The 50,589-nt window shown below is 67.9% G+C and carries 48 protein-coding genes; 20 read left to right on the forward strand and 28 right to left on the reverse strand.

The genetic code is table 11. The annotated features are described in order from the left end of the window. Positions 1-980: 980 nt before the first annotated feature. The 4 genes from ML01_RS27760 to ML01_RS27775 form a co-directional block, all read right to left on the reverse strand. On the reverse strand, positions 981-1,397 hold the full coding sequence (locus ML01_RS27760; protein WP_216819251.1) for a type II toxin-antitoxin system VapC family toxin: 417 nt from the start codon (positions 1,395-1,397) through the stop codon (positions 981-983). 587 nt (positions 1,398-1,984) lie between these two features. Then, positions 1,985-2,338 carry a DUF2442 domain-containing protein gene (locus tag ML01_RS27765; RefSeq protein WP_082674522.1) on the reverse strand — a complete coding sequence of 118 codons (354 nt, stop codon included), beginning with the start codon at positions 2,336-2,338 and terminating at the stop codon, positions 1,985-1,987. Further along, positions 2,335-2,721 (reverse strand): DUF4160 domain-containing protein, encoded by a 387-nt coding sequence (locus tag ML01_RS27770; protein ID WP_254045348.1) that lies wholly within the window; start codon positions 2,719-2,721, stop codon positions 2,335-2,337. The genes ML01_RS27765 and ML01_RS27770 overlap by 4 nt, the downstream gene beginning before the upstream one ends. 40 nt (positions 2,722-2,761) lie before the next feature. Beyond that, positions 2,762-4,294, reverse strand: a complete 1,533-nt coding sequence (locus tag ML01_RS27775) for a WD40 repeat domain-containing protein (RefSeq protein WP_162268076.1) — start codon at positions 4,292-4,294, stop codon at positions 2,762-2,764. Positions 4,295-4,478: 184 nt separating this feature from the next. Here ML01_RS27775 and ML01_RS21455 point away from each other — a divergent pair, with 184 nt between their 5' ends. Next, positions 4,479-5,939, forward strand: coding sequence for an integron integrase (locus tag ML01_RS21455; protein ID WP_254045349.1), 1,461 nt, complete (start codon positions 4,479-4,481; stop codon positions 5,937-5,939). Between the two features lie 392 nt (positions 5,940-6,331). Here the strand turns inward: ML01_RS21455 and ML01_RS27780 are convergent, their stop codons facing one another. From ML01_RS27780 to nifL, 4 genes are all read right to left on the reverse strand, one after another. Beyond that, positions 6,332-6,622, reverse strand: a complete 291-nt coding sequence (locus ML01_RS27780) for a type II toxin-antitoxin system RelE/ParE family toxin (protein WP_082674524.1) — start codon at positions 6,620-6,622, stop codon at positions 6,332-6,334. Beyond that, positions 6,615-6,866 carry a type II toxin-antitoxin system ParD family antitoxin gene (locus ML01_RS27785; protein ID WP_082674525.1) on the reverse strand — a complete coding sequence of 84 codons (252 nt, stop codon included), beginning with the start codon at positions 6,864-6,866 and terminating at the stop codon, positions 6,615-6,617. The genes ML01_RS27780 and ML01_RS27785 overlap by 8 nt, the downstream gene beginning before the upstream one ends. 729 nt (positions 6,867-7,595) lie before the next feature. Then, positions 7,596-9,209: a nif-specific transcriptional activator NifA gene (nifA, locus tag ML01_RS21465; RefSeq protein ID WP_058557476.1), complete on the reverse strand. Its 1,614-nt coding sequence runs from the start codon at positions 9,207-9,209 to the stop codon at positions 7,596-7,598. A 69-nt stretch (positions 9,210-9,278) separates the two neighbouring features. Further along, positions 9,279-10,922 (reverse strand): nitrogen fixation negative regulator NifL, encoded by a 1,644-nt coding sequence (gene nifL / locus ML01_RS21470; RefSeq protein ID WP_058557477.1) that lies wholly within the window; start codon positions 10,920-10,922, stop codon positions 9,279-9,281. Between the two features lie 632 nt (positions 10,923-11,554). Here nifL and rsxA point away from each other — a divergent pair. From rsxA to ML01_RS21505, 7 genes are all read left to right on the forward strand, one after another. Then, the gene (rsxA, locus tag ML01_RS21475) at positions 11,555-12,130 is read left to right on the forward strand and encodes an electron transport complex subunit RsxA (RefSeq protein ID WP_058557440.1); all 576 of its coding nucleotides are present in this window, start codon (positions 11,555-11,557) and stop codon (positions 12,128-12,130) included. Positions 12,131-12,391: 261 nt separating this feature from the next. Next, on the forward strand, positions 12,392-12,919 hold the full coding sequence (gene rsxB, locus ML01_RS21480; protein ID WP_058557441.1) for an electron transport complex subunit RsxB: 528 nt from the start codon (positions 12,392-12,394) through the stop codon (positions 12,917-12,919). After that, positions 12,919-14,469 carry an electron transport complex subunit RsxC gene (rsxC, locus tag ML01_RS21485; RefSeq protein WP_058557442.1) on the forward strand — a complete coding sequence of 517 codons (1,551 nt, stop codon included), beginning with the start codon at positions 12,919-12,921 and terminating at the stop codon, positions 14,467-14,469. The genes rsxB and rsxC overlap by 1 nt, the downstream gene beginning before the upstream one ends. 87 nt (positions 14,470-14,556) lie before the next feature. Continuing rightward, a complete protein-coding gene (locus ML01_RS21490) occupies positions 14,557-15,654 on the forward strand; it encodes an RnfABCDGE type electron transport complex subunit D (RefSeq protein ID WP_058557443.1) in 1,098 nt (365 codons plus the stop codon). Beyond that, positions 15,651-16,295, forward strand: coding sequence for an electron transport complex subunit RsxG (gene rsxG, locus ML01_RS21495; protein ID WP_058557444.1), 645 nt, complete (start codon positions 15,651-15,653; stop codon positions 16,293-16,295). Before ML01_RS21490 ends, rsxG begins: the two co-directional genes overlap by 4 nt. 115 nt (positions 16,296-16,410) lie before the next feature. Then, positions 16,411-17,112: an electron transport complex subunit E gene (locus ML01_RS21500; RefSeq protein WP_058557445.1), complete on the forward strand. Its 702-nt coding sequence runs from the start codon at positions 16,411-16,413 to the stop codon at positions 17,110-17,112. A gap of 97 nt (positions 17,113-17,209) precedes the next feature. Then, positions 17,210-17,491, forward strand: coding sequence for an RnfH family protein (locus ML01_RS21505; protein ID WP_058557446.1), 282 nt, complete (start codon positions 17,210-17,212; stop codon positions 17,489-17,491). A 253-nt stretch (positions 17,492-17,744) separates the two neighbouring features. Here ML01_RS21505 and ML01_RS21510 read toward each other — a convergent pair whose 3' ends face one another. The 7 genes from ML01_RS21510 to ML01_RS21540 form a co-directional block, all read right to left on the reverse strand. Continuing rightward, positions 17,745-18,512, reverse strand: coding sequence for an alpha/beta hydrolase (locus ML01_RS21510; protein WP_058557447.1), 768 nt, complete (start codon positions 18,510-18,512; stop codon positions 17,745-17,747). 619 nt (positions 18,513-19,131) lie between these two features. Continuing rightward, positions 19,132-19,995: a hypothetical protein gene (locus ML01_RS21515; protein WP_058557448.1), complete on the reverse strand. Its 864-nt coding sequence runs from the start codon at positions 19,993-19,995 to the stop codon at positions 19,132-19,134. 55 nt (positions 19,996-20,050) lie between these two features. Further along, positions 20,051-22,234 (reverse strand): alpha-amylase family glycosyl hydrolase, encoded by a 2,184-nt coding sequence (locus ML01_RS21520; protein WP_058557449.1) that lies wholly within the window; start codon positions 22,232-22,234, stop codon positions 20,051-20,053. A 242-nt stretch (positions 22,235-22,476) separates the two neighbouring features. Next, complete coding sequence (locus tag ML01_RS21525; protein WP_058557450.1) at positions 22,477-24,276, reverse strand: ATP-binding protein; 1,800 nt, start codon at positions 24,274-24,276, stop codon at positions 22,477-22,479. 11 nt (positions 24,277-24,287) lie between these two features. Continuing rightward, the gene (locus ML01_RS21530) at positions 24,288-25,487 is read right to left on the reverse strand and encodes an FIST signal transduction protein (protein ID WP_058557451.1); all 1,200 of its coding nucleotides are present in this window, start codon (positions 25,485-25,487) and stop codon (positions 24,288-24,290) included. Positions 25,488-25,766: 279 nt separating this feature from the next. Then, positions 25,767-26,987, reverse strand: a complete 1,221-nt coding sequence (locus ML01_RS21535; protein ID WP_058557452.1) for an iron-containing alcohol dehydrogenase — start codon at positions 26,985-26,987, stop codon at positions 25,767-25,769. A gap of 1 nt (position 26,988) precedes the next feature. Next, positions 26,989-27,285 (reverse strand): antibiotic biosynthesis monooxygenase, encoded by a 297-nt coding sequence (locus ML01_RS21540; RefSeq protein WP_058557453.1) that lies wholly within the window; start codon positions 27,283-27,285, stop codon positions 26,989-26,991. Between the two features lie 572 nt (positions 27,286-27,857). On the opposite strand from ML01_RS21540, the gene ML01_RS21545 reads away from it, so the two are divergent. The 4 genes from ML01_RS21545 to ML01_RS21560 are packed head-to-tail and all read left to right on the forward strand — an operon-like array spanning position 27,858 to position 30,674. Next, complete coding sequence (locus ML01_RS21545; RefSeq protein ID WP_058557454.1) at positions 27,858-29,231, forward strand: hypothetical protein; 1,374 nt, start codon at positions 27,858-27,860, stop codon at positions 29,229-29,231. A 57-nt stretch (positions 29,232-29,288) separates the two neighbouring features. Next, positions 29,289-29,792 carry a hypothetical protein gene (locus tag ML01_RS21550; protein ID WP_058557455.1) on the forward strand — a complete coding sequence of 168 codons (504 nt, stop codon included), beginning with the start codon at positions 29,289-29,291 and terminating at the stop codon, positions 29,790-29,792. After that, positions 29,789-30,220 (forward strand): antitoxin Xre/MbcA/ParS toxin-binding domain-containing protein, encoded by a 432-nt coding sequence (locus ML01_RS21555; RefSeq protein ID WP_082674526.1) that lies wholly within the window; start codon positions 29,789-29,791, stop codon positions 30,218-30,220. The genes ML01_RS21550 and ML01_RS21555 overlap by 4 nt, the downstream gene beginning before the upstream one ends. Then, positions 30,204-30,674 (forward strand): RES family NAD+ phosphorylase, encoded by a 471-nt coding sequence (locus tag ML01_RS21560; RefSeq protein WP_058557456.1) that lies wholly within the window; start codon positions 30,204-30,206, stop codon positions 30,672-30,674. The genes ML01_RS21555 and ML01_RS21560 overlap by 17 nt, the downstream gene beginning before the upstream one ends. 83 nt (positions 30,675-30,757) lie before the next feature. On the opposite strand, the gene ML01_RS21565 is transcribed toward ML01_RS21560, so the two are convergent. From ML01_RS21565 to ML01_RS21595, 7 genes are all read right to left on the reverse strand, one after another. Next, complete coding sequence (locus tag ML01_RS21565; protein ID WP_058557457.1) at positions 30,758-32,644, reverse strand: V-type ATP synthase subunit A; 1,887 nt, start codon at positions 32,642-32,644, stop codon at positions 30,758-30,760. A 35-nt stretch (positions 32,645-32,679) separates the two neighbouring features. Next, a complete protein-coding gene (locus ML01_RS21570) occupies positions 32,680-33,366 on the reverse strand; it encodes a DUF2764 family protein (RefSeq protein WP_058557458.1) in 687 nt (228 codons plus the stop codon). Positions 33,367-33,385: 19 nt separating this feature from the next. Beyond that, entirely contained in the window at positions 33,386-34,087 is a 702-nt protein-coding gene (locus ML01_RS21575) for a hypothetical protein (RefSeq protein WP_058557459.1), read from the reverse strand. A gap of 190 nt (positions 34,088-34,277) precedes the next feature. Continuing rightward, positions 34,278-34,724: an ATP synthase subunit C gene (locus tag ML01_RS21580; RefSeq protein WP_058557460.1), complete on the reverse strand. Its 447-nt coding sequence runs from the start codon at positions 34,722-34,724 to the stop codon at positions 34,278-34,280. After that, complete coding sequence (locus ML01_RS21585) at positions 34,721-36,529, reverse strand: V-type ATP synthase subunit I (protein ID WP_058557461.1); 1,809 nt, start codon at positions 36,527-36,529, stop codon at positions 34,721-34,723. The genes ML01_RS21580 and ML01_RS21585 overlap by 4 nt, the downstream gene beginning before the upstream one ends. Position 36,530: 1 nt before the next feature. After that, complete coding sequence (locus ML01_RS21590; protein WP_058557462.1) at positions 36,531-37,148, reverse strand: V-type ATP synthase subunit D; 618 nt, start codon at positions 37,146-37,148, stop codon at positions 36,531-36,533. Positions 37,149-37,164: 16 nt separating this feature from the next. After that, positions 37,165-38,535 carry a V-type ATP synthase subunit B gene (locus tag ML01_RS21595; RefSeq protein ID WP_058557463.1) on the reverse strand — a complete coding sequence of 457 codons (1,371 nt, stop codon included), beginning with the start codon at positions 38,533-38,535 and terminating at the stop codon, positions 37,165-37,167. Positions 38,536-39,162: 627 nt separating this feature from the next. Between ML01_RS21595 and ML01_RS29165 the strand changes: the two genes are divergently transcribed. Further along, positions 39,163-39,426, forward strand: coding sequence for a PIN domain-containing protein (locus ML01_RS29165; protein WP_254045350.1), 264 nt, complete (start codon positions 39,163-39,165; stop codon positions 39,424-39,426). Between the two features lie 58 nt (positions 39,427-39,484). Here the strand turns inward: ML01_RS29165 and ML01_RS21605 are convergent, their stop codons facing one another. Continuing rightward, the gene (locus ML01_RS21605) at positions 39,485-40,261 is read right to left on the reverse strand and encodes a DedA family protein (RefSeq protein WP_058557465.1); all 777 of its coding nucleotides are present in this window, start codon (positions 40,259-40,261) and stop codon (positions 39,485-39,487) included. An 83-nt stretch (positions 40,262-40,344) separates the two neighbouring features. Next, entirely contained in the window at positions 40,345-42,090 is a 1,746-nt protein-coding gene (locus ML01_RS21610) for a lipopolysaccharide biosynthesis protein (RefSeq protein ID WP_371258232.1), read from the reverse strand. Positions 42,091-42,265: 175 nt separating this feature from the next. Between ML01_RS21610 and ML01_RS21615 the strand changes: the two genes are divergently transcribed. From ML01_RS21615 to ML01_RS21625, 3 genes are all read left to right on the forward strand, one after another. Beyond that, entirely contained in the window at positions 42,266-42,565 is a 300-nt protein-coding gene (locus tag ML01_RS21615; protein ID WP_058557466.1) for a type II toxin-antitoxin system Phd/YefM family antitoxin, read from the forward strand. 6 nt (positions 42,566-42,571) lie between these two features. Next, entirely contained in the window at positions 42,572-42,898 is a 327-nt protein-coding gene (locus ML01_RS21620) for a type II toxin-antitoxin system RelE/ParE family toxin (RefSeq protein ID WP_058557467.1), read from the forward strand. Between the two features lie 73 nt (positions 42,899-42,971). After that, positions 42,972-44,315, forward strand: coding sequence for a hemolysin family protein (locus tag ML01_RS21625; protein ID WP_058557468.1), 1,344 nt, complete (start codon positions 42,972-42,974; stop codon positions 44,313-44,315). A 65-nt stretch (positions 44,316-44,380) separates the two neighbouring features. Here ML01_RS21625 and ML01_RS21630 read toward each other — a convergent pair whose 3' ends face one another. The 4 genes from ML01_RS21630 to ML01_RS21645 all read right to left on the reverse strand — a co-directional run bounded on the left by ML01_RS21630 (position 44,381) and on the right by ML01_RS21645 (position 48,106). Then, positions 44,381-45,070, reverse strand: coding sequence for a Uma2 family endonuclease (locus ML01_RS21630; protein ID WP_058557479.1), 690 nt, complete (start codon positions 45,068-45,070; stop codon positions 44,381-44,383). A 296-nt stretch (positions 45,071-45,366) separates the two neighbouring features. Continuing rightward, positions 45,367-46,338 carry an SPFH domain-containing protein gene (locus ML01_RS21635; RefSeq protein ID WP_058557469.1) on the reverse strand — a complete coding sequence of 324 codons (972 nt, stop codon included), beginning with the start codon at positions 46,336-46,338 and terminating at the stop codon, positions 45,367-45,369. Beyond that, complete coding sequence (locus ML01_RS21640) at positions 46,328-47,359, reverse strand: SPFH domain-containing protein (protein WP_058557470.1); 1,032 nt, start codon at positions 47,357-47,359, stop codon at positions 46,328-46,330. The genes ML01_RS21635 and ML01_RS21640 overlap by 11 nt, the downstream gene beginning before the upstream one ends. Before the next feature lie 132 nt (positions 47,360-47,491). After that, complete coding sequence (locus tag ML01_RS21645; RefSeq protein WP_058557471.1) at positions 47,492-48,106, reverse strand: histidine phosphatase family protein; 615 nt, start codon at positions 48,104-48,106, stop codon at positions 47,492-47,494. Positions 48,107-48,220: 114 nt separating this feature from the next. Here ML01_RS21645 and ML01_RS21650 point away from each other — a divergent pair, with 114 nt between their 5' ends. The 4 genes from ML01_RS21650 to ML01_RS29755 all read left to right on the forward strand — a co-directional run. Next, positions 48,221-48,526: a hypothetical protein gene (locus ML01_RS21650; RefSeq protein ID WP_058557472.1), complete on the forward strand. Its 306-nt coding sequence runs from the start codon at positions 48,221-48,223 to the stop codon at positions 48,524-48,526. Between the two features lie 18 nt (positions 48,527-48,544). Continuing rightward, positions 48,545-49,243 (forward strand): metal-dependent hydrolase, encoded by a 699-nt coding sequence (locus ML01_RS21655; RefSeq protein ID WP_058557473.1) that lies wholly within the window; start codon positions 48,545-48,547, stop codon positions 49,241-49,243. A 314-nt stretch (positions 49,244-49,557) separates the two neighbouring features. Next, entirely contained in the window at positions 49,558-50,025 is a 468-nt protein-coding gene (locus ML01_RS21660) for a ferritin-like domain-containing protein (RefSeq protein ID WP_058557474.1), read from the forward strand. Between the two features lie 370 nt (positions 50,026-50,395). Beyond that, positions 50,396-50,589: hypothetical protein (locus ML01_RS29755; RefSeq protein WP_162268078.1), on the forward strand; the 194-nt coding region annotated here is incomplete at its 3' end.

Here is a 50,589-nt window from a genome sequence, read left to right on the forward strand (position 1 = left end):
GCTGATGTAGCCGCCGCCGACAATCTGACCACTCGGTTTTCGGCTGCCGCAGGCCGAGGACCGCGCTCGGCTCGAATTCGGGCCAAACGGCGCGCGATCCCCGCTTCGGCCTGCCGCCGTCGCCGCAACGGCGACGAAGACAGCCGGTGGTGCGCCGGCCGCGGGTCCCCGCGGCCGGCGCACCACCGGCTTCATGGAAGATGTTTTCTATGCCCTCCCCGTGATTCCTCGACCCCGGGTTCGTCCAACGACCGGTTCAGATCGCGGCTCGCTTCGCTCGCGCGATCTAACCTTATTCGTTGGGCGATTTCATCAGTCTCGACTGAAAACTGCAAGGCGAGAGCCAGTTAAATCTGGAGATCGCCGCGACGTACACGCGAAAAACGTGGTCTGTCCCCTATTTCGTGTGCGAAAAACGTGGTCTGTCCCCTATTTCGCGGCGCTGCTCGACCAACGCTGGCGCCAGCCCTGCACCGTGGCGCGCCCGAGCCGCAACCGGGACGCGGCGCGCGCACGCCGACGCCGGCGGCGGCCAGCAGGACGATCTGCGCGCGTGTCACCAACACGCGCGGCGCGTTGTGTCGGCGCACCAGCGCCTCCAACACGCGACGATCCTTGTCCGAAACAGACACGGGAGCGGCAGCGCAGCGGGGCATGCCGACAAACCTCTGATCATCGAAATTTCAGGAGATCAGAATGATAGCCAACTTCCCTCGAAACGGTCTCAGGATTCTCATACTGGCGCATTAGTTAGCTGCTTGCTTGTCACGCAATAGGCGTGGCGGCAGAGCAACAACCTTGCGGCCAGAGCTATTCTGGCGTTCCCTTAGCGCCTCACAGATGCGGTCAAGATCGTGACCATACTTCGCAGCGTGTTCGCTCCGATACTTCCGAACTTCCGCAACAACTGGGTCTTCGTGCATAGCTATAACCCCAACTCTTCGGGGGAGCAGAGTGTCGGGCAAGCGAAGCCGTGGCTCTCAACGACCTCCATTATCTGCTCCTTGGTTTTCGGCATTGTTGATGTGCTTGAAGTTCCACGTTAGCAAGTAGTTCATCCCAGCGGCAGCAGCGATCGCAATATGCAGGGCGTCTTCTTCGCTGCCGGCAGGTACGGCACGGCGTTCAAGCAAGCGCTTCGCTAGCTCCTTCGCGCCGTCAGAAATGTCAAGTGCTGGAATATCATGTGCAATCTCGAGGCGTTTGGCAGCGACGGCAGGATCTCCCTTGGCAATCTCTTCTTCGACGAGCGCCGAGACATAAAGATCAAAGCGACCGCGTCTGTGATCCCACCATTCACTTGTGACGGCTTGTCGGGCTGCCACAATCAGATCGCGGCTGGGTCGCGACGCAAGGTAACTGATCACCGAGGATTCAATGTAGACCTTCGCACGCATCACGGCTCTGCTGGGTTGCGTGGGCAGCTAACGTCAAGTCTGGCCCGCTGCCCGCTGCCGCGCCGGAGCGCAGCGACAGCGCGGCAACGGGGGGGGCCGGGCCGAGGCGCTAGTTGGGCGATCTGGGCGGCCAGGCTCGGTGCGATCAAGGCTAAACTGACCTGACAATCTCGCGAAAGCATACCATAGCGACTGCCAGGGGTATTTGGTGCATTTAGTAAACTATAACCGTAATTCGCGGTAGCTGACGCCCGCGGACCTCGACGGCTCAGCCCGGTATCGAATTCCGGCGACAGTTCACTGGATTCAATGTTTGCTTCCGCGGCCAGATAAGTAAACTGTCCCTGGAACTCGCCTGGACCGCCGCCCGTTGCCGCGCCGGAGCGCAGCGACGGTGCGGCAACGGGCGGTCTGGCCGAGGCGCTGGTTGGGCGATAATTTGGCCTAGCGAATTAATGGTGGTCTGTCCCCGTTTTCCCGTGTCCCCGTTTTCCCGCCGCTTCGGCCTGCCGCCGTCGCCGCAACGGCGACGAAGACAGCCGGTGGTGCGCCGGCCGCGGGTCCCCGCGGCCGGCGCACCACCGGCTTCATGGAAGATGTTTTCTATGCCCTCCCCGTGATTCCTCGACCCCGGGCTCGTCCAACGACCGGTTCAGATCGCGGCTCGCTTCGCTCGCGCGATCTAACCTTATTCGTTGGGCGATTTCTGGTGGGGCGGGCGAGAGATGCGCCTCGACAGTGTCAGCGGAGAGGTCAGCTCCGCAGGGCCATTCAATGAAATACCCGCCGTTGTGAACTGATAAGAATTCTGTGTGGTCGCGAAGCGCCTCAAACGCCTCTGCGTGAAGAAAAGGCTTGACGTCAAACAATCCGTTGGCACCGTCGTCTGCTTGTACGAAGAGTACATGATCGTCCATGGGAACAATTGCGGAGATTATCATTGGTCTAATCCTCGGATAGCAAAAGGCTTTTTGCCGTTTACCGCGAGATCCCAATCCGCCATCAGTTCGTCTTCGTGGATTGCGATCCAGGCGACTACCATTTTGTGCTTGTTGGGTGGGAGGCTCCCAGCCAAGAGTTCACCTTGAGGAATCGAGTAGACAGCAACTTGGCCTTGGAATTCGGCGTGTATGTGTGGGACGTTGTGCTTATCCGTATCGTAGAAGAACATCCGGATAAGAACACCGTAAAACATCGAGATTGTGGGCATCTGGTTACGTCCGCAATTCTCTCGCCCAACGTCGACCGCAGCCCGCGCCAAACTGCGGCGACGCGCGAAGCGCCCGCCGCAGTTTGGCGTCGGGCTGGCGGACTTGTTGGGCATTCTTCTCACTTAGTTGGTCGGAAGAGGAATCTGAGTTCTCTTACTGTAGTCTTTGACCGGGGTCTTGTGTTTCGGCAAAGTGAATTGGAGCCAATCGACTTACCGGAAAATTGGGTTTGGGAAGCCCACTAGAGATATCCCAAGCGAATATTTCGCCGCTCAAATCGACAGACACTAAATAACGACTGTCGGGTGACGAGGCTAATGCTGTAATCGTACTCTTATGCCCGAGGAGTTGGTGTAATTTATGCCCTGTTTCCGGGTCAATAACATCGATTGTATTACTGTCGAAAGAGGCCGACGCGAACCAGCTTCCGTTTGGTGCTATCAATACTCGACCATGTAGGCCGCAAGTCGAGTCGGTCGGGTGCAGAACTGCACCGGACTCAACGTCGAGAACGCATAAACGTCCCGCCTCCGACTCCGGTTCGGCTAGAAACCATTTCCCTGTCGGGCTTATCGCGATCTGAGCTGAATAGCCGAAATGCGTTAACCGCGTGGCCCTATGATCGCTTATGCGTGTTATCTCAATGGTGCCACCGCAATGCGAATGGATGATGCAATATCCAGTTGGGTGAATTGCTAGGCAACGAGTATCATCGATTTCTCTAATATTGCAACGGTGCAAACTGATTTCTGTCGTATGCGTATCCCATACGAATATACTTTGATAGCTGGAAGCCGTAAGCCACCGACCGCTATCATCGACGGCGACAGCGTAACTCCTCGCGTTCTCTCCATTCAATGACCCCTTGAGAAGTCGACAGAATGAAAACTTGGTTAATAGGCGCAATAATGTTTCGCCGCTGTTCGGATGATGCAGGTGCACGCTGCCGTCATCTTTGGCAACGGCAATCCAGTCGCCTGCTGGATGTATCGCAACAGCATTTCCAAAAAGGGTGAAGGGTCTCCGGTGGCCAGTGGACGTTTCCCAAACAGTGATGGGACCTCCGGTCGCGTGGTTCCGTGGTTCGCCCGATTTGCCGGTTGTTGCGGCGATCCAACTACCGTCAGGCGAGACCGCAACGGATCTTACCTGCCCAGCGTGCCCACCCAAAGGCATGAGCTGCTTCGCAGTCCGAGCATCCCACAGCCGCACGATGCCGTCCGCGCCACCGGTGGCGATCCAGTGATTGTTCGGGTCCCAAGCGACTGCGTTTAATGGGGCTGGACCATCCGTGAAAGTGTTTGGACGAGCATGTTGACTAACACCGTTGCGATGCAGGTTAAGCGGCGGGAATCGCTCACCAGATTTCCCGGCATTCCTCACTCTTTCTCGCACTTGTTCGACGGCACGCAGTCTTCGCCATCGCATTATCTCGGCGCCTTCGTCACCCCGAAAAACGAGGTCTCCAAACCCGAAATACTTTCGCAGCGGACCTTGCGCAATATCGATGTGGCTTGCGGAAACTACGATGCGTTTGGTTCCAGCCCACCAGACGCCAACAGCCGCCTCACCGTCTTCTACCCAGTAGGAAGTCCACGGTCGCGACAGAAAGCCTAGAAATAGATAAGGATGCAGCAATTCAATTTCCTTGGGAACTCGACTGGCTACTAGGAGCAACAGCGGCAATTGCGATTCCGAAGGCCGCAACATGAAGCGTTGCAGAGGGCGCCGCCGATGTACGTGGCTGATGCCGCCCAACAGTTACTTGGGCCGCAGCCTGTGCTTCGGGCGTTAGGCTGGGCCTGTTGTTCAGCGATAGTCTTGGGCGTAGTCTAGCCAAAAAACCTAAGACTGCAAGAGGGAAACCCTGATGAAAACGCATCCTCCGCGCGCCCAGGCGGCTGCCTCTGCAGTGGAGCGTGCCCCCGGGGCTTCGGGTGCGGGGCGCCGACGGCGGGAGGAGGGCGCGCCGTCCGGGTGGGATCGGTACCTGACGTTGCTGGAGGATGAGCGCATTCCGGAGAGTGCGCGGCGCTGGTATATGGTTCGGGCGCAGGCGTTCGTGGAGGCGATGCGCCCGAAGCGCTTGGGCGAGCTGACAGCGGAGGAGATCAAGGCGTTTTTCCCCCGCTACGCGCGGGAGCAGCGACTGTCCGATTGGCAGTATCGTCAAACCGTGGAGGCGGTGCGGCTGCTGCTGGTGCCGCTGGGCGGTTGTCGGGCGGCGCAGGAGGTCGAGTGGGACTTCTTGGCCGAGGTGGGCCAGGCGCTGCCGATGGAGCATCCGACGCGGATGGGGGCGACGACACCGGCGGAGGTGATCGACGGGAGTCCGCGCTACAACGCGGCGGCTGAGGCGCGTCCGCTGTTGAAGCAGATGGCGCAGGTGTTGCGGGCGAACCGCTATGCGTTGCGCACGGAGCAGACCTATGTGGATTGGTGCCATCGCTTCGTGCAGTACCTGGAAGATCATTCGCGCCATACGCCCGGTGATTATTCGAGCGTCGGCAAGGCCGAGGTGCAAGGATTCCTGACGCATTTGGCGGTGGACCGCCAGGTCTCGGCGAGCACGCAGAATCAGGCGTTGCACGCGCTGGTGTTTCTGTTCCAGCACGTGCTGGAGCGCCCGCTGGATGAGATGACCTTCGGGCGCGCAAAGGTGACGCCGCGATTGCCGGTGGTGTTGAGCCTGGATGAGGTGCGCGCCTTGCTGGATGCGCTGACCGGCACCCCGGCGCTGTTGGCGCGGCTGCTCTACGGCACCGGGATGCGCTTGATGGAGGGGGTGAGGTTGCGGGTGGGCGATGTGGACTTCGGTAATCGGCGCATCGTGGTGCGCAACGGCGAGGGGGGCAAGGATCGGGTGGTGCCGCTGCCGAAGCGCTTGATGGCGCCGCTGCGGGCGCATTTGGTGGGGGTGGCGGTGCTACACGAGGAGGATTTGGCAGGCGGCGCCGGCTTCGTGTATCTGCCCCATGCGTTGGCGCGGCAGGCGCCGAACGCGCAGCAGGAGTGGATCTGGCAGTACGTGTTTCCGAGTGCGCGGCTCTCGGCGGACCCGAAGGCCGGGGTGGTGCGCCGGCATCACCTGCATGAGGCGGGCTTTCAGAAGGTGTTGAAGGCGGCGGGGCAGAAGGCGCAGATCGCCAAGCGGGTCAATTCCCATTGCTTGCGGCATTCGTTTGCGACGCATCTCTTGCAGGCGGGCTACGACATCCGCATGGTGCAGGAGCTGCTGGGGCATAAGGACGTGGCAACGACGATGATCTACACGCATGTGATGAATCGGCCGGGGGTGGTGCCGGTGCGCTCGCCGATGGATGTGCTGTGAGGCCTTGGCCGCGGCTGTGGTCTCGGGCGGTCAGTGGGCTTGATCGGGGGTTTCCGTTTTTCGTCATTTCGGCCGAAGCGACGCGGAGCGTCTGCCCTTGCTCCGACGCTGGAGAGACTGGGCAAGTATTCGATTTCGGCGGCAACCTGTTGGTGCAAAGCCGCGTTGGCGGCCGACTGGGTGCTGCGACTTCAATGCGTTGCGGCTGCACCCGGATGGGTTTCGCTGCGGTCTACCCATCCTACGGAGATACTTGCCCAGTCTCTGGAGCGTGGGAGCCAGAAGAAAGAGTTCGCGCGGCATCGCCGGATATCTGCCGAGTCTCAGAGCTTGGGAACCAGCGGGAAGCACAGGTTCGGAACCAGCGGGAAGTCGCCGCACTAGCCGCCGCACTACAGGTGGCGTTGCGGGTCCATGCGGGCGTGCAGGACCCTGATGATCCGGATCACCGGCGGGGCCAACAGGTAGTAGACGAGGTGCTCGTTGACGCGGAGAGATCGGTAGCCGGCTCTGAGGTCTTCCCGCTGCCTTCCAAGCGCAGGGTTGGTTCTGAGCTTCGCCATCCCTGCGTCCAGCTCGGCGAGGTATGGATTGGACTGGGCCGGGTTCCATCGCTTGCCCTTGGAGAGCCAGATGTCTTTCAAATCCGGCCGGGCGCGCGGACGCGTGACGATCTCATGCATCCAGTCCGGCTTGCCTGCGTGCTTCGGCGCGAATCTCGTCCATGTCGAGGGGAGCGTCTTCCCCGCTTTGCTCACCTTCGATGAGCGCTTGGCGCAAGGGTTCGAGCGCCTGCTCGCGTTCTTCAAGCAACTTTAGGCTTGCGCGTACGACGTCACTTGCCGAGCGGTATCGCCCGCTTCGGACCTGCTGCGCCACGAAGCGGTCGAAGTGTTCGTCCAATGAGATGCGTGTGCTGTCGGGCATGGTGAATCACCTGAGGATGCTTGAGGGGCAGCAGCGATGTGCGCAACCTGGCGTGAACCTCGTCGGCAGCATGCAGTTGCTCGGCTCCTTCACGCTAATGCTTCGCTGCGGAAGTCCCGAGACGATTCGAGTCCGTGCCTGCGGCGGACTGAAGTCCGCCTTCCCCAGGGGCCGACTGAAGTCGGCGTACCCGGGAACGGCGGACTGCAGTCCACCTTCCCTAGGGGCCGACTGAAGTCGGCGTACCCGGGAACGGCGGACTGAAGTCCGCCTTCCCCAGGGGCCGACTGAAGTCGGCGTACCCGGGAACGGCGGACTGCAGTCCACCTTCCCTAGGGGCCGACTGAAGTCGGCGTACCCGGGAACGGCGGACTGAAGTCCGCCTTCCCCAGGGGCCGACTGAAGTCGGCGTACCCGGGAACGGCGGACTGAAGTCCACCTTCCCCAGGGGCCGACTGAAGTCGGCGTACCCGGGAACGGCGATGCGCATGGTCGAGCGGTCGGTAAGTAACGATTCAAAAACAAGTTAAACAAGTTACACATCCTCTTGAAACTACGAAACACGCGAAAAGCGCGAAAATTGCGGCGAACCGCGACTGTCCGGCTTGTTCTTTCGCGTATTTCGCGTGTTTCGTAGTTGAAAAAACTGCATTGCGTGTTTTTGAACTGTTACTAACCTGTGCCGTTGCGGGGCATCGGATCAGGAAAGGCGCGCGCTGTCCAGGCTCGTCAAAACTGCTTCACCCGTATCTTCATGGTCTGGATGCGATAGGCGATCTGCCGCGGCGTCATGCCGAGCAGGCGCGCGGCCTTGGCTTGGACCCAGCCGGCCTGCTCCAGTGCGGCGATGACGCGCTCGCGCTCGTCGACGTCGGGGTCGTCGAGGTCGAGGTCGGCGCCGGGTGGCGACAAGGGCGCGGGGGGGAGAACGGCGCAGGCGTCGGATAGGCTGCCGACGTCGATGCCGGTCAGGTTCAGCACGTCGCGGTCTATGATGCCGCCGTCGCTCATGACGGCGGCGCGCTCCATGCAGTTTTCCAGCTCGCGGACATTGCCGGGCCAGCGGTAGCGCATGAGCACGCCGAGCGCGCTGTCGGTGATGCTGAGCTCGCGGCCCTGGCGCGCGGCGAGCTTGGTGACGAGGAACTTGGCCAGCTCCGGCACGTCCTCGATGCGCTCGCGCAGCGCCGGCATCAGGATGGGCATGACATTGAGGCGGTAATAGAGGTCTTCGCGAAAGACGCCGTCCTTGACCTCCTGCTCCAGGTTGCGATTGGTGGCGGCAATGACGCGCACATCCACCTTGAGCGTGCGGCTGCCGCCGACGCGCTCGAACTCGCCCTCTTGCAGCACGCGCAGCAGCTTGGCCTGGAAGGCCGGGCTGATCTCGCCGATCTCGTCCAGAAAGATGGTGCCGCCGTCCGCCTGCTCGAAGCGGCCCTTGCGCAGGGTCTGCGCGCCGGTGAACGCGCCCTTCTCGTGGCCGAACAGCTCGGACTCCAGCAGGTTGTCGGGCAGCGCGGCGCAGTTGAGCTTGACGAAGGCACCGCCGGCGCGCGGGGAGTTGTAGTGGATGGCGTTGGCGATGAGCTCTTTGCCGGTGCCGGACTCGCCGCGCAGCAGCACGGTGGTGTTCCACTTGGCCACCTGGCGCACCTGCTCGAACACCAGGCGCATGCGCTCGGTGCGCCCGATGATGTTGTCGAAGCCGTGGCTGCCCTTGAGGTGCCGGCGCAGCGTGTCGCGCTCCTCGCGCAGCGCGCGGCGCTCCGCCTCCACGGAGCGCGACAGCCGCACGCCCTGGCCGATGAGGTTGGCGACCATCTCGGCGAAGCGCGCGCGCTGCGGCATCAGCGCATCGGCTACCGGCGGCTGCAAGGCGAATACGCCGGCGACGTCGTCGTCGCCGACGCGGATGGGCACGCCGATGAAGGGCAGGCCGGGGTCGAACAGCCCGAGGCGGTCGAGGAACCGCGGCTCATCGCCCACCCGCGGCAGGATCCAGCGCTGGTTGGTCTCCAGCACCTGGCCGATGACGCCCTCGCCGGGGCGGTAGCGGATCTTCTCGAACGGCGCCGCATCGTTGTCGTGCAGCGCCGCGACGAGGAGATCGCCGCTGTCGGCGTCGAGCAGGCTCACCATGCCGCGGCACAGCCGGCCGCGCTCGTGCAGCGTCCGCAGCACCTGGCGCAGGGTCTCGCGCAGCTCCAGCGAGCGGCTCAGCACGCTGCTCACCTCGAACAGCGCGGCGAGCTGCTCCTCCAGCAGCCGGAGCCGTGCGGCGTCGCCGGGGTCGCCGGGCGGCGTTGCAGGGGATTGGGCAGGGGCGTCTACGTCTGGCATCTCGAGCATGTTCTGGAACGGCCGTGATCGGAAACGGCGAGGGCTCGCCGGAGTGGACCGCGCCCGCGTTTAGTGCGGGGGGACGTTGCCGAGGGTCACGCGCACGCGGCAGCCGTCGCGATAGTCGGTGTCGATCTCGATGCTGCCGTCGTGCCGGTTCACGATCTCCTGCGCCAGCGCGAGGCCCATGCCGGCGCGCCCGCGGCGGTTGCGCCAGCCGATGTGGAAGGGCTCGAAGACCTTGATGCGCAGCTCCGCCGGGATGCCGGGGCCGTTGTCCTCGACGATGACCTCCACGGCATCGTCGAGCGCGCGGGTGGCGAGCCGGAGCGCGCGCTGGCTGCCGCCGCCCTCGTGCAGGGCCTGCAGCGCGTTGTCGATGAGGTGCTTGAACAGCGAGCGCAGCTCGTTCTTGTGGCCCGACAGCTCCGGCAGCACCAGCGCCGGCTGCCAGTCCACGACGACGCCGGCGGCGAGCAGGTTGTCCGTCTCGAGCGCCAGCACGTGGCGCAGCAGCTCGTTGATATTGACGTTGACGCCCGGCTCCGGGACCTCCGGCGGCAGCGCCGCGTGCAGCGTGGCGAGCGCGGTCTCGCCGGCCCGGGTGATCTGCCCGAGCATGTCCGCGAACAGCGCCGGATTGCCGCTGCCGTCTTTGAACATGCTGCTCGCGGCGCGGATCATGTTGAGCGGCACCTGGAGCTGGAAGCTCGCCGCCGTCAGCGCCTCGCGCATGCCCTGGGCGAGCTGCTGCTCGGCGAGGCGCGCGCGCAGATTCTCCAGGTGCGCGCGCTCGATCTCGCGACGCCGCGCGGTGATGTCGTTGGCGAGCAGGAGCAGGCGCTGATCGCCGGCATCGCCGCGGATGAAGAAGCCGGACGGGCTGGAGTCGGACTCGTTGACGGCGGTGCCGGAGCACGCGAACCAGCGCGGGCCGATGCTGCCCGGCACCTCCAGGCTGATCTCGATGTCGCGGAAGCCCTGGCCCGCGGCGGCGCGCTCGAGCGGGTCGAAGCCGGCCTGCTCCCGCAGTGCCGCACGCAACAGCGCCAGCGGCTCGCGCCCGCGCAGGTCGCCGAGCAGCTTCTTGTATTCCTGATTGTCGAGGATGATGCGCCCGTCCGCCTCCAGCAGCACGACGACGACGGGGGCGGCGTCGAGCACCGTCTCGATGCGGGTCTTCTGCTGGCGCAGCGCGACCGTCAGCTCGTGCTCGCGCGTCACGTCGCGGTGCATGCCCAAGAAGTAGCGGATGCGCCCGGCGGCGTCGAGCACCGGCGAGATGGTCAGCTCCGCGAGGTAATCGGCGCCGCCCTTGCGCCGGTTGATGAGCGTGCCGGTCCAGGGCCGCTTGCGCTGGATGGTGCGCCAGAGCTGCTGGTAGATGGACTCCGGCGTGGCGTTGCTGGACAGGATCGACTCGTTCTTGCCGAGCACCTCGGCGCGGTCATAGCCCGTTAGCGCCTCGAACGCGGCATTGGCGTAGAGGATGTTGGCCTTCGCGTCGGTGACGGAGATGGCTACCGGGGCCTGCTCGACGCTCTCGAAGAAGAGCCGCGGCGGCAGCGGGTCCGCGGGGTCGCCGGCCATCAGCGTGAGCGCCTCCACGACCTCCGCCGGCGTGCCGGGCGGCGGCTCGTGCAGGAAGGCGCCGAGCGCGCTCGCCGCCGGCAGGTCCTGCGGCAGGCCCGGTCCGACGGCGTCCTCGGTCATGTCGTCGGCCGTCATGTCGTCGGCCGTCATATCGTCGGCCGTCATGTCGTCGGCCAAGTTGCCGGCCGGTCGTCTCTCGCCTTTGCGACTGCTCACGTTGCTCCCCGTGGTTGCGTCGTCCCCGCGGATGCGTCTGCCCACCGGGTTCAACCCACGCATGAAGCAGATTGCATGCCACCGACCAAGGGCCAAGGGCCAAGGGCCAAGGGCCGAGGAGGGCTCCCTCGGCCCTTGGCCCTATTGCCCTCAAGCGCCCTGTTGTCAAGAAACTAAGCCTTGGCGCCGTCAAGCAAGCTAGCGCCGCCGCGACGCGTCGCCTCTGTCGGGATTGCGACAAGACTGCTGCGCCGCAGCAGGGCGTTGTGGCAAGCCTGACAGGCAGTGCGGGTTTGTCGCGGCGGCCGATGCGGGGCAGAGCATCGTCTCAAGCACTCGCCAAAGCATTGAGAACGGACATTTCCCCGCATGCTTGCCCCAAGACGATGCAAGGGCGCGGGGCCTGGCCGGGGCGCTGGCATTGCTCTTGCTATCGCTCTTGCACTCGTTCTCGCAATTGGAAGCCGCAGAGCCAGGCTGCGCGTCGCCCGCGGCGACAGCGCGCGCCATCGGGCCGAAGGGGGACTCAGACCACTATGACCGAATACCTGCTGCTGATCCTCGCCACGGCGCTCGTGAACAACGTGGTGCTGGTGAAGTTCCTCGGGCTCTGCCCGTTCATGGGCGTGTCCAACAAGCTCGACACGGCGCTCGGCATGGGGCTCGCGACCACTTTCGTGCTGACGCTGGCCGCCGCCGCGGGCTGGATTCTGGAGCATCTGGTACTGACGCCGCTCGACATCGGCTTCCTGCGCATCCTGACGTTCATTCTGGTAATCGCGGCGGTCGTGCAGTTCACGGAGATGGCGGTGCGCAAGCTCTCGCCGACGCTCTACCAAGTGCTCGGCATCTTCCTGCCGCTGATTACGACCAACTGCGCCGTGCTCGGCGTGGCGCTGTTGAACGTGCAGCAGGAGAACAGCTTTTTCGAGAGCCTGGTCTACGGCTTCGGCTCGGCGCTCGGCTTCACGCTGGTGATGGTGCTGTTCGCGGGCCTGCGCGAGCGCCTCGCGCTGTCGCAGGTGCCCGCGGCCTTCGCCGGCACGCCGATCGCCTTCGTCGTCGCCGGGCTCCTGTCGCTGGCCTTCATGGGCTTTGCGGGTCTCGCTTGAGGAAGGGGCTAGGGGCTAGGGGCTAGGAACCGAGACCGAGCACCATAGCCCCTAGATTGCTTGACGGCGCCGATTGTTTGCAGATGAGTCTATTTCACAACAAACGTGTGGGGGGAGGGCCGAGGGCCAAGGCCCAAGGGAGCCGTCCTAGGCCCTCGGCCCTTGGCCCTTCGTAACGCGCTCCGTGGCCTTGTCGATCTGAGCCTCCGCTCCCCTAGCACCTAGCACCTAGCACCTAGCACCTAGCATCCAGCACCTCAAATGATAGCCGCCATCCTCAGTCTCACCGCCCTCGGCCTCGGCCTCGGCACGCTGCTCGGCATCGCCGCGCGCTATCTCAAGGTCGAGGAGAGCCCCATTGTCGGCAAGATCGAGGAGCTGCTGCCCGGCTCCCAGTGCGGTCAGTGCGGCTATCCGGGCTGCAGCCCGGCGGCGGCTGCGATTGCGGCGGGCGAGGCGAAGGTGACGCTCTGCCCGCCCGGCGGGCGGGCGCTCGCGGAGTCGCTGGCGGCGCTGCTCGGCGTCAGCGTGGACCTGTCCGACATGGAGGAGCAGGCGCCGGTGGTGGCGCACATCCATGAGCGGCTCTGCGTCGGCTGCACCAAGTGCTTCAAGCGCTGCCCGACGGACGCGATCATCGGCGCCAACGACCAGATTCATGTTGTGTTTGAGGACGCCTGCACCGGCTGCGGCAAGTGCGTGGACGCCTGCCCGACCGAGTGCATCGAGCTGCGTCCGCCGACGCTGACACTCACCAACTGGGTCTGGCCCGTGCCGGAGGCCGCGTAATGAAACTCTTCGGCAAGCTCTACAGCATCCGCGGCGGCATTCATCCGGACGACCGCAAGTCGCTGGCCGCCACGCAGCCCATCGAGGATCTGCCGCTGCCGGACCTGCTGCACATCCCGTTGCAGCAGCACATCGGCGCCGCGGCCAACCCGGTCGTGCAGCGCCGGCAGCAGGTGCACAAGGGCGAGATCATCGCCATGGCCCAAGGCGCCGTGTCCGCGCCGATCCATGCGCCGACCTCCGGGCGCATCGCCGGTCTCGGCCTGTACCCGGCCAACCACCCGTCCGGGCTCAACGTGCGCACCATCACGCTGCAGCCGGACGGCGAGGACCGCTGGCACCCGGACATCCGCGGCGTTGATGACCCCTTCGCGCTGGCACCTGAGGACATCGCCCGGCGCGTCGCCGAGGCCGGCGTCGTCGGCATGGGCGGCGCGACCTTCCCGTCCGCGGTGAAGCTGAATCTGCGCAATCGCTACAGCCTGCATACGCTCGTCATCAACGGCTCGGAGTGCGAGCCCTACCTGACCTGCGACGACCGCCTGATGCGCGAGCATCCGGAGCAGGTGCTCGACGGCGTGCGCATCATGGCCCATGCGCTCGGGGTGAGGCAGATCATCATCGGCATCGAGTCCAACAAGCCCGAGGCCATCGCCGCGCTGAAGGACGCCGCAAAGCCCTTCGCGGGCGTCGAGGTGGTGAAGCTCCCGGCGCGCTACCCGATGGGCTCCGAGAAACACCTGGTGCAGACGCTGACGGGCCGCGAGACGCCCGCGCGCGGGCTCACGGCGGACATCGGCGTGGTGGTGCACAACCCCGCGACGGCCTTCGCCGTGCACGAGGCGCTGCGCCATGGCCGGCCGCTCATCTCCCGCGTCGTCACCGTCACCGGGCAGGCGGTCGCGCAGCCGAAGAACCTGCGCGTGCCCATCGGCACCCGCGTGCAGGCGCTGGTGGACCACTGCGGCGGCTTCACCGAGGCGCCCGCGAAGCTCATCAGCGGCGGGCCGATGATGGGGCAGCCACTGACCGAGCTGCGCGTGCCCATCATGAAGGGCACCAACGGCGTGCTCGCGCTCACCGCCGCGGAGACCAACAAGCGCGCGCCCGCGCCCTGCATCCGCTGCGCGAGCTGCGTCGGCGCCTGCCCTTGCGGCCTGGTGCCGCTGACCATGGCCGCGCACATCCGCGCCGGCGACCTCGACGGCGCCGTCGGCCAGGGGCTCATGGACTGCATCGGCTGCGGCTCCTGCGCCTACGTCTGCCCCGCGCACATCCCGCTGGTGCAGTTCTTCAACCACGCCAAGGGCGAGCTCGCCGCCCGCGGCCGGGCGCAGCAGAAGCAGACCGAAACCAAGCGCCTCGCCGAAGCCCGTAGCGCCCGCATCGAGGCGCAGAAGCAGGCTAAGCGCGCGGCCATGGCCAAGCGCAAGGCCGAGCAGGCGGCGCAGAAGGCAAAGGAAAAGGCCGCCGCCGCCGAGGCGAAACAGGCGGAACCGGCGGAACCGGCGGAACCGGCCGCAGCCGCCGCGGTGGCGGAGGCGAGTTGATCGGCCCACTGCCGAGCACGCCGCACTCCGCTCCCCGCACTTCGCACTTCGCACCTCGCACTTTCAACTTCGCACTTCTTAACGCCCATGAACGCCCCCCTGTCCGCCAGCCCCCACGCCCATGCGCCGGTGAGCATCGGCCGCACCATGGCGCTCGTCGTGCTCGCGCTGGTGCCGGCGACGCTGTTCGGGCTGTATCAGTTCGGCTGGCCCGCGATCTTTCTGTTCACCGTCACCGTGGGTGCCACCGTCGGCTTCGAGGCGCTGTCGCTCATGGCCGCCGGCAAGCCCGTGCGCGTGACGCTGATGGACAACTCGGCGCTGCTCACCGGCTGGCTGCTCGCGCTGACGCTGCCGCCCTGGGCGCCCTGGTGGGTCGGCGTGGTTGGCGGTGCCCTTGCCGTGCTGCTCGGCAAGCAGGTGTTCGGCGGCATCGGGCAGAACCTGTTTAATCCGGCCATGGTGGCGCGCGTGGCGCTGCTCATCTCCTTTCCGTTGGAGATGACGCGCTGGGTGGCGCCGCGGCCCCTGTTCAGCGGCGACGCGCCGGGGTTTTTGGAGGGGCTCGCCATCACCTTCGGCGGGCAGAACTACGACGCGATGACCGGCGCGTCCATCCTCGGGCACGTGCGCACGGAGCTGGACCGCGGCACGGAGCTGAGCGGCGCGCTGGCCGGCGTCTTCGATCCCTTCGCCGCACTGCTCGGCACCGTGCCGGGCAGCCTGGGCGAGACCTCGGCGCTGCTGGTGGCGGCCGGCGGGCTGTTCCTCATGGCCAAGCGCATCATCGGCTGGGAGATCCCGGCAGCGCTGCTCGGTACCGTCGCGGTGCTGGCCAGCCTCATGAATCTCATTGATCCCACGCAGTACGCCGGTGCGCCCTATCACTTGCTCGCCGGCGCCACGATGCTCGCGGCCTTCTTCATCGCGACGGATCCGGTGACCTCGCCGGTGTCGCGTGCCGGCCAACTGCTGTTCGGCGCCGGCGTCGGCGCGCTGATCTACGTGATCCGCACCTGGGGCGGCTATCCGGAGGGCGTCGCCTTTGCGGTGCTCTTGATGAACGCCGGCACGCCGATGATCGACCATTACCTGAAGCCGCGCATCTACGGCCGCGACCGCCGCGGCAAGCCGCTGGAGTATCCGGCGCCCGCCGCCGCAAAGACCCCGGAGGCCCGGCCATGAGCACGGTTGCCAACCCGACCTATCGCAGCCGCGTCGGCTACCAGGCCGGCCTGCTCGGCGGCTTTGCGATGGTGGCCGCGGCGCTCCTGGTGATGGGCGACATCGCGACCCGCGATGCCATCGCCGAGCGCCGGGCGGAGGACCTGCTCGCCTCGCTGTCGCAGGTGATCCCGGCCGCGTCCCATGACAACGACCTGCTGGCGGATACGCTCACGCTGCCGGGCGACGACGGCGACATCACCGTCTACCGCGCGCTGCGGGGGCTCGCGGTCTCCGGCGTCGCCTTCGAGACCGTCGGCCAGGGTTACGCCGGGCCCATCCGCGTGCTGCTCGGCGTCGGCGCCGACGGCCGCGTGCTCGGCGCCCGCGTGCTCGCACACACCGAAACCCCCGGGCTCGGCGACAAGATCGAGGCGGCCCGCGACGACTGGATCCTGGCCTTCGACGGCAAGGCCCTCGGCGACCCGCCCGAGTCCGGCTGGGCCGTGAAGAAGGACGGCGGCGACTTCGACCAGTTCAGCGGCGCGACCATTACGCCGCGGGCGGTGGTGGGAGCGGTGAAGGCGGGGCTCGATCTCTTCGCCCGGCATCGCGATGCGCTGACTGCATCGGCGGTGCAGCAAGTGGCGAGCGGCGAGTGATGAGGCGTCGCCGGTGCGTGACCCGCACTTCGCACTTCGCACTTCGCACTTCGCACTTCGCACTTCGCACTTCGCACTTCGCACTTCGCACAGACGTTCAGACATCAGGTGAGACATGAGCAACCCCGAGCAGCCGGCCGTCGACTGGTCCCGCATCGCCCGCGACGGCGTTTGGGACAACAACGTGGTCATGGCCCAGTCGCTGGCGCTATGCCCGCTGCTCGCCGTGACCGGCACGGCCACCAACGGCCTCGGGCTCGGGCTCGCGACGGCCTTCGTCATGGTGCTGTCGGGTCTCCTGGTGTCCGTGCTGCGCGGCATCATCACGCCGCAGGTGCGCATCCCGGTGTTCGTGCTGATCATCGCCGTGCTGGTGACGCTGGTGGACTTGGCGATGAACGCCTGGATGCACGATCTGCACAAGGTGCTCGGGCTCTTCATCCCGCTCATCGTCACCAACTGCGCCATCCTCGGCCGCGCCGAGAGCTTCGCGTCGCGCCAGGCGCCGCTGCCCGCGATGTTCGACGGGCTCATGATGGGCGTCGGCTTCACGCTGGTGCTGGTGGCGCTCGGCGCCGTGCGCGAGGTCATCGGCTCCGGCACCCTGTTCGCCAACGCCTCCATGCTGCTCGGCGAGTCCCTGCGCTGGCTGGAGCTGACGCTGATCCCGGACTACCGCGGCTTCCTGCTGATGATTTTGCCGCCCGGCGGCTTCATCGCCATGGGCTTCCTGCTCGCCGGCAAGCGCGTCCTCGACCGCAGGCTCGCAGCGCGCAAGCAGGCGAGGGCGGCCGCAGCAGTACCGGCCGGCGCATAACGGCCCACCTCGGCCCTCAGCCCTCGGCCCTTCGCCCAGGCCCCGCTCGAAGCCGAAGGAGCCATCGCAGCAACCTGCCTACCCGGAGCTAAACAGAATGCACATAGGCCTCGCCTACGCGGACAAGTTCAAGCGCACCTGGCTCAAGCTCGACGTGCCGGACGGCTGCACCGTGCGCGAGGCCATCGAAAAGGCCGGCATGCTTACGCAGTATCCGGACATCGACCTCGACAGCCAGCGCGTCGGCATCTTCGGCAAGTTCACGAAGCTCGATGCCAAGGTCAAGGACGGCGACCGCGTCGAGATCTACCGCCACATCACCGCGGACCCGGAGACGGTGCCGCGGCGCGATCAGGGCGGCGATGACGACGACGATTGACGTTGCGCCGCGGGCGCCAGGCCCCGCGTCTCGTCGTTCCGGTCGGCGGGTTGCGCGGCGCGCGGGGGTTTGAGCCCTGATCGGCTCAGCCTGGGCATGGCTTCACGCTCCGCCGTGCTTGCGCCTGGCCGCGCCGGGGCGCAGAGCGCCCGCAGACGCGCGACACCGCTGGAGCGGTGTCGCGAGTGGTAACGACAACGACTCGATACGGTCTCGGGACTTGCGCGCTGCTGCGCGACCAGGATTCTCGTCTTCAGCGCGCCTTGCCCAGAATCTGCCGCGCGATGCGCGCGGCGCTGGCGCGCTGGTCGAGCCGCGTCGCGCGGTCGCGGGCGCGGAACTCGGGCGCGCCCACCCGCGCCGCCAGCAGCCCGAAGTGGTTCACGCCCGGCAGCCATTCGACCGGGCTGCCGAGCGCGGCGGCGAGTCCTTCCAGCCCGGCCGGGTTCACCACGCCGTCCTCGCTGCCCGCCAATAGGCGCACGCGCGCCCGCCGCGTCGCTGGCTTGTGCCAGGGCTCCTGCAGGCTGGACACACCGAGCAGCACCCACTCGACCGGCCGGCCGCCGAAGCCCTGGCCGAAGCCCGCCGACAGCACCCAGCCGCCCAGGCTGTAGCCCAGGATGCGCAGCGGCGCTGCCGCGCGGCGCCGCCCGGTCGGCGCCGGCGGCAGCCGGTGCCGGGCAAGGCCCCGCGCCGGCAGTTGCCCGCGCAGCAGCCGGCGCGCGGCCAGGATCGCACGGCGTGCCTCCGCGGCATCGCCGGCAAACAGCAGCGGCCAGCGGTAGTCCAGCGTCAGCACCGCGGCGCCGGCGGCGGTGAGCTCCCCGAGCAAGACGCGGTAATCGCCGGGCGTGGTCAGCGCGCCGGGGCTGAAGACGATCCAGGGCGGTGTCGGTTGTTTGGATCCGGCGACCCGTTGCGGCGGCCGATAGCTGATGCAACTCCGCCCGACGCCGGGCAGGCGCAGCCGGATGTGGCGCACGGGCTGGGTATGGGGCGAGCGGGCGGGGGTCTTCATCGGATCAGCGCACTCAGGTCTAGCGAGGCAGAGCCTCAGACCGACCAGGGCACGGCGCATCATCTTGCGCAGCCCGCTCGTCGGCGTATTGAACCAAGGGCCGAGGGCCAAGGGCCGAGGCGGGCTCCCTTGGCCCTCGGCCCTCGGCCCTTTTGCCTGCAAGCGCCTTGTCGTCGTGAAACTTGACTCATCTGCAAGCATTCGGCGCCGTCAAGCAATCTAGGGAGGCTTCGCCTCACACCGACGAGCCGTGCTCGTCGCTATCGCTATCGCTATCGCTATCGCTATCGAAATCGAAATCGAACCGAGTGAACCGATCCCGACCTCTGCGCGCGGGGCATTGAGGCGCGGGAACGGCGGAGACTCGGCAGCGAAGCACTTGCCCTCCCGTAGCCGAGCCGGAGCCGGAGCCGGGCCGGGCCGGAGCCGGGCCGGGGCCGGGCCGGGGCCGGGCCGGAGAGCCGACCTCCAGGTCGGCTCCCCAGTCGCGACACCAGTGCATCCCGCTCTGTGGCCGTGTTGACCTGGAGGTCAACACTCCAGTCAACACTCCAGTCAACACTCCAGTCAACGCCCCAGTCAACGCCCCAGTCAACGCCCGTCGTTGCGTTGCGCAAGATCATTGTCGAGGCGGCCTCAGCAGCCACGGCCGCTCCACCGGCACTGCAATGCCGGTGTCGGCGGTGAAGACCTGCTCAGTTCCGGCGAGCGCGGCCGGGTCGAAGTCGAGCGAGCCGCTGAGCCCGTCGTCGCGGCGGATGCGGGCGTAGACGGCCTCCGCCTCGGCCTCGGTTAGTCCGTAGCAGGCGGCGATGTGCGCGACGCTGCCGGTCCGGTCCTGGTCGAGGGACGACAGGACGTCGAGCCAGTCCTCGCAGAAGACCGCCAGCAGCGCCGCATGGCCGGTGTGATCGAGCCAACTGCGGCGCAGCGCCGCGACGACGCCTTGGTAGCGCAGTATCGGCGCCGCGCCGCTGAGCGCGGCGATGCGCGTGATGCCATCGCGGCAGGACCACGGCGGATTGAGCAGCGTCGCGTCGAGCGTGCCGTCGCGAAGCGCCCCGTAGCGCAGGTTGGTGGCGCCGGCCTTCACCCACTGCACCCGCGGGTAGGCGTCGCCGAGGCGCCCGCGCAGCAGCAACCGCAGTGCCCGCGCGTAGCCGGTGTCGGTGTCGATGCCGACGCGGGGGGCTGCGGCCGGATCGAGCCGACCGCACAGATCCAGGATGCCGCCGTGCACCGGGAAGACCACGCCGAGGCCCGCCCAGCCGTCGATCAGCGCGAGCGACAGACAATCGTCGTAGGACAGGAAGACGAGGTCGGCGGCCCCGCCCTTGAGGTCGCTGTGCGCCTCGTCGGCATTGGCCACGAAGCGCACGTCCAACGCGACCCGGCGGCGGGCGGCGACCGCCTCCAAGAGCATGGCGGTGATGTCCTTGAAGGCCGAGACCCTGAGCCTGGGCGGTGCTGCGAAAGTCGACATGGCGGGCTGCGCTGGGATGGATCGGGGAGAGATTCGGCGTCGGCGTCGGCAGGGGCTAACGCAAAAACGGCCCGTCGTGCCCGATCTTGCCCGGCCCGTCCAGCACCCAGATGCCGGCGGAGTTGGCCTTGACGTGGAAGGACAGGTGGCCGTCCGAGTGGATCTCGCCGCCGGTGACGGCGTCTCGATAAACGCCGGGGCGAATGTCGCCGATGTTGACCTGCTGGTCCGAGCCGATGGCGAGCCCCACCACGGCATAGCTGCCGGCGCCGGACAGGTCGCGCACGAAGGCCATGCCGCTGCCCCATTCAGATACCCGGATCATGGTCGCCTTCTGCAATGCCGGCACGTGGCGGCGAATGAGATTGAGCCTCTGGATGTGCTGATAGAGCGGGTGTGATTGGGTCTGCTTGATGCGCGCGTCGGTGAGGTGATCGCCGAAATAGGCACGGCCGGTCGTGTCGAGCGTGTCCTTCTCGCCCTCCACGTCCTGCGGGGCGCCCTTCATGAACTCGATCTCCTCGCCGAAGTACAGGCAGGGAATACCCCGCGCCGTCCAGATGAGGTTGTAGGCCGCCGCCGCCATCCAGGTCTCGCCCTTGAAGCGGTATTTGAAGTCGTTGTCCGGCCCCACGTCGTGATTCTGCAAGAAGGTCACGAGCTGGGTCACGTCGCCGTAGATCCAGTCCATGGACAGGATCTGGCCCGTGCCCTCGAAGGTGCCGCGGGAGAGCGTGTCTCTGAACGTGCTGAAGAGCCCGAAGTCGAGCTGCGGAAAGCCCGAGTCGCCGCCGGAATTCGGGTCCTGCGGATCATGGCCTAAGCGCGTGTACCACCAGGGCCGGATTTGGCTCGGCCCGTTGTCGCCGCCGCCCAAGTCGCCCCAGCCGTAGCCCTTTACCAGGTTCTCGCCGAACACGAAGAGCCCGGGCTTGTGCGCCTTCCAGGCGTTCACGTACTCCAGCAGGTTCTCGCGATTGACGTGCTTCACGGTGTCGATGCGCAGCGCATCGACGCCCATGTCGAGGTACCGATTGATGGCCCCGATGATGTAGTCCTTGACGTTCTGGCGCTCGGTGGCGAGGTCGATGCAGTCCCCGGCCATGTGGCGCTGCTGGAGCGGGTGCGGGCTCTCCCAGTCGCCGCCGCAGATGAAGCCGTCTTGGTGATACCAGTTCGGGTCCAGCGCCTGCGCGTCGATGCCGAAGAAGCGGCCGGGGTTGTAGCCCGGCTTCGGCACCGTCTCGCCGGTCTTGGGGTCAGCGAGCGGCTCGAGACCATCGGGGTCTGACTCGTGCCGCGCCTGCCACCAATCGGGCGCGACCGGGTTGTCGATATCGTCGCGGTTCGGCCAGGCGTAGTTGCCGAGGTTGCCCTGGTAGGGGCCGTGGTTCACCTTGCCCTGCTCGGAGCCTTGGGGCACGTAATACTTGATCGGTAGGTGGTCGATGTGGACCTTGCCGCGGATGCCGTATTGGCAGGAGTGATTGACCACGACGTCCTGGATGATCTTGATGCCCTTCGCATGGGCCGCGTCGATGAGGTGCTGATAGGTCGCGTCCGGCGATTCCAGCCGCGGGTCGATGCGCGTCCAGTCGTAGGCGTGGTAGCCGTGGTAGTCCAGCCCGGAGCGGTTCTCCACCGGCGGCGTGATCCAGATGGCCGTGAAGCCCAAGTCCCGAATGTAGTCGAGCCGCTCGATCAGGCCCTTGAAGTCCCCGCGCCAGTGCGGGTCGATGGCGTTGCCCGCGGCGTCGAAGCGGATGCGGTCGCGGCAGAAGAAATTGTTGGACGGGTCGCCGTCGTTGAAGCGTGCCGTCAGCAGGAAGTAGATCGTCTCCTCGCGGAAGTCCGTGCGCTCCGCAATCGGCCGGAGCACGTCGCTGCTGATGGCCGGCTGGCGGGGCGATGCCGGTGGGGTGTGCTCGGGCGGAGTCGGCGCCGACGTCGATGCCGCCGCCGACGGCGCGTCCCGCCAATGGGTGTCGAAGCTGAACCAGCCGTCGCGCGCCCGCGCCAGGTCGCCGCTTTGGCGCCCCTGGCCGTCGTTGAACACCAGGTTCACCTGCGTCGTGCTCTTGAAGTGAAACAGGTACCAGCCCGCGTGCTCCGGGTCCGGCGTCATCGGCTCACCCGGCCAATTGGTGCCGTCGCCGTGGGGCTCGCGGTCCCAGTAGTGGATCAGGACTGGGTGGGCCCAGTCGTCGGGTCGGCGGAAGCGGATGGTGATCTGCGGCATCAGGGGCTCCGGTGGTACAGCACTGCCACCGTCCATTGTGCAGCAGCGCCGCCACGCTGCCGATCGGCGGAACCCTGCCTGGATCAAAGAGAGCGCGAATCGTCGCTGACCGCACCCTTGGTCCTGCGTATCTGCCCCCTAAGACGCGATCGCTGCCGGCGCCCGGGTACGCCGGATGCATCCGGCCAGGATCAGCGCTTGATCCCGGTCGGTCCCGGTCCGGCGGCGCCGTGTCGGGCAGCTCAGCCTGCCAAGAGGCGAATCAGCTCGTCCTTCAGTTGCGCGACGACGATGGGCTTGGCAACGTAGCCATCCATGCCCGCCGCACGGCAGCGCTCGCGGTCTTCCGCCATGGCGTTGGCCGTGATCGCGATGACGGGCAGCCGCCCCGTGCCGCGGTCGGCCTCCTTCGCACGCCAGGCACGGGTCGCGGCGAGGCCGTCCATGTCGGGCATTTCGACGTCCATCAGCACGAGGTCGAAGTTGCCCTGCTGGAGGCGATCGAGCCCGGCGCGGCCGTCCTCCGCGGTCTCGACGACGATGCCCATGCGCCCGAGGAACGCGGCGGCGAGCTTGCGGTTGATGATGTTGTCGTCCACCACAAGGACACGCCGGCCGGCCAAGGGTTGGGCGATGCCCTCGCGCACGGCAGCGGGCGCGGCAGCGGGCACGACAACGGCAGCGTCCGGCGGCGGCAGTGCCGGCTGCGGCGTTACGTCTGCGGCCGGCAAGCACAGCGGCAGTCGCCCCCGGAAGCAGGTGCCCGATCCGGGTACGCTTTCGACGTCGATGTCGCCGTCCATCGCGTGCAGCAGGTCGCGCGCGATCAACAACCCGAGGCCGGTGCCGCCGAACTTGCGGGCAACGCTCTCGTCGGCCTGGCTGAACGCCTTGAACAGGCGGCTGCGGGCCGCCTCGTCCATGCCGACGCCGGTATCGCGCACGCTGAAACAGAGCATGCCGGCGTCGTCTGCCGCCATGCGCAGCGTGACGCTGCCCTGCTCGGTGAACTTGACCGCATTCGCCAGCAGGTTGATCAAGATCTGCCGCAGGCGCGTCGGGTCACCGACGATGCGCGGCGGCAGATCGCTCGCGACGAAGGTCTCGAACACCAGCCCCTTGGCGCTGGCCTGCTGGCTCACCATGCTCGCCACGGTAGCGATCAGCCCGCGCAGGTCGAAGGGGATGCTCTCAATGGTGAGCTTGCCGGCTTCGATCTTGGCGTGGTCGAGCACGCTGTTGATGAGATCGAGCAGATGCTCGCCGGACGTGGCGATGAGCTGCACATAGTTGCGTTGCGAATGGGTGAGCGGCTCCTCCTCGAGCAATCCGGCGAAACCGAGGATGGCGTTCAACGGCGTGCGCAATTCGTGGCTCATGCGCGAGACGAACTCGGATTTGGCGCGGCTGGCGGCCTCGGCCTTTTCTTTGGCCAGCAGAATCGCGCGCTCGCGTCGCGCCAGCTCCTCGGCGCGGCGGCCCTCGATCAGGCGTTGCAGGGCATGGGCGAACACCGGGAGGAAGCGCTGGAACAGGGTGTGCGCCTCGGGCTCGGCCAGCCGGCGCGCACCGGCGCACGCCACCAGCCAGCAATGGGCGTCGAACTGCACGCGCCCGGCGAGCAGGGCTTGAGGGGCCGCGTCGGGCAGCGGCAGGCCTAGGGCCGCGACCAAGGCGGTGATGTCGGTGACCACGCGTTGCGGCTTCTTGGCCAGATAGGTCAGCAGCGTCGGCTGTGCCAGGAGCTCGAGAAAGCCCGCGTCCGCCCCGGCGCCGGTCGCCAGGGCGCCGTCTGCGGTCGAACAGGCGCGGATGGCGACCGAGGGCGTCTCAAGGGCGCCCGCCAGGCGCTCCACCATCAGTTGCGGCAAGCGGTTCCAGTCGCGCTCATCCACCAGCGATGCCAGCGCCTCGGCCAGCGCGTCGCTGGCGCGGCGCATGCGCTCATCGCGCGCGCGCAGGTTCGCAAGCTCCACCAGTACGTCGCGCAGATGGGCGTCGCGCAGGTGGGCATCGCGCGGATTGGCATCGCCGGGTTGCATCGGGCCGCGGATCAGTCCCGCGCGAAGGTGACGGCTGAAATCATCAGATTGCCGTGGCGGTTATCGCAGGCCAGCGTGGGCCCCTGCTCGCCGAAGGTGAAGGCGGCGATGAAGGGCACGCCGGGCAGGGCGGCATGCAGCGAGCGCCGCACCTCGTCGAGGCGCTCCTGCACCGTCAACATGCAGCCGGCGCAGAACACCAGGATCATGCCGGCGGCCTCTGCCTTGTCGATCTCGCCCATGCGGCAGGCGGCGTCGCTCACCAGCGCCGGACGCTCCAGGAGGCTGTCGGCGGTGCCGCGCATCAGCACCAGCTCCTCGCCCTCGGCGACGTTGGTGAAGAGCGTCATCGAACCGTCCGCGGCGAGCGTCTCGGGGTGCGACAGGAGGAAGATGTCGGCGCCGCCGATGCTGTCCATGTGCCGCCCGAGCGGCCAGAGCGTGGTTGCCATCAGCACATTGACCGAATCCGCCGCGGGCCGCGCGACGGCGCCGCTTGTCCACGAGGAGTAGATATCGGCGGCCGGCCGGCCCTCGATCTCGAATACGCGGCGACCGGCACATCGGGTAATGCGGCCGCGCCGCTCGGTCGGCGCATAGCCGGAATGGAAGGCGGCGCCGATGCGGGTGGAAGGGAACAGCACCGACACCACCAGCCCGTTGCCGACCGCCTCGCCGCCGGCCATCACCTGCCATTTGCCCTCGATGGCATTGTCGGCCGCCGACCCGCCGACGATGGGCGTGGCGCTGCCGACTACGTCCTGAAGACCGGCGATGACGTCTTCTTCGCTGCCCGGGGTGCTCGACACCCAGACCATGGCCGGGGTCTCGCCGAGCCGGTCGGCGTCGGCCAGCGCGGCACGCACCAGCGCGGCGGCGGTGGCACGCGGCGTGCCGTCGATGGCAGCGCAGGCGGTGCCGTAGTCGCCCTCGGCATCGGCGATGGCGAGCACGCACAGGCCGGGCTCGGGGCCGATGTGGGTTCCGCTCTCGGTCATGCTGCCGAGGCAGGACGTGGCCGCATGGATGCGCACCTGCGGCCAGCGCGCCCGCACGGCGGCGCGCACCACGCCCAGGTCGTGGCGTGCATCGGCCTGGATCATCAAATAGTCGGGGGTTTCCAACTGCTTCGCCAGCAATTGCTCGATGCAGCGAGCAGCGGCAGCGGCGGTGGAAACGGTCTCGGCGGCGGCGGTGGCTGTGCGGATCATGCGAGCTTGCTCCTCGTTTGGGGCAGGTGCTAGGGGCTGGGGGAAGGGGCTGGGTGCTGGGGGAAGGGGCTAGGTGCTAGGGGCTAGGGGCTAGCGCGGCCTCGCCTCAGAGCGAGGAGTCGTGCTCATCGAAATCGCTATCGAAATCGAAATCGCTATCGAACCGAGTGGCAATCGATCCCGAACCCGAACCCGATCCCGAACCCGCTACCAATCCCGAACCCGAACCCGCTCCCGACGAAGGGGCAGCGGAACCTGAGCGTCGGAGAAACGGGGCCGTTATCCCCCGCGCGCGGCCCCATCCGCAGGGGCGCTGAACCGCAGCCGCAGGACGCGCTCGATCTCGGCGTCGCTGAGCTCGATGGGATTGGTCTTCATGCTGGAGCCGCGCGCGTTGGCCACGATGCGCTGGTAATCGTGGTCGGCGACGCCGAGGTCCGCGAGCGGCGGCAACGCCAGACGCCGGGTCCAGGCGTCCAGGGTCTGCAGCAGCGACTCTTGCGCGCCGGCCTCGTCCGCATCCCGCGCGCCGCCGAACAGGCGGCCGACGCGGGCGTACTTCGCGAGCGCCGGATGATCCGGCGCTCGCTCGCGCATCGCCTCCAGGTTGACACGCGTGGCCGCGCCGACCAGGGTGCCGCAGACGACCCCGTGCGGGATCGGGAAGAAGGACCCGAGCGGCTGGGCCAATCCGTGGACCGAGCCGAGCCCGGCCTGAGCGAGACAGATCCCCGACAGCAGAGCGGCCAGCGCCATCTGCTCGCGCCCGGCGGCGGCCGCCTCGCCGCCCTCGTACCAGGCCAGCAGGCCGTCGCGCACTGCCACCAACCCCTGCCAGGCCAGCGCGTCCGTGATCGGATTGGCGCGGGCGGACACATAGGATTCGAGCAGTTGCGTCAAGGCATCCATGCCGTTGGCGGCGATTAGCGGCGGCGGGCAGGTCGCCAGGAGGTCCGGATCGATGATGGCGTATTCGGCCACCAAGGCCTCGTCGCGGAAGGACTTCTTGAAGCCGTCCGGCCCCTGCCGGGTGAGCACCGCGTTCTTGGTCGCCTCCGAGCCCGTGCCGGCCGTGGTGGGCACGGCGATGAAGGGCGTCGCCGGCCCCCGGTAAGGCAATTCCGGGCCGACGCCTTCCAGATGGTCCATGACGCTGTTGCCCGGCCGCAGCAGGCCGGCGATGGCCTTGGCCGCGTCCAGTACGCTGCCGCCGCCGATGCCGACGACGACGTCGAAGGCGCGGTCGGCCTGCGCTTGGACGATGGCGTCGATCTCATCGGGCGAGGGCTCGCCGGCAATCCGGATGACTTCGCTCTCGATGCCTGCCTCGCGCAGCGCCGAGAGCAAGGCCGCCCACTGCGGGGTGGCACGCAAGGACCGACCGCCGGTGACCATCAGCAGGCGTCGGCCGAAGCCGGCGGCGATCGCTGGCAGGCGGGCGATGCGCCCCGCACCGAGCTCGATGCGTGGCAGGCGGGCGATGGCGAAGGGCGCGATCATCTCAAGCCCCCGGGAACAGCCCGACCATCGGCACGCCTTCGCGCGGTGCGGCCATCATGTCGGCGACGGTGTCGCGCCACTGCGCGTAATGCGCCGTCTGCTTATGCGCGGCCGCATCCTCGGGCGTCGCATAGGCCTCGTAGAGCACGAAATGTCCCGGGTCGTGTGGATCCTGGAGCACGTCGAAGCGCCGGTTCCCCGGCTCGGCGATCGAGCCCTCGTGATTGGCCCGGCTGGCCGCGACGAAGTCCTCGATGCGCTCGGGTTTGACGCGGACATGGACTAGGGTGACGTGCATAAGGGTCTCCGTTCGAGCTTTTACTGCTTGAGTGACTAGGGAGGCGAGGCCTCAGACCGACCAGGGCACGGAGCGTCGTCTTGCGCAGCCCGCTTGTTGCCGCAAGTGAACCAAAGGGCCGAGGAGGGCTCCCTTGGCCCTTGGCCCTATTGCCCTCAAGCGTTCCGTCGCCATGAAACTTGACTCATCTGCAAGCACTTGGCGCCGTCAAGCAATCCAGGCCCCGGACGCCGCGCAGTCGCCGCGTCGTCGGCGGGCTGCCGTTGTGATTGATCGATTGTAACCGCTGGACTGTAACCGCTGCCCGATCGAGCTTGCGATGCTGCGCGGCTCGGCGGCGGTTGCGTACACTCGGCGATCGGGTCAGCGCGACGGAGCCCGGCGCTGGGACGTCGCTATCGCTATCAAGATCGAACTCGACGGTGAGCGAGATCGCACGACGCAAGCGTCTCTCACGCCAAAGTCGCTTGAGTCTGATGCGGTTGGGGGTGGAACATCGATTTCGATTTCGATCCCGATTTCGGGCTCGATCCCCACGAGGGGGGCGAGGAACCTGAGCGTTGGAGATGAGTATGTATCAGTCGTTCCTCTGCGGTGCCCCCGGCCTGCGGTGTGCTCTGATCACGCTGCTGCTGCTGGTCTGGTCCGTTGGCGCGCGGGCTGCGACGCTGGAGGTGGGCCCCGGGAGGGCCTTCGACCGCCTTGAGGCCGCCGTCGCCGCGGCGCGGCCGGGGGACGAGATCCGCGTGCATCCGCTGCCGGGCGGTGGTGCCTATGAGCGCGTCGCGGTGCTCGTGGACAAGCCCCGGCTCAGCATCCGTGCCGCCGGGGTCGGGGCGGGGGAGCGGGTCACGCTGTCCGGTCGCGGCTTCGTCCACAGCGGTCGCGGGCGCACCCCGCGGGCCATCGTGCAGTTCGATCCGGCTGCAAGCGACGGCGTGCTGGCCGGCTTCGAGCTGACCGGCGCGTCGAACGCCACCGACAACGGCGCCGGCGTGCGCATCAATCAGGCGAATCGGGTCAGCATTCGCGACTGCGACGTCCACCACAACGACATCGGCATCATGTCCAACGGCAACGGCACCTTGGGCTCGGCCGCGGCGCAATTGATCGAGCATACCGCCATTCACGACAACGGCGATGACCGCCTGCCGGCCTTCAACCACAACCTCTATCTCGGCGGCACCTCGGCGACGCTGCGCTTCTGCGAGGTGCGCGGTGCCCGCACCGGCCACAACCTGAAGAGCCGGCTGCACGTCCTGCGGGTCGAGTATTCCTACATCCACGCGTCCGTCAATCGCGAGCTCGACCTCGTGGATGCAGCGGAGACGGCGGCGCCGGGCTCGGATGTCGTCCTGCTCGGGAATGTCATCGTCAAGAGCCGCACCGAGCCCGGCAACCGGGGCGTCATCCACTTCGGCCAGGATGGCGGCAGGACGCACAAGGGCACGCTCTACCTCGTCCACAACACCATCGTCACGCCCTTCGTGTCGCCGGTGGTCGACCTCTCCAGCGCCGGCGCCGACGCCGTGCTGCTCGGCAACATCATCGACGACGGCGGCAGGCTGCGCCCGAATCAGGTGCTCGGGGACGGCCGCCGCGGCGGGGCGTCGGCCACCCGCATCACCGGCCGCCGCAATCGGCTCGCGCCGGGCTTTGCATCCCGGCTCGGCGACACCGGGCTCAGCGCCGCGGACAACGAGATCGCCGAGCAGTCGCAGGCGTTGTTCGTCGCACCGCAACAGCACGACTACCGCCCCCGACGACCCGGGCCGGGCATCGCCGCAGCCGGCGATGCGCGCCTGCTCGCCGATCTGCCGCAGACGCCGGGTGCAGCGCCGGGCCCGCCGCCATTGAGCCGAGAGTACGGCCATCCCCTCCTGGAGCGGGTCCGCTCGGTCTCGCGCCGGCCCGATCTGGGCGCGCATGCCGTCGTCGATCGCTGATGGGTTAACGGCCATGGCGACCTGCGCCACCCCGCAGCATGAAAGGCGCTGGTCGCCATGGCCGTTTCCCTCACCCCGGCCCTCTCCCAGAGGGCGAAGGGCACTAACGAGCGCGCTGCGCGCGACTTTCATGGCAATGATGACGGGATCGCCTTCGATGCGGTAGCGGAGGATGTAGGCGCCGCCGGTGAAGGGCAGGCACAGCTCGCGGCGCAGACCGTCGCCCATGGGGCGGCTTGGGCGAGGATGGTCGCGGAGCCGATTGGCGCCGTTGCGGATGGCGCGAACCGCCTTGCCGGCCGGCCCCGTCTGTCTGCTTTCGCTATTGCTATCGCTATCGGGATCGCTATCGGAATCGCTATCGGGATCGCTATCGGGATCGGTTGGCATTCGGTTCGATTTCTATTTCGATGCCGCTCCCGACGCGCCTCGCAGGCCGACGCCCAGTTGCCGGTGGTGCGCCAGGGAGAGCAGCACTGGACCGGCATCCGCGAGACAAGGGTGCCTTGGCTCGTTCGGTGGTATCTTGAGTATCAAACGATACCGGAGATAGCACCATGATCGACTCGGAACGCGTTGCAGAGGTGATGGGCGGGCCCGAGGTTCTCGGCGGTCCGGTGCGCTCTTTGAGCGCGCTGGAGTCCCTCGTTGACGCGGGCCTACCGAAGGAGGCGCTCAGGCGGGTTGTCGAGCGGGCGATCAGCGAGCGCCAGGAGCGCCGCCAAATTCTCTATGCCATTGTTCCCGAGGCGACCTACAAGCGCCGCCAGGTGCTGAGTCCCGACGCGAGCGAACGCACCGAGCGCCTCGCTCGGGTTGTGGCGACCGCCGAGTACGTCTGGGATGACCCGGAGCAGGCGCGCCGCTTTCTGCACGAGCCGCATCCGATGCTCGAGGGGCGCTCCCCCGTCCGCGTGGCGCTGACCGAGCTGGGCGCGAGACGGGCGGAAGATCTGTTGTGGGGGCTGTTTTATGGACTGCCCGCCTGACATCCCGCTGCTCGCGTATCGCATCGCGGCACTCTTCGACGGCATCGGTGCCTCCCTGTACGGCGCCCGCTGGAGCTCCCCCGGCAGACCGGTCATCTACGCGGCCACCACCTTCGCAGGCGCGATGCTGGAGGTGCTGGTGCACGCTGGGATAGGACGCGTGCCTCGGCACACGCAGTGGATCGAGATCAGCATTCCGGCCGGCGTGTCGCGGGAATGCCCGGAGCCCCATGCCTTCCCGGGCTGGGATGACCAGGGCTGTGTCGTCAGCCGCGCCTTTGGAGGCGCCTGGCTGTCGGAACGGCGATCTGCCGTTCTGCTTGTGCCCTCGGTGGTGACGCGACGAGAGCGCAACGTGTTGATCAACCCGGCGCACCCGGATTATCAGCAGATCGTTGCGACCGACCCGGTGCCCGTGGAGTGGGATCGGCGCCTGTTCATTCGCGCCCACTGAGCAGAGTATTGCGGGAGGGGTATTCGATTTCGATCCCGAATTTGGATTTCGATCCCGACGAACGGCTCGCGGAACGTGATCTCCTAATTGGGGCCAGCGCCCGCGATATCGTCCGGCGGCCGCATCGCCTTCGGCGCCTGATTGTCGGTCGCCTGATCCGCCAACTGCGGGATCTCCTCCAGCAGCCGGGCGAAGTCCGGGCTCTCGGGGGCGGCGTAGTTGAAGTTCTTGAACAGCCCGGTGAGCTTGATGAAGAGCTCGCGGGCGGCGTCTTTGCTCGGCAGATCGTAGTCGCGGTGGACCAGGTCGTAGACGAGCTGGAAGCTTTGCTGCTGGCGCTCGATGGGGGCGGAGGCGTCCACCTTGTCGAAGGCGTCCTGCTGCAGGAACACCATGTCGACGAAGAGCGCCTTCTGATAGGTCAGGTAATCGGCGACGGTGACGCCTTCCTCGCCGGTCACCTGCATCATCTGCGCCACGGCGTCGCCGCGGCGCAGCAGCTCCTGCACCTGCTTCACCCGCGGCACCCAGCTCGGATCGATATGCCGGGCGTACCAATCGGCGAGCTGGTCCAAGTACCGCGACCAGGAGATCAGCGGGTCGATGGCGGGGTAGAAGCGCTTGTAGGCGCGGTCGTAGGACAACCCCAGAAAGGTCTTCACGGTGGCGAGCGTGGACTGGGTCACCGGCTCCTCGAAGTTGCCGCCGGCGGGCGAGACGGTGCCGATCATGGTCAGGCTGCCCTCGCCGTCGTCGGCGGTGCGAAACACGCCGGCGCGCTCGTAGACGCTGCGGACGGCGGAGTCCAGATAGGCCGGAAAGGCCTCCTCGCCCGGGATCTCCTCCAGCCGCCCGGAGGTCTCGCGCATGGCCTGCGCCCAGCGCGATGTGGAGTCCGCGAGCAGCAGCACGTGGTAGCCCATCTGGCGGTAGTACTCGCCGAGCGTGATGCCGGTATAAATCGACGCCTCGCGCGCCGCCACCGGCATGCTGGAGGTGTTGCAGACGATGATGGTGCGGTCCATCAGCGAGCCGCCGGTCACCGGGTCCGTGAGGCCCGGAAACTCCGTGATGGTCTCCACTACCTCGCCGGCGCGCTCGCCGCAGGCGACGACGATGACGATGTCCACGGCCGAGTGCTTGGCGATGAGGTGCTGAAGCACCGTCTTGCCGGCACCGAAGGGACCGGGGATGCAGCCGGTGCCGCCGCGGGCGATGGGAAAGAAGGTGTCCACGAGCCGGATGGTCGTGATCAGCGGCTCGTGGGGATACAGCCGCTCGATGGCGCGCTCGCGCAGCATGCGCTCCGTCAGCGGCCGGCGCACCGGCCAGCGCCGGGTCAGGTCCAGCGAGCGCTCCTGCCCCCGGGCGTCGCGGATGCGCACCACCGGCGTGTCCACGGTGACGCTGCCCTCGCGAATCCAGGTCACTTCCACCTCGCCGAGCTGCTCGAAGGGCACCATGATGCGGTGCGTGAAGCTGCCCTCCTGCACGGTGCCGAGCACGCCGCCGGCGCGCAGCCGTGCCCCGCTCTGCACCCGCGGCACGAAGGACCACTTCTTGCCCTGATCCAGCGGCGGCAGCTCCACGCCGCGGGGCAGGAAGGTGCCGTGGCGGATGGCGAGGCCCTCCAGTGGGTTTTGCAGCCCGTCGTAGACCTGCCCGAGCAGCCCCGGACCCAGCGTCACCGACAAGAGATCGCCGCTTTGCTCCACCGGGTCGCCGATGGACACGCCGGCGGTATCCTCGAACACCTGCACGTCCGCGAAGCGCCCGCGCACGCGCAGCACCTCGGCCTTGAGCCGCTCCACGACGCCGCTGCCGGACGCGCGCCGCGGCAGGATGTAGACCACCTCATTCTTCACCAGCGGCAGCGGGGCGCCGTCGGCGCTGCCGCCCTCGATGGTGACCAGGGATTCCTGCACGGCGACGACGCGGGTGGATATCGCTTGCGGGGTGGTGTCGGCCATGGCGGGATGTCTCCGGGAGAGTAGTTGGCCGACGCTCAGGCGGCCGGATCGAGCGTCACGCCGGCGAGGGCGCTGTCGAGCAGCGCATCGAATCGCGCCAGCGCCGCGTCGGCGTCATACCGCGTCCAGCGCGCAACGAGGTCCCAGCGCGTCACGTAGACGACCACGGCCTCGAAGTCGAACCAGTGCTCGGCGCCGATGCGCTCCAGGTGCGTCCAATCGACACCGAGCAGCAGCCGCTCCAGGCCGACCGGGTCGCCGTCGTCCATGAGCCGCTTCGCCTCCGGCAGCCACGGATAGACCCGCGCGAGCCCGAAGTGCGGCTCGCTCCAGTGCCGGGCGATGTGCGGCACCCAGCGCCCGCAGCCCCAGCGCCGGCGTCCGGACGGCGCGCCGGCACCCGCGCGGCGGCGGCGCAGGGCGGCGACGACGGTGCGAAGCTCCAGCAGCCAGGCGGCAAGCCCGCGGGTGAAGGCGTTGCGGATCTCGGCAAGCTCTCGTTCCGCTTGGCGCACGAAGGTCTCGTCGTCGAGGTCGAAGCGCTGGTGATGCCAGTCCACCACCCGCGCAAAGCGCGCGAGATCCTCCGCGTCGTCGGGCAGGAGCCAATCGAGCCGCATCTGGAGCCGCAGCCGCGACAACGGCGTCTGCTTGGCGCCGAACAGCGGCCCGTGCGCGGGCAGGGCCGTGATCAGCGTCAGGTAGCGGTCTTCCGGTGCCATGCGGGTGCTCCCGGCAGACTCACTTCACCGTGCCTTCAAGGATGGCGCGAAAGCGCGGTTGCAGATGCGCGAGGATCAGCTCCGCGACCTTCTCGTCCGTCAGGTCGATCTCGACGTGCTTGTCCGCGAGCCGGATGCGGATGCCGTTCATCTCGTCCTCGGCGACGCTGAAGTGCACGCCTTCGCCTAGCACCTCGGAAGCCACCGCGAGCACGAAGTGCGACAGCGAGCCCTCGCGCAGCTCCAGCGGGTTGCGGCGCAGCTCCTCGATGTCCACGAGCTGGTGCGGCAGCACGACCTCCATGCGCTCGCCGGGCGCAACGTCGGCCTCGTCGCGGGCGCGCCGGGCGACCTCCAGAATCAACTGCTGCAGGAAGGCCTCGCGCTGCATCTCGGTGGTGATGAGGCGCTTGACCTTGTCGTTGACCTCCTGCGTCAGCACGGATTTGAGCTGAAGCACCGTGTCGCGCATGGCGAGCCGGAGCGCATCCTCGCCGGCGGTCTGGAGCGCGGCGGCCTCGCGCCGGGCCTCGGCGAGCACGCGCTCGGCCTCGGTCTCGGCGTCGCGGTGCAGGCGCCGGGCGGCCTGCTCGGCCTCGCGCTCGATGCGGGCGGCCTCCGCGCGGCCCCGGGCGACGCCCTCGTCGCGCAGGCGCGTGATCAGCGCGTCGACGCCGGCGGAGGTCGGGCTGTCGGCGGGCGTGTTGCGGGTCGGGTTCATGGCGGACCTTGTAGAGAGCTCATTAACAACTCAAACGCTTGTGCCGCCAAGGCCGACGCCATCGACGACTGAAGAGGAACTACGAAACACGCGAAAAGCGCGAAAAAATGCCCGGCCGACGGCCCTCCTTATCGCGTGTTTCGTGTTCTTCGCAGTTAAAAAGTGAAACGCCGAATACTTCGCGTTTCATTCAGGCCGGGATGTTGCCGGCAAGCACCAGCGCGAAGACGAAGACGAATACCGAGAAGCCCTCGACAATGGCCGCCGGCGCCAACGACAGGCCGAAGATCTCGGGCTTCACCTTCATCGCCTGGATGGCCGACGCGCAGGCGCGCCCTTGCAGCACGCTCGCATACAGCAGCGCGATGCCGGCCAAGAGCCCGATGCCGAACATGCCGGGCGCCGCCGTGGCGGTGACGTCGCGTTGCAGCGTGAACATGATGACGATGCCGTAGATGACGCCGGTGGACGGCATCACGGACACGCCGAGATAGCGCCCCTGGCCGGACTCGGTGTCCACCATGGCGCCGATGGCCGCCTGCCCGGCGATGGCGCAGCCGATGATGCTGCCGATGGCGCTCAGTGCCAGCGCGCCGAACAGCCCGGTCCAGCCCAGCGTAATGATCAGCTCGCTCATTCCGTCATCTCCGTCTTCTTGAAGGGCCGGAAGGGATAGCCCTCGCCGGACAGTGCCCAGTTGTAGAACTCGATGTAGTTGAGCCTAAGCCCATGCACCACGCCGCTGATGAGCCCGAGCGCCAGGTTGAGCGAGTGGCCGATGACGAGCAGCAGGATCTGCAGCAGCAGCCCGAGCCCCGGCACCTGCGCGCCCACCTGCCGCGCGAGATCATTGAAGGTCAGCGCCAGCGACGCCGACGCGAGCCCGAGCGCGAACAGCCGCAGATAGGACAGCGTATCGCCGAAGATCTTCGTCACCTGCGTCAGCGCCATGAGCCCGTCGAGCCCGCGCAGCAGGAGCGAGCCGAGGCCTGCGATGGGCCGCGCGCTGCTGGCGACGAACACCAGCAGCAGCCCGAGCCCGATGCCGACAATGCCGACCGCCTGCGCGAGGTCCGCCGCCTGCGCCGCGCCCATGCCGAGCCACAGCGTGAAGCCGCCCAGCGCGACCAGCATCCAGCCGACGGGCGATAGCGCCTGCATGCGCGGCCACAGGTTGCCGGCCCGCACCAGGTTCGCCAGCACGACGTGGAACACGCCGACGCCGACGGAGAGCCTGAGCATGCTGTCGAAGTCGTTGAGGTCGAGCAGGTTCAGCCGCGCCGGCAGGCTCCCCGGCGCCGGCGCGAAGCCGAAGTAGCTGCCCACGGCCACGCCCCAGGCGAAGGACGCCCCGGCGATGGCGCCGCCGAGCACGCGAAACCGCCGCCCGGCCGCCGAAGCGCCGAGCCGGCGCCAGAACAAGACAAGCCCGAGCCCGAGCAGCGCCGCATAGCCGGCGTCCGACAGGATCATCGCGAAAAAGATCGCGAACGAAAAGAACAGCACCCGGGTCGGGTCGAAGCTGGAATAGGCCGGCATCTGGTAGAAGCGCACCAGGTCTTCGCCGGCGCCCAGTTGCTCGTGGTTCGCGAGCAGCGTCGGCGGCAGGTCGGCCGGTGCCGGGTCCTCCAGGAGCAGCGCGAGGTCTTGCTCCTCTGCCAATGCTTCCACCGCCGGCAACTGCGACACGCCCACCCAGCCCTGCACCGCGAACAGGCCGTCGAGGTCCAGCGTTTGGCTCTCGGCATGGCGCAGCACCGCCTGGTCCTCGGCGCGGGCGAAGTGCTTGGTCAACATAAAGACCCAGCGGGTCAGCGCGCGCCGCTCGGCGGTGGCGTCCTCCAGCGCCAGCTCCGCCGCCTCCAACTGGCGCTCGACTTCTTGGAGCGATAAGGCGCCGGTGTGCACGCGCGGCACCGGCAGCGCGTCGGCGGGCGGCTCCTCGGCGGCGATGACGACGACATAGGCATGGCGGGTGCTGCGATGGACGATCTGCCAGGGCAGGTCCAAGCCCTCCAGCGCGCTCAACTGCCGCAGCGGCAGCTCGTAGAACCAGAGCCTCTGTCCGGCCAGCGCATCGCCCGGCGGCAGCCGGAAGTCGCCCCAGGGCGCGAGGTCGCGGGCGCGCTGGGCGAGTGCATCGCGCAGGTCCAGCGTGGCGCGCAGGCGGTCCTTGTTCGCGAGCACTTGGCGCACGGTGGCGGCGATGTCGAAGCCGTGCTCCGCGCGCACCTGCCGGCGCTTCTCGGGCTCGTCGAGCAGCCAGCGCAGCGCGGCGCGGGCGTCCTCGGCGTGCTCCGGCGGCAGCGTCTCGGGCGCCTCCGACGGCGGTGCCAGCGGCAGAAGGTGCGCGCAGCCCAGCGCCTGCAGGCGGTCCAGCACGGCGGCCTTGTGCCGCGCACTGCCGACCAGGGACACGCGCTTCAAGCGCTCGATGGCCATGTCAGCCGATCCCCTCCGCGAGGCCTTCCGCGGCGCGCTTCTTCTTCGCGATCTTGGAGCGCACCACCGCGGCGCGCTCGGCGTCGGACAGCGCGATGCGGATGCGCTTGATGTTGGCGCGGGTGCGCGGGATCAGCACCTTGTCGAACAGGTTGACGCGCTGCGTCACCGTGCGCACGGCGGCCTGCAGGAGCGCCACGCGCCGCTCGGCAATCATCGCCTCGATGCGCAGCCGCGCCGCGTGCTTGAGCGCCTCCACCAGCGGCTCCAGCCAGTGCGGCTTGGAGAGATACCCGTAGGGCCGCACGCTGATGTCCAGCGCCGCGAGCGTCGGCAGCCAGGAGCCCATGACGTTCTCGCGGCCGAGCTCCACGCGCGCCACGCGCACCAGCGCGCTCAAGTCCAGCTCCGCGTTGCCGAGCATGGGCAGGCTGTCCGCGACCTGCTGCCGCGTCGCCGCCATCTGCTCCCCGAGCGCGCGGCGTTCCGCCTCGGCCCGGGCGCGCTCGGCCATGAGCTGCTTGCGCTTCATGTCCAAAGACGGCAGGAACTGCTGATAGCTTTTCAGCCGCTGCATCTGCTGCGACAGCGAGGACTTGCTGAGGGAGACCTTGGCCATGCCGGATGCTGTCGACTTAGGCGAAGGCCGACGCCGCGCCGGCCGGGGCGACCTCGCGCGGGAAGTAGCGGTCGATGAGCTGCTGCTTCATCAACAGCTCCTCGGGCTCGAAGCACTCCGCCATGGTCTGCCAGCACAGATCGAGCGCGTCCTCCAGCGCCAGGCTCACGCCGATGTCCATGAAGCGCTCCCGGAACAACGCGCCGAAGCGCAGCAGCTTCTCGTCGAAGTCGCTCAGCTCGAAGGCCATGGCCTGCTTCTGCTGCGCGTCGCGGGCGCCGGCGTAGAAGCGGATCATGGTGTTCATGACCTGGCCGTGGTCCTCGCGCGTCACCTTGCCGATGACATGCTGCTTTAGGCGCGACAGGCTGCCGAAGGGGTCGAGCACCCCGTCGTGCAGATAAAACTGCCCCTCGGTGATGTAGCCGGTGTTGTCCGGCACCGGATGGGTCACGTCGCCGCCCGGCATCGTGGTCACCGTCAGGATGGTCACGGAGCCGCCCTCGCGGTAGTCGGCGGCCTTCTCGTAGCGGCGCGCGAGCTGCGAGTAGAGATCGCCCATGTAGCCGCGGTTCGACGGCACCGATTCCATGGCGATGCCGACCTCCTTCATCGCGTCGGCGTAGGCGGTCATGTCCGTCAGCAGCACCAGGACGCGCTTGCCTTCTTCGAGCGCGAACTTTTCCGCCACCGCCAGCGCCATGTCCGGCACCAGGAGCCGCTCCACCACCGGGTCCGCGGCCAGGTTCACGAACATCACCGTGCGCGGAAAGCTGCCAGCGTCCTCGAAGGTGCGCCGGAAGTAGTAGTAGTCGTCGAAGATGAGCCCCAAGCCGCCGAACACGATGATGTCCGCATCCGCCTGGATGCCGATGCGGGCCAGGAGCCGGTTGTAGGGTTCGCCGGCGACGGAGAAGATCGGGATCTTCTGGCTCTCCACGAGCGAGTTGAACACGTCGATCATCGGCACGTCGGTGCGGATCATCTTCGACGCCAGCAGCCGCCGGACTGGGTTCACCGACGGCCCGCCGGTGGCGATCTTGGGCTCGTCTTGCAGGTCCGGGCCGGTGTCCAGCAGCTCGCCGTCGCCGCGGAAGACGCGGCCGAGGATGTTCGCGGAGTAGGTCGCCCGCATCGAGTGCCCGAGAAACTGCACCGTAGACGCCGTCGACACGCCCTTGGTGCCCGCGAACACCTGCAAGGATGCGGTATCGCGGTCGATACGGATGACGCGAGCGAGGGACCGAAAGCCGTCCACGCCCTCCACCAGCGCCAGGTCGTCGTAGGCGATGCTCGGCGCGCCCTGTCCGGCGCTGCCGATGCGCACCTTCAGGATGTCGCCGACGATCTCGATGACATCGGTGTAACGGGTCAGGGTCAGGGCCATGGGGCCTCCTCAGTGGGTGCCGGGGCCATTGCAGCCGATCCGCGGCGCCGCGGCAACCGGCGACATGCCCAAACTGGGGCATCACCGACGCAAGGCCGCCTTGAGCGCCGGGCGCGCTAGAGAGAGATCTCGCGCAGAGGCGCAGAGGCGCAGAGGCGCAGAGGCGCAGAGGCGCAGAGAAGGAAAGAAAACGAGCACAAGAGCGACGTGAGGCAGTGCGCGGCCGAAGGCGGCAGAGCCGCGAAGAGGCGTACCGAGGCAGAGCCTCGGCACGAGATACCGTGGTCGTCATCGAGTATCCGGGTGTGTTTACGGATGACGGATGACGGATGACGGATGACGGATGACGGATGACGGATGACGGATGACGGGTGTTGACTGGAGTGTTGACCTCCAGGTCAACACGGCGACAGAGCGCGATGCACGGATGTCGCGAGTGCGGAGCCGACCTGCAGGTCGGCCCTCCGGCCCGGCTCCGGCCCGGTTCCGACTCCGGGCAGGCAACTGCTGCCGGCTGGTGCCGAGGGTCCGCCTCGGCACCGGGTCCGGCGGCTCTGCCGCCGGTGCACGGCCCGAGGTGGCAGAGCCGCGAGGAGGCGTACCGAGGCTGAGCCTCGGCACGAGACAATTGTCGACACGAACCTTTGGGTCTATGCCCACCTCGATGCCGAGGACGACCCCCGCCACAGGATCGCGCTGGATTTGGTCTCGGGCTTGGAGAGCGCCGTTATCAGCGCGCAGGTTGCCATGGAGTACTACAACGTCATGCGCGGCGAGAGCCAGGCCGACGCGTGGATAGAGCGCAACCTGCTCGCGCCGCGGCGGCTGGCGGGCCTGGAGCCCGCGGACGTTGGGCGCAAGGCTCCTCCTGCGGAGCAGCGAAGACGGTAGGCCGGGCGGAGCCCGGCACGAGCGTGCAGCAACGGCCCCGACACGGGTCGGTCGGCTGCTAGTCCTTGCGGGGCGGGGACGTGGCCGCTGCGCCGTTGCGTCGCCGGCCCCGAAACAGATAGGCGAGGACGGCGATCAGCGCCAGCGCGACGGCGCCGGCGATCCAGGGGTTGATCTTCTGGATCAGCGCGTGCACGGCGTGCAGGTGCTCGGCGAGGTAGAAGGTGCCGAGCCCCCAGACGCCGACCCAGAGCAGGGCGCCGAGGACGTTGAAGACGGTGAACAGCCACCAGGGCATGGCGAGTGTGCCGGCGAGGATGCCGTTCAATTGCCGCGGGCCGTCGAAGAACCGCGCGAGCACGATGAAGCCGCCGCCGAAGCGCTCGAACAGGCCGGCGAGCTTCGCCTCACGCGCCTCATTGACGTGCAGCCTGCGCAGCAGCGGGCGTCCGCCGCGCTTGCCGATGAGGTAGCCCAGGCTGTTGCCGAGCACGGCGGCGAGCACGGCGAGCGGGAACAGGAGCAGCGGGTGCATGTGCCCGCGGGCGGCCTCCAGCGCGCCCGCCATCAACAGGGTCTGACCCGGCGCCGGCACGCCGAAGCCCTCCACCGACACCGCCCCGGCGACGCCGGCATAGCCGTAGCGCTCCACCAGCGGCTGCATGCGCGCGACGGCGGCCTTGAGGTCGCGAGACGCTGCGCCCGCAAGCGCTTCCGCGTCCGCCTCCAGCGCGTGCTGCGCGAGGGTGATGCCGGGCAGGGCGAGCAGCGCGACGAGGATTGCCGCGAGCCAGGCTGTTGCAGGACCGTTCGAACGGGGTGGGGTTTGCGTCATGGCTGTTTACCGGGTGATCGAGGATATGCCGAGCCGCGCTGCATCGGCCGGTAACCGCCTGAGGCAAGCGCGCCATGCGCGCCTCAGCGCCTGCTGCCGAGCCGCCACAGCAGATAGGCGAGCAGCGCGTAGAGCGGCGCCTTGTCGGCGTCGTTCAGCAGCATGCTCGCGATGGCCATGCCCAGCGCCACCGCGGCCAGCGCGAGGTCGATGTAGGCCAGGATCGGCTTGGGTGCCGCCGCGGCCGCGGCCGTGGCAATCCGCGGGCGCGTCGCCGCCGGGCGCATGGTCGCCTGCGGGCGCATGGTTGCCTGCACGCGCAGCGCCCGCTGCGGCCTCGCCGGTCGGGCTCGCCGGCCCTTCGCGCGGGTGAGCCGGCGGCCATCGAGCAGGGCGACGATGGCGACATAGAGCGCCAGCAGCAGGGTGCCGGCGGCGGCAAAATGCCAGCCGAGCGTGTCCGTGAGCCAGCGACCGGCGGCGTAGAGCCCGAGGCCCAGCGTGACGTAGCCGAGCACCCGCAGCACCTCGTAGGGCACCGGGTAGTAGCGCCGGCCGAGGCCGTAGGACAAGAGCACCATGACGCTGTAGCAGATGAGGTGCGCCCAGGCGGCGCCCTCGAAGCCGAAGGTCGGCACCAAGAGCCACAGCGACGCGACAGTGATGCCGGCGCCCGCCAGCGCCACCCAGGCGCCCATCAGCGTGCGGTCCGTGAGCTTGTACCAGATGGACAGGTTCACGTAGATGCCGAGCAGCAGGTTCGCGAGCAGGAGCACCGGCACCACGTGCAGGCCTTCGCGGTAGGCGCTGCCGACGAAGTACTGGAAGACGTCGAGGTACAGCGTGACCAGCAGGAAGATGAACACGCAGAAGATCACGAACCAGGTCAGCACCAGCGAGTAGACCTGGCGCGCGTCCTTCTCCTTGGCGTAGCTGAAGAAGAAGGGCTCGCCCGCGTAGCGGAAGGCCTGGATGAACAGGGTCATCAGAATCGACAGCTTATAGACGGCGCTGTAGATGCCGAGCTGCGCCATGTTCGTCGCGTCGTCGTAGGGCAGCAGGAACTTGAGCGCGGCGCGGTCCAGCATCTCGTTGACGATGCCGGCCATGCCGATGACGACCATGGGCAGGGAGTAACGCAGCATGCGCCGGAACAGTGCCCCATCGAAGCCCGTGAGGGCGCCGCGGAACTGCGGCGTCAGCAGGAGCAGCTTGAGCCCGCTCGCCGCGAGGTTGGACAGGAACACATAGCCGACGCCAATCTCGGGGTCCCAGATCTGCCCCCGAAATGACCCCGGGTCCGCCTCGAACGCCTGCCGGCAGATGACGATGAAGAACACGTTCAGCGCGATGTTGGCGCCGATCTCGATGAGCTTGATGCCCGCGAACCGCAGCGCCTTGTCCTCCGCCCGCAGCCGCGCGAAGGCCGCGCTGCCCACCGAGTCCATGGCCAGGATGGCCGCGACCCACCAGATGTACTCCGGATGCGCGCCGTGGCGCAGCAGCTCGGCGACGGGCTGCTGGAAGACCACCGCCAAGATCAAAAAGCCGCCGTTGGCGAGGATCAGGAACCGCAGCACCGTCGCCAGCACGGTGTTTGGATCGTCCTCGCCCGCCGAGCGAAAGCGAAAGTAGCCCGTCTCCATGCCGAAGGTCATGAGCACCGCGAGGAAGCCCATGTAGGCGTAAAACTCCGCGACGACGCCGTAGTCCGCCGGCACAAAGGTATAGGTGTACAGCGGCACCAGCAGGTAGTTCAGGAACCTGCCGACGATGCTGCTGAGCCCGTAGACGGCGGTCTGGGAGGCGAGGCGTTTGAGGGGGTTCACGTTCGGGGGATCAACTGGCTCGCGGGCGCTGGGACCGGCGCCGGGATGCGCGGCGGGCGGGATTGTCGCATGCGATCAGGGCTTTTCGCCGATCCGCTCGCCCGGGGCAAAGCTTGACGGGACAGGGCCCGCGGCGTAGCTTGCGACGAAATTCAGTCCGAATACGGTTGGTAAGATGAGCGAAGATATCCTGAGCCTGAGCCAGTTCAAGGCCGACGCGAGCCGGCTGTTGGACCAAGTGCGGGACGAGCCGAAGACGCTGGTGCTGACCCAAAACGGCCGCGCCCGCGCCGTGGTGGAGGACTACGAGCACTACCAGGCCCGCGAGCGTGCGATGCTGATGCTGAGGCTCTTGGCCGAGGGGGAGCGGGATGCGAGCCGGGGCGACAGCATTGCGCAGGCCGAGGTCTTTGCCGATCTCCGGCGGCGGCTGCAAGCACAGCGCGACGACGCCGCGCGAGGTCAGGGCGGCTGAGCCCGGATGGCCGAGCGCGAAGTCCGCTGGACCCGAACGGCCCAGCGCGATCTGGACGCCATCGTCGGCTGGATCAGCGAGGACAGTGTCGATAACGCGCTCGCCGTGCTGGACCGGCTGGAGGCGCGGGCTGCAACCCTGGCGCAGCAGCCCGAGCGCGGCCGCATCGTGCCGGAGCTGCGCACCGCCGACGTCTACCATTATCGCGAGCTGATCGAGCGCCCCTGGCGGCTGGTCTACCGCATCGAGGCCGACGCCGTGCTGGTCATGGCCGTGCTGGACGGCCGGCGGGATCTGCGCTCGCTGTTGCTGGAGCGGTTGGTGCGGGTCTGATCGCGCGCTCGGTTTTGTTGCTTTGAGCTGCACACCCGCTCCGTGCAGCACGCAATAGTCGCCCCGTTAACCCATGGAAATCCTCTTTCTGCTCACACTCGTTGTCCTGAACGGCAGCCTGGCGATGTCCGAGATCGCGCTGGTCACCGCACGTCGGGCGCGCCTCGCGCGGCTCGCGGAGGCCGGTGATCGGGCCGCCGCGGTGGCCGTGCGGCTCGGCGAGGACCCCAACCGCTTCCTCTCGACCATCCAGATCGGCATCACCTCCATCGGCGTGCTGAGCGGCATCGTCGGCGAGGCCGCGCTGGTGCTTCCGGTCCGTGATTGGCTGGTCGACCTCGGGTTGCCCGCGGATACGGCCGTGATCACGGCCACGGCGGCCGTGGTCGCCGGCATCACCTACGTCACCATCGTCGTCGGTGAGCTGGTGCCCAAGCGCCTCGGCCAGATCAACCCGGAGGGCGTCGCGCGGCTCGTCGCGCCGCCGATGCACGCGCTGTCCATTGCGGCGCGGCCCTTCGTCATCCTGTTGGCCTGGTCCACGACCGTCGTGCTGCGGCTGCTCGGACAGCGCGAGCAGGCCAGCCCCGGGGTGACGGAGGACGAGATCCAGGCCCTGCTGCTGGAGGGCTCCGAGGCCGGCGTGATCGACCAGAGCGAGCACACCATGGTGCGCAATGTGTTCCGGCTCGACGACCGCCAGATCGGCTCGCTGATGGTGCCCCGCAGCGAGATCGTCTGGCTGGACCTGAACCTGCCCCTCGAGGCCAACCTCGAGCGCATCGAAGGCTCGGAGCGCTCCCGCTTCCCCGTTTGCCGCGGCGGGCTCGAGGACATCGTCGGCGTGGCCAGCATGAAGCGGCTCTTCCGGCAATGCCTGCACGACGGCATCGACTTAGCGCAGGGGCTGCAGCCGGCGGCCTATGTGCCGGAATCGCTGACGGGCATGGAGCTGCTGGAGGAATTCCGCGCGAACGGGACCTCGATGGTCTTCGTCGTGGACGAGTACGGGGATGTCATTGGCCTGGTGACGCTGCAGAACGTCCTGGAGGCCGTCACCGGCGAGTTCGTGCCGCGTGACCCCGAGGACGCCTGGGCCGTGCAGCGCGGCGACGGCTCCTGGCTCATCGATGGGCTGATCCCCATCCCCGAGCTCAAGGACCAGCTCGGCCTCAAGCAGGTGCCGGAGGAGGAGCGCGGCCGCTATCACACCCTGAGCGGCATGCTGCTGTTGCTGCTCGGGCGTCTGCCCCAGACCGGCGACGCGGCCGACTGGGAGGGCTGGCACCTGGAGGTTGTGGACATGGACGGCAAGCGCATCGACAAGGTGCTCGCTGCGCGGCTGGTCGCGCCGGAGGCGCCTGTTGGGCCAGGGGCGGCGGGCTCAGCAGGTGATGACGGGGCCGGCGGCAGGTGAAGGCGGCCGGCTGTGACGCGGCCCGCGGCCGGCGAGCGTCCGCGCGTCGCGCCGGCGAGCCGTCCTCAGCGACCCTGCTGGAGCTGCGCCCGCAGGCGGGCAAGCTCCGCCTCGGCGGCATCGGCGCGGGCGCGCTCGGCCTCCTCGCGCAACGGCAGCAAGTGCCCGTCTTGGTCCGTCCAGCGGAGCCATTGGGTGTCCAGGCCGAGATAGCGCCCCTGCCATAGGCCGAGCTTGAGGCCCAGGCTCGGCACCGGGAGCCGCCCGGCGCCGTCCGGAAGCAGCGGCAGGTAGCTGTTGCCCTGCAGGATGAACCCGGCGCGATCCTCGGGTGAGAATGGGTCGAACCAGTAGTAGTTCGGCACCCGTAGCTGATCCCGGTAGATGCGCAGCTTCTCGCCCTTGTCCGCCCCGGCCGTGCTCTCCGAGAGCAGCTCGACGACCACGTCGGGCGCCTTGCCTTCCTGCCAGACCACCCAGCTCTTGCGCTCGCCCGGGCGTACGCCGATGGCAACGTAGACGTCGGGGCCGCGGAAGTCCTGCGCCCGCAGATGCTCGGTGTTGAAGTACAGGAACTGGTTGCCGTTGGCGACCACATCCCCGCGCGCCTCGGACCAGAGCTCCAAGCCGCGGAGCAGCAGCTCCATCTGCATTCGGTGTCGGGCGCTCTCCATCGGCATAGCGTCATCGCAGGGCAGCTCGTCCTCAGACGGCAGGCGCGGCGGGAAGGGGAGCTGTTCTGCTCGGGTGGACATGATGGTGAACCGGCCTGGCGGCGGGCGGCTGGTGGTGGCGCCGGCGGGCACCTGTCACTGTGGCACTGGTGCCGCATGCAGGCCGACACTACAACCAACCGAACCGGGGGGGCAAGGCAGGCGCGAGCCAGCGTGGCTGGGGCCGCTGCGCAACCCGCAAGTCCCGAGATCAGCTCGGGCCGTTGCGCGTTGGTCCACTTGCGACAATGCTCCAGCGGTGTCGCGCGTGTGCGGCGCTCTGCGCCCCGGTGCGGAGGAGCACCGCCGCCCAGTCTCGGGATCTCCGCCGCGAAGCGCTAGCGCAGCACCCCCTCGTCGATCTGGAAGCGCGCGAAGCGGCTCGGCGCGGCGGCGTCGGCGGGCGTGCTCGGCGCCGGCTGCGGCCCCGGGCTGGACAGCGACACCAGCACCTGCGCCTCGGCCGGCAGCACATCCACCTCGGCGCCGGATGCGATGAGCTTTTCGGCCTCCAGCACCTGCATCAGCGCGTCGAGCACCTCGGGGTCGTCGGCGGCGATCTCGTTCAGCGTCTCGCCGACCACGGCGGGGCGGGTGGCGGCAGCCTGCGCGAGCTGCTCCGAGACCTTGTAGGCGGTCTGGCTCTTGATGAGGCCGACGCGGTTGTCCCCGTCCTGCTTCATCGCGCTCGTCACCTGCACCAGGCGCTTGACGACCTTGTCCGTGATGTTGTCGACCATCTCGCGATCGGTGAAGGCGACCTTGCGGATGTAGACCGAGCCCAAACGAAAGCCCCACTTCTCGGACAGCGGCGACACCGTGGTGCGCACCTTGCGGCTCAGTTGGTGGCGATCTTCCAGCAGCTTGTCCATCTCCAGATTGGAGAGCGTGGAGATGGTCGCGCTGGCGACGTTGGCCTCGAGCGAGCCTTCGGGATCGGCGTTGTTGAACAGATAGGCCACCGGGTCCGACACCTGCATCTCGTACCAGACGCCGACGCTCATCGGCGTGCCTTCTTCGGAATTGACCAGTTGGTTGCGCAGGTAGCGCTGGCGGATCCTCATGCTCACCGGCTGGCGCGTGCCGAACAGCGGCACCAGGATCGCTTTCGGGCCGAAATGGACCAGCGGGAATTGCAGCCCCGGCTCGTCCAGGATGCCCATCACCTTGCCCAGAAAGGTATAGACCACCGCCTCCTGCTCATTGACGACGGTGTAGAGGCTCAACAGCCGCGCGATGCCGAGCAGGATCGGGATGGCGAGCAGTCCGGCGAAGAAGGCCGGGATGAAGCCGATGGGGTCATTGGGCATGGCGGCCTCCCTCGACGGTAGCGGCGGCGGCGGATGTGGCGGCGGTCATCTGCACGATGCGCCGGGCATTGCCGAGCAGCGGAATGCGCATGTTGCGGATGTAGGCAATCAGTGCCGCGGTGCCGCCCTTGGCCTTGATGCCCTTCAGCGTCGCGGCCAGCTCCTTCAGTGGTGCCACCTCGGCCTGCGCGTTGTTGTGCGCGATCTCCACCGCGCGCTTGCTCATCGTGATCTGCTGCTCGGCGTCGGCGCGGGCGGTGCTGATGTCCGCGGCCACCTGGTTGCGGGTGCTGTTGATGGCGGACAGCGCCCGGTCCACGGCGGGCGGCGGGTCGATCTGCGTGATCAGCGCCGCGTCCAGCTCGATGCCGTAGCGCGCGCCGGTGGCGCGGCATTGCTGCTCCATGTAGTCGTTCAGGAGCGGCAGGTTCTTGCGCAGATCATTGATGGACACGCCCTCGGAGAGCTCCGCCACGATCTCGGCACCGCCGTCGGCGCCGCCGAGCTCGCCGCCCTCCACCAGGCTCTGGCCCCGCGGGTCCACGAAGTTCGCGACCCGCTCGCGCAGCACCGACACGAAATAGCCCATCACGTGCTCCAACGGGCTATCGACGCCGAAGCTGTAGGCGTAGAAGTTGCTTTGCGCCACGCGCCAGCGCAGTTGGCCGTCGATGCCGGTGGTGAGGTTGTCCTTCGTCACCGCCTCGATGGTGGACTGCTGCTTGGTCGGGTCCCAGGTGATGTCGATGGAGTGGGTGGCGATGTCTTCGACGACGGGTCGCTGCCACGGCCACTTGAAGTGCCAGCCGGGGCCGAGAATGCGCAGCAGCGGATAGCGGTAGCGCTTCTGCTCGTCCTCGCTCATGTTCGGGTCTTTGACGAACTGGTTGCCCAGGCGCTGCGCGCGGCCGAGGGTCACCAGCACCGCCCGCTCGTTGGGCTTGACGACAAACCAGGCGCGACTCAGTACCGTGATGCCGAAGTACACGAGCACGCCGGCGAAGAAGGCGACGAGGGTCATGGCTCACTCCATTGCAGGCCGCCGCCGACGGGCGCGGGCGGCGGTTCGCGGTGCGCCGATGGTAGCGCGAAACTGCCGGCGAGTTGTGTGAGCGGACGCTGCTTTGCGCCGCCGCAGCACGCTATGCGGTGGTCAACATCGCGCGTGCGGCGCGTTCACGAAGTGGACCGACCCGCCGAAGGCGCCGTGGGCGATGCGGCTAACGCCGGCATAGTCGATGGTCATGCGATACCAGGCCGCGTCCTCGGCGCCGAGCACATACCCGAGCACGGCCCGCGACACGCCGGCATGACAAACGATGAGCAAGTGCTGCCCCGGCCAGTGCGCGAGCTGCCGCGTGTAGGCGCGGGCGATGCGCTCGCGAAAGGCGGCAAGCCCTTCACCCCCGGGCGGGCGATGCGCGACCGGGTCGCGCCGGAAGGCGTCGAACAAGACCGGGTCCGCGGTCGCCACCTCGCTGTGCCGATGGCCCTCCCAGGCGCCCATGCCGATCTCGCGCAGCTCCGGCTCCACGGCCAGCGGCAGGCCGAGGCGCGACGCGACCTCGCCGGCGAATTCCCGGCAGCGCGCCATCGGCGAGCTGACGATCTGCTGCCAGGGCGCGCCCTGCGCGATGGCCGGCGCCACGGCGGCGCGCATCTGCGCCCAGCCCGTCTCGCTCAGTGGGTGGTCGCAGCCGTTGCCGCGGATCATGCGCCCGCCGACGGGCTCGCCGTGGCGGATCAGGTCAACAACTGTATCCTGCATTTTGAAGAGAGGGGCTAGGGGCTAGGGGCTAGGGGCTAGGGGCGAGGGGCTAGGAGCTAGCCCCTCGCCTCCGCTTCCGCGACAATCCGGCCATTCCATCACAGGACGCGTCACATGCGACGACTGCACAAGATCTACCCCGGCCTCGACGAGGACAGTTACGGCGGCATGACGACCACCGGCACCATCGTGCGCGACGCACAGGTGTTCGGCCTGATTGCGGAGGACGAGACCTGCGCCGGCTGGTCCATCGCCGCGATCCAGAACCTCTACGATCAGGTCTCCGACGCGTGGCGCCCTTACGGCCACATGGTCTCGATGCTGCCGGAGGACCTGCGCGCGCGCCACAAGCGCATCTACGACGCCGCCATCGCCCGTGCCAAGGAGCGCGGCTGGGGTCCGGATCTGTACCCCGACTAACCGGCGCCGCCACCGGCCTTGGCCAACTTCCGCACCCACCTCACCGGCGGGGCCGTCGTGGCGGCCGTCGCGGCCTTCGCAAGCTATGGCGAAGGTCTCAGCAACGCCGCCGAGACTCAGGCACTCTTCGCCGTCGGCACCGTCGCGAGCCTGCTGCCGGACATTGATGCCGACGACTCGACGCCGTTGCGCGCGACCTTCGACATCGCCGGCATCGTCATCGGCTTCTTGGTGGCCTTCGCCTTTGCTGGGCGCTTTCGGGCGCTGGAGCTGATGCTGATCTGGGCCGGCACCTGGGCGCTGGTGCGCTGGCCGCTGCGGCTTGTGTTCTCGCGCTTCACCGTGCACCGCGGCATCTGGCACACGCTGCTGATGGCCGCGGTCATCGCGCTTGCTGCCGGCATCGCGGCGGACCTGTGGCTCGGGCTGTCGGCGGCGCTGTCCTGGCTGGTGACGGCGTTCGTGTTGCTCGGCTACAGTACACACTTGGTGCTGGACGAGCTCGCGAGTGTGGACCTGCTTGGCCGCCAGGTGAAGCGCTCTTTCGGCACCGCGCTCAAGCCGCTCAGCCTGCGCGCCTGGCCCGCGTCGCTGGCGCTGCTCGCGCTCGCGGTGCTGCTGCTGGGGCTCGCGCCGGAGCCGCGCGCGCTGTTCGCGCTGCTCGGGCGGTTCGGCATCGAGACCGGCGCACTGGCGGCGCACTGGCCGCGCTGGTGAAGGCGCCGGGCGCCCGCCGGCAGCCGCGGCGGGACCTCAGACCGACCAAAGGCCGAGGGCCGAGGGCCGATGAGGGCTCCGTCAAGCAATCCAGGCACCGTTAAAAAACAACGGATACACGCTGATGTCCGACACTCCCGGCCGTTCGTCGGGATCGAAATCGGGATCGAAATCGGGATCGAAAATTAACTCTAGCTTCCACCCCTAACCGTATCCCGCTCAAGCCGCGTCGAAGTGCGAAACCCTTGTGTCGCGCGATATCGCTCGTCGGCGATAGCGACAGAATCTTTACCGATCCGAGTAGAGAGATAACAATGAAAGGCAACCAACGTGTCCTCGCCCACCTGCAACTCGTGCTGAACGGCGAGCTGGCGGCGACGGATCAGTTCCTCGTGCACGCGCGCATGTTCGAGGACTGGGGCTATATCAAGCTCGCCGCGCGCGCCAATGCCGCCCTCGCCGAGAGCCGCCGGCACACGGACCTGATTCTGCGCCGGATGCTGTTTCTGGGCAGCGCGCCGGATCTGGTGCAGGGCGAGGCCATGTCCACCGCCACCGCGGTGCGGGAGATGCTGCGCAAGGACGTCGAGATGGAGTACCGCCTGGTGGACCACCTGCGCGTGGCCATGGTCTGCTGCATCGAAGAGCGGGACTTCCAGACCCAGGCCATGCTCGGCGACATGCTCAGGGAGTGCGAGGAGACGCATGTGAATGCGCTTGAGCAGCAGCTCGCGCAGATGGAGGCGATGGGGTTGGAGAATTTTCTGGCCAGACAATTATAGGAAGGGGCTAGGGGCTAGGGGCTAGGGGCTAGGGGCTAGGGGCTAGGGGCTAGGGGCTAGGGGCTAGGGGCTAGGGGCTAGGGGCTAGGGGCTAGGGGCTAGGGGCATCTAGTACCTAGCGAGGCTTCGCCTCAGACCGACGAGCCGTGGGGTGGCCCTGTTTATCGATGGAGCGGCTAAGCTCCGGATATAGCCGCGTGTGCGGCGAGTGGACATGATGCCCATGTGTCAACCCACCGCGCCGGCACGGACTGGGAGCGCCGGCTTTCAGCCGGCTTCGCGTGCCGGGGGCTCGATGCCCCCGGCGCGCGATCTGCGGCGCGGGAGCCGAGCGGTTGTCCATGGCGCGCCGCCGGGCGGACGACCGCGCATGTGCCCGCTTATCAGCCCAGACGCCGCCGACGCGGCATCGAGCCGCGTCGGCGCCGAGCCGGCTGGAAAGCCGGCGGTCCCAGTGAGCGGCGCCGGCACGGACTGGGAGCGCCGGCTTTCAGCCGGCTTCGCGTGCCGGGGGCTCGATGCCCCCGGCGCGCGATCTGCGGCGCGGGAGCCGGGCGGTTGGCC

Origin of the sequence: Thiohalocapsa sp. ML1 (assembly GCF_001469165.1) — a bacterium.
Classification (GTDB): Bacteria; Pseudomonadota; Gammaproteobacteria; order Chromatiales; family Chromatiaceae; genus Thiohalocapsa.

What these genes read in the sequence shown, in the direction of transcription:
- ML01_RS27760 (WP_216819251.1), bottom strand. Translation starts at nt 1,397, where the DNA reads ATGCGTGCGAAGGTCTACATTGAATCCTCGGTGATCAGTTACCTTGCG.
- ML01_RS27765 (WP_082674522.1), bottom strand. Translation starts at nt 2,338, where the DNA reads ATGATAATCTCCGCAATTGTTCCCATGGACGATCATGTACTCTTCGTA.
- ML01_RS27770 (WP_254045348.1), bottom strand. Translation starts at nt 2,721, where the DNA reads ATGCCCAACAAGTCCGCCAGCCCGACGCCAAACTGCGGCGGGCGCTTC.
- ML01_RS21455 (WP_254045349.1), top strand. Translation starts at nt 4,479, where the DNA reads ATGAAAACGCATCCTCCGCGCGCCCAGGCGGCTGCCTCTGCAGTGGAG.
- ML01_RS27780 (WP_082674524.1), bottom strand. Translation starts at nt 6,622, where the DNA reads ATGCATGAGATCGTCACGCGTCCGCGCGCCCGGCCGGATTTGAAAGAC.
- ML01_RS27785 (WP_082674525.1), bottom strand. Translation starts at nt 6,866, where the DNA reads ATGCCCGACAGCACACGCATCTCATTGGACGAACACTTCGACCGCTTC.
- nifA (WP_058557476.1), bottom strand. Translation starts at nt 9,209, where the DNA reads ATGCCAGACGTAGACGCCCCTGCCCAATCCCCTGCAACGCCGCCCGGC.
- nifL (WP_058557477.1), bottom strand. Translation starts at nt 10,922, where the DNA reads ATGACCGAGGACGCCGTCGGACCGGGCCTGCCGCAGGACCTGCCGGCG.
- rsxA (WP_058557440.1), top strand. Translation starts at nt 11,555, where the DNA reads ATGACCGAATACCTGCTGCTGATCCTCGCCACGGCGCTCGTGAACAAC.
- rsxB (WP_058557441.1), top strand. Translation starts at nt 12,392, where the DNA reads ATGATAGCCGCCATCCTCAGTCTCACCGCCCTCGGCCTCGGCCTCGGC.
- rsxC (WP_058557442.1), top strand. Translation starts at nt 12,919, where the DNA reads ATGAAACTCTTCGGCAAGCTCTACAGCATCCGCGGCGGCATTCATCCG.
- ML01_RS21490 (WP_058557443.1), top strand. Translation starts at nt 14,557, where the DNA reads ATGAACGCCCCCCTGTCCGCCAGCCCCCACGCCCATGCGCCGGTGAGC.
- rsxG (WP_058557444.1), top strand. Translation starts at nt 15,651, where the DNA reads ATGAGCACGGTTGCCAACCCGACCTATCGCAGCCGCGTCGGCTACCAG.
- ML01_RS21500 (WP_058557445.1), top strand. Translation starts at nt 16,411, where the DNA reads ATGAGCAACCCCGAGCAGCCGGCCGTCGACTGGTCCCGCATCGCCCGC.
- ML01_RS21505 (WP_058557446.1), top strand. Translation starts at nt 17,210, where the DNA reads ATGCACATAGGCCTCGCCTACGCGGACAAGTTCAAGCGCACCTGGCTC.
- ML01_RS21510 (WP_058557447.1), bottom strand. Translation starts at nt 18,512, where the DNA reads ATGAAGACCCCCGCCCGCTCGCCCCATACCCAGCCCGTGCGCCACATC.
- ML01_RS21515 (WP_058557448.1), bottom strand. Translation starts at nt 19,995, where the DNA reads ATGTCGACTTTCGCAGCACCGCCCAGGCTCAGGGTCTCGGCCTTCAAG.
- ML01_RS21520 (WP_058557449.1), bottom strand. Translation starts at nt 22,234, where the DNA reads ATGCCGCAGATCACCATCCGCTTCCGCCGACCCGACGACTGGGCCCAC.
- ML01_RS21525 (WP_058557450.1), bottom strand. Translation starts at nt 24,276, where the DNA reads ATGCAACCCGGCGATGCCAATCCGCGCGATGCCCACCTGCGCGACGCC.
- ML01_RS21530 (WP_058557451.1), bottom strand. Translation starts at nt 25,487, where the DNA reads ATGATCCGCACAGCCACCGCCGCCGCCGAGACCGTTTCCACCGCCGCT.
- ML01_RS21535 (WP_058557452.1), bottom strand. Translation starts at nt 26,987, where the DNA reads ATGATCGCGCCCTTCGCCATCGCCCGCCTGCCACGCATCGAGCTCGGT.
- ML01_RS21540 (WP_058557453.1), bottom strand. Translation starts at nt 27,285, where the DNA reads ATGCACGTCACCCTAGTCCATGTCCGCGTCAAACCCGAGCGCATCGAG.
- ML01_RS21545 (WP_058557454.1), top strand. Translation starts at nt 27,858, where the DNA reads ATGTATCAGTCGTTCCTCTGCGGTGCCCCCGGCCTGCGGTGTGCTCTG.
- ML01_RS21550 (WP_058557455.1), top strand. Translation starts at nt 29,289, where the DNA reads ATGGCCGTTTCCCTCACCCCGGCCCTCTCCCAGAGGGCGAAGGGCACT.
- ML01_RS21555 (WP_082674526.1), top strand. Translation starts at nt 29,789, where the DNA reads ATGATCGACTCGGAACGCGTTGCAGAGGTGATGGGCGGGCCCGAGGTT.
- ML01_RS21560 (WP_058557456.1), top strand. Translation starts at nt 30,204, where the DNA reads ATGGACTGCCCGCCTGACATCCCGCTGCTCGCGTATCGCATCGCGGCA.
- ML01_RS21565 (WP_058557457.1), bottom strand. Translation starts at nt 32,644, where the DNA reads ATGGCCGACACCACCCCGCAAGCGATATCCACCCGCGTCGTCGCCGTG.
- ML01_RS21570 (WP_058557458.1), bottom strand. Translation starts at nt 33,366, where the DNA reads ATGGCACCGGAAGACCGCTACCTGACGCTGATCACGGCCCTGCCCGCG.
- ML01_RS21575 (WP_058557459.1), bottom strand. Translation starts at nt 34,087, where the DNA reads ATGAACCCGACCCGCAACACGCCCGCCGACAGCCCGACCTCCGCCGGC.
- ML01_RS21580 (WP_058557460.1), bottom strand. Translation starts at nt 34,724, where the DNA reads ATGAGCGAGCTGATCATTACGCTGGGCTGGACCGGGCTGTTCGGCGCG.
- ML01_RS21585 (WP_058557461.1), bottom strand. Translation starts at nt 36,529, where the DNA reads ATGGCCATCGAGCGCTTGAAGCGCGTGTCCCTGGTCGGCAGTGCGCGG.
- ML01_RS21590 (WP_058557462.1), bottom strand. Translation starts at nt 37,148, where the DNA reads ATGGCCAAGGTCTCCCTCAGCAAGTCCTCGCTGTCGCAGCAGATGCAG.
- ML01_RS21595 (WP_058557463.1), bottom strand. Translation starts at nt 38,535, where the DNA reads ATGGCCCTGACCCTGACCCGTTACACCGATGTCATCGAGATCGTCGGC.
- ML01_RS21605 (WP_058557465.1), bottom strand. Translation starts at nt 40,261, where the DNA reads ATGACGCAAACCCCACCCCGTTCGAACGGTCCTGCAACAGCCTGGCTC.
- ML01_RS21615 (WP_058557466.1), top strand. Translation starts at nt 42,266, where the DNA reads ATGAGCGAAGATATCCTGAGCCTGAGCCAGTTCAAGGCCGACGCGAGC.
- ML01_RS21620 (WP_058557467.1), top strand. Translation starts at nt 42,572, where the DNA reads ATGGCCGAGCGCGAAGTCCGCTGGACCCGAACGGCCCAGCGCGATCTG.
- ML01_RS21625 (WP_058557468.1), top strand. Translation starts at nt 42,972, where the DNA reads ATGGAAATCCTCTTTCTGCTCACACTCGTTGTCCTGAACGGCAGCCTG.
- ML01_RS21630 (WP_058557479.1), bottom strand. Translation starts at nt 45,070, where the DNA reads ATGTCCACCCGAGCAGAACAGCTCCCCTTCCCGCCGCGCCTGCCGTCT.
- ML01_RS21635 (WP_058557469.1), bottom strand. Translation starts at nt 46,338, where the DNA reads ATGCCCAATGACCCCATCGGCTTCATCCCGGCCTTCTTCGCCGGACTG.
- ML01_RS21640 (WP_058557470.1), bottom strand. Translation starts at nt 47,359, where the DNA reads ATGACCCTCGTCGCCTTCTTCGCCGGCGTGCTCGTGTACTTCGGCATC.
- ML01_RS21645 (WP_058557471.1), bottom strand. Translation starts at nt 48,106, where the DNA reads ATGCAGGATACAGTTGTTGACCTGATCCGCCACGGCGAGCCCGTCGGC.
- ML01_RS21650 (WP_058557472.1), top strand. Translation starts at nt 48,221, where the DNA reads ATGCGACGACTGCACAAGATCTACCCCGGCCTCGACGAGGACAGTTAC.
- ML01_RS21660 (WP_058557474.1), top strand. Translation starts at nt 49,558, where the DNA reads ATGAAAGGCAACCAACGTGTCCTCGCCCACCTGCAACTCGTGCTGAAC.